The following is a 57671-nucleotide window of genomic DNA, read 5'->3' on the forward strand; positions in this document are numbered from 1 at the left end:
GACCAGACACCGGCCACATGGGCGGCGGCCAGCTCGCCGATCGAGTGCCCCGCCAGAACATCAGGGCGCACACCCCACGACTGCAGGAGGCGGAAGAGAGCGACCTCCACCGCGAACAGGGCGGGTTGTGTCACCCCGGTCTCGTTCAGCGCGTCGGCATCTTCACCGAAAAGCACCTCGCGCACCTGCGGGTCAAACTCACCCAGCACGGCGTCCAGAGATTCAGCGAACACCGGGAAACGGGCAGCCAGTTCACGGCCCATGCCGAGCCGCTGCGAACCCTGACCCGAAAAGAGGAAACCCAACCGGCCGTGCTCGCCGGCGACTCCCCCGACCACGGCACCGGTCGTCCGGCCGTCGGCCACGGCCGTCAAGGCCGCCAGGAACTCGGACCGGTCGGCGGCCACCACCACGGCACGGTGGTTCAGCACCGAACGTGACGTCGCGAGCGAGTAGCCGATGTCGACCGGTGCGTGCTCGTCCACCAGGGACAGCAGACGCTCGGCCTGGCCGCGCAGGGCACCCTCGTCGCCCGCAGAGAGCAGCCACGGCACCAGGGCGCCGTCACGCGCCGCCGACTCCGGAGCTGCCTTCGGCTCCGTCTCGGCGGTCTGCGGGGCCTGCTCGATGATGGTGTGGGCGTTCGTGCCGCTGAAGCCGAACGACGAGATACCGGCGCGCCACGGCCGGTCCGCGGCAGGCCACTCACGCTGATCGGTGAGCAGCTCCACCGCACCCGCCGACCAGTCCACGTGCGGCGACGGCTCATCCGCGTGCAGGGTGCGCGGCAGTACACCGTGCCGCATCGCCATGACCATCTTGATGACACCCGCGACACCGGCGGCGGCCTGCGTGTGGCCGATGTTCGACTTCACCGAGCCCAGCCACAACGGCTGGTCGGCGGGGCGGTCCTGGCCGTAGGTGGCGAGCAGCGCCTGTGCCTCGATCGGGTCGCCCAGCTTGGTGCCCGTGCCGTGCGCCTCGACCGCGTCCACGTCGGACGGGGTCAGGCCCGCACTGGCGAGCGCCTGGCGGATGACCCGCTGCTGGGAAGGGCCGTTCGGCGCGGTCAGACCGTTGGACGCACCGTCCTGGTTGACAGCGGATCCGCGGATGACGGCAAGCACCGGGTGCCCGTTGCGCTGGGCGTCCGAGAGCCGCTCGACGAAGAGCATGCCGACGCCTTCGCCCCAGCTGGTGCCGTCGGCGTCTGCTCCGAATGCCTTGCACCGGCCGTCCAGCGAAAGGCCGCGCTGGCGGCTGAACTCGATGAACGCGCCCGGCGTCGACATCACCGTCACGCCACCCGCGAGAGCCAGCTCGCACTCCCCCGTCCGCAGCGCCTGCACCGCCAGGTGCAGCGCGACCAGCGACGACGAGCACGCCGTGTCCACCGTCACCGCGGGGCCTTCGAAGCCGAAGGTGTACGACAGGCGGCCCGAAGCCACGCTGGCCGCGTTGCCGGTCGCCACATAGCCGCCCACGTCTTCGGCAGCGTCGCCGAGGACAAGCCCGTAGTCCTGGGCATTCGACCCGACGAACACGCCGACGCGCTCACCGCGCAGCGACGCCGAGTCGACCCCGGCGCGCTCGAGGAGTTCCCAGGAGGTCTCGAGCAGCAGCCGCTGCTGCGGGTCCATCGCAAGGGCCTCACGCGGCGAGATACCGAAGAAGCCCGCGTCGAACCCGCTCACGTCCGACATGAACGCGCCGGAGCGCAGGTACGTGGTCCCCACCGCGTCCGGGTCGGGGTTGTACAGCGCCTCGACGTCCCAGCCGCGGTCGGTGGGGAACTCCGTCACCGCGTCGCCACCCGACAGAAGGAAGTCCCACAGGCCCTCCGGTCCAGCCACACCGCCGGGGAACCGGCACGCCATCGACACGATCGCGATCGGTTCGTCGGTCACTCCGGAGATAGCGGCAGGGGCGGAGGCGGTGGGCGTCGCGTCCACGCCGGACAGTTCCGTGCGCAGATAGGCGGCCAGGGCGGCGGCCGTCGGGTAGTCGAACACCAGGGTCGCGGGCAGGGCGATGCCGGTGGCCTCGCGGAGCCGGGCACGCAACTCGACGGCCGTCAACGAGTCGAAGCCGAGTTCCTTGAACGCACGCGTCGGGGAAAAGGCGTCGCCGGACACATGTCCAAGGACCGCGGCGGCCTCGTACCGGACGAGGTCGGTGAGCTGCCGCTCCTGCTCGGCCTCGTCAAGACCCGCAAGGCGCTGCGCGAGAGCCGACGTGCTGCTCTGCTCCGCGGGAGCGGCGTCGAATGCGGCGCGGACCTCGGGCAGTTCGCCGAGGAGTGCGCTCGGGCGCTGCGCCATGAACGTACCCGCGAACCGGGTCCAGTCGACGTCGGCGACGACGATGTTCCCGTCGCCGCGCTCCAGGGCCGTGGCCAGACCGGCGACAGCCACGTCCGGATCCATGGTCGCCAGGCCCCAGCGGTGCAGCTGCGTGGCCTGCTCGGTGGTCGCGACCATGCCGCCGCCGCCCCAAGGGCCCCATGCGACGGCAGTGGCGGGCAGACCCGCCGCCCTGCGGTGTTCGGCGAGGGCATCGAGGTAGGCGTTGGCAGCCGCGTACGCACCCTGCCCGCTGCTGCCCCACACTCCGGCGATGGACGAGAACAACACGAACGCGTCCAACTGCGTGTCGGCAAGCAGCTCATGCAGGTTCCGCGCGCCGTCGGCCTTCGCCGTCAGTACGTCGGCGAACTCGGCGAGGTCACCCGGGTCGAGGTCGGCGATGGCGGCCGAGCGCTCGATGCCTGCCGCGTGTACGACCGCGGTGAGCGGAAACTCGGTGGGCACGGACGCGAGCACGTCCGCCAACGCATCCCGATCGGCCGTGTCACAGGCCGTGACCGTGACCCGGGCACCCAGCGCGGTCAGCTCCGCACGCAGCTCCTCCGCACCATCGGCCGCAAGTCCGCGCCTGCTGGTCAGGAGCAGATGCTCGGCGCCCTTGCCCACCAGCCACCTGGCGACATGCGCGCCCAGCGCACCGGTGCCACCGGTGACCAACACCGTGCCGCGCGGCGACCAGCCGTCCCCGGACGCCTTGCCCTCCGGAGCGGTGACCAGCCTGCGACTCAGTGCCTTGCCACCGCGCAGCGCGACCTGGTCTTCGCCACTCGTCCCGGCGAGCACGGAAGCCAGCAGATCACCGGTCCCGGCACCGATCCGGGCACCGATCCGGGCACCGATCCCGTCACCGGTCCCGTCGTCCTGCGCCTCGGGCAGGTCCACAAGACCGCCCCAGCGACCGGGCTGCTCCAACGCGGCCACCCGGCCAAGGCCCCACAGCATCGACTGCTCGAACCCGGCGACGGTGTCACTCCGGCCCACCGACACCGCGCCCGACGTCAGGCACCACAACGGCGCCTGTACGACCGTGTCACCGAGCGCCCGCAGCAGCCCGACCGTGGCCGCGACACCCACGGGCACAGTCGATGCGCCGGCGTCGGCGAGCCCCAGCAGCGAGACGACTCCGCCCAGGGACGGCAGCCCGCCCAACTGCTCCGCCCAGTCGACCGCTTCCGGGTCCACGTGGACGACATGCACGTCCGCGCCATTGCGGGTCAGCGCCTCGCCGACCCACCCGGCGCGCTCCTCACCGGCCGCCGCGACGACCAGCCAGGCACCGTTCAACTTGCGACTACCGGCGGCCACCGGACGCCATTCGACCCGATACCGCCAGCCATCGGCCGTGGACCGGTCCCGCTGCTTGCGGCGCCATGCGGACAGGCGGGGCAGCACGGCGCTCAACGGGTCGTCGGACGACACGTCCAGCGTGCGGGCGAGATCCGCGATGTCGCCCTCTTCCACGACCTCCCAGAAGCGCGCCTCCACCGGCGATATTCGCTCGGCACCCTTGTCCGCGTCGTCTACGTCCGGCGTGTCCAGCCAGAAGCGCTCACGCTGGAACGCGTACGTCGGCAGGTCCACCCGGCGCGCGCCGCGACCGGCGAAGAACGCCTCCCAGTCCACCTCGACACCGCGTACGTGCAACTGTCCGACAGCCGTCGTGGCTGACATCGCCTCCGGGCGATCGCCACGCAGCGTGGGCACGAAGGCTGCTTCCGGCGCGGACTCCTGGCCAAGGGCGGACAGCGTGCCCCCCGGGCCGACCTCGACGAACGTCGTCACACCCTCGTCCACGAGCGTGCCCACGGCGTCGGCGAACCGCACCGACTCGCGCACGTGCCGCACCCAGTACTCCGGCGACGCCAACTCCTCGGCAGTCGCCCGCACTCCGGTCAGCGTCGACACGATCGGAGTCGTCGGCGCCTCGTACGAAACACCTTCAAGGACCCGGCGGAACTCGTCGAGCATCGGCTCCATCAACGGTGAGTGGAACGCGTGACTGACCTTCAGGCGGGACACCTTCCGGCCCGCCTCACGCCACCGCTCCGCAACCGCCTCGACATCACTCGCAACACCGGAGACGACCACCGACGTCGGGCCGTTCACCGCTGCGATCCCGACGGTCTCCGACAGGTCCGACGCGATCTCGTCCTCGGTCGCCTGAATCGCGACCATCGCACCACCGGACGGCAGCGCCTGCATCAGCTCACCACGCGCCGACACCACCGCAGCGGCATCAGCCAGGGACCACACCCCAGCCACGTGGGCGGCGGCCAGCTCGCCGATCGAGTGCCCTGCCAGAACGTCGGGGCGCACACCCCAGGACTGCAGGAGACGGAACAACGCCACCTCGACCGCGAACAGGGCGGGCTGCGTCACCCCCGTCTCGTTCAGCGCGTCGGCATCCTCACCGAAAAGCACCTCGCGCACCTGCGGGTCGAACTCACCCAGCACGGCGTCCAGAGATTCAGCGAACACCGGGAAACGAGCCGCCAGTTCACGGCCCATACCGAGCCGCTGCGAACCCTGACCCGAGAACAGGAAACCCAACCGGTGCGGTGTCGCCTCACCGACCACGGCACCGGGGCCGCCCCGCCCCTCGGCGAGCGCGGTCAGAGCCGACCGGAACTCGGCGGGCTCCGCGGCGACCACCACCGCGCGGTGTTCAAGGGCCGCCCGCGAGAACGTCAGCGCACGGGCCACGTCCGCCACGGCCAGGCCCGACGATCCGTACGATCCGTCCGCCTCGCCCGACCCGTCCGACCCGTCCGACCCGTCCACGAAGGACTTGAGCCGTGCGGCCTGCGCGCGCAGCGCCTCGGGGCTCTTGGCCGACAACGTCCACGGGACGACCGTGCCGGCCGGCAGCGGCTCCGGGACTTCTTCCTGCTCGATCTCGGGGGCCTGCGGGGCCTGCTCGATGATGGCGTGGGCATTCGTACCGCTGAACCCGAACGACGAGACACCGGCGCGCCACGGCCGGTCCGCGGCAGGCCACTCACGCTGATCGGTGAGCAACTCCACCGCACCCGCCGACCAGTCGACATGCGGTGAAGGCTCATCCGCGTGCAGGGTCTTGGGCAGTACTCCGTGCCGCATCGCCATGACCATCTTGATCACGCCCGCCACACCTGCGGCGGCCTGCGTGTGACCGATGTTGGACTTGATCGATCCCAGCCACAACGGCTGGTCGGCGGGGCGGTCCTGGCCGTAAGTAGCCAGAAGCGCCTGCGCCTCGATCGGGTCGCCCAGCTTCGTACCCGTGCCGTGTGCCTCGACCGCGTCCACGTCGGACGGCGTGAGGCCTGTCGCCTCAAGGGCGGCCCGGATGACCCGCTGCTGCGAGGGACCGTTCGGCGCGGTCAGGCCGTTGGACGCGCCGTCCTGGTTGACGGCGGATCCCCGTACGACCGCGAGGACTTGGTGCCCGTTGCGCCGGGCGTCCGAGAGCCGCTCGACGAGCAGCATGCCGACGCCCTCGCCCCAGCCGGTGCCGTCCGCCTCCGCCCCGAAGGCCTTGCACCGGCCGTCAAGCGAAAGGCCGCGCTGGCGGCTGAACTCCACGAACGCGGCGGGCGTGGACATCACCGTCACGCCACCCGCGAGAGCCAGCTCGCACTCGCCCTTCCGCAGGGCCTGTACCGCCAGGTGCAGCGCGACCAGGGACGACGAGCACGCCGTGTCCACCGTCACCGCGGGGCCTTCGAGGCCGAACGTGTACGACAGGCGCCCGGAGATGACACTCGCCGCGCTGCCGGTGCCGAAGTAGCCGTCGACGCTGTCCGGCGCGGCCATCATCAGCGTCGTGTAGTCCTGGCCGTTGGTGCCGACGAACACACCGGACCTGCTGCCGCGCAGCGAGTCGGGGTCGATGCCCGCCCGCTCGAAGGCCTCCCAGGAGGTCTCAAGGAGCAGTCGCTGCTGCGGGTCCATCGCAAGGGCCTCGCGCGGCGAGATCCCGAAGAGTGTCGGGTCGAAGTCAGCGACGTGGTCGAGGAACGCACCCATGCGGGAGTACGACGTGCCGACGCCCGCCGTGTCCGGGTCGGGGTCGTACAGCGCCTCGACGTCCCAGCCGCGGTCGGTGGGGAACTCCGTCACCGCGTCGCCACCCGACAGGAGCACCTGCCACAGGTCCTCCGGGCTCGCCACACCGCCGGGGAACCGGCACGCCATCGCCACGATCGCGATCGGCTCGTCGGTCACGCCGGGCGCAGCGCTGGGAGCGAGGGCGGTAAGGGCGACTCCGGACAGTTCCGTGCGCAGATAGGCGGCCAGGGCAGCGGCCGTCGGGTAGTCGAACACCACGGCCGCGGGCAGGGCGACGCCGGTGGCCTCGCTGAGCCGGGCGCGCAGCTCGACGGCCGTCAACGAGTCGAAGCCGAGCTCCCGGAAGGCACGGGTCGCGGAGAACGCGTCGGCGGAGGCATGACCGAGCACCGCGGCGGCCTCGGACCGGACCAGGTCGGTGAGCTGCCGTTCCTGCTCGGCCTCGTCAAGACCTGCAAGACGCTGCGCGAGAGCCGACGTGCCGCTCTGCTCCGTGGGAGCGGCGTCGAACGCGGCGCGCACCTCGGGCAGTTCACTCAGGAGCGCGCTCGGGCGCTGCGCCATGAAGGCGCCGGCGAACCGGGTCCAGTCGACGTCGGCGACGGTGACCTTGCCGTCGCCGTGTTCGATGGCCGAGCCGAGACCGGCGAGCGCCGCGTCGGGGGCCATCGTGGTCAGGCCGAGGCGCTGGAGGTGAGTGGCCTGCCCGGAGTCCTCGACCATGCCGCCACCGCCCCACGGGCCCCATGCGACGGCCGTGGCGGGAAGGCCTGCCGCCCTGCGGTGGTCCGCGAGGGCGTCCAGGTAGGCGTTGGCAGCCCCGTAGGCGGCCTGGCCTCCGCTGCCCCACACTCCGGCGATGGACGAGAACAGCACGAACGCGTCCAACTGCGTGTCGACAAGCAGCTCGTGCAGGTTCCGCGCGCCGTCGACCTTGGCCGCCAGGACCTCGGCGAACCCGGTGAGGTCGTCCGGGTCGAGGTCGGCAAGGGCGGCCGAGCGCTCGACGCCCGCCGTGTGCACGACGGCGGTGAGCGGCGGGACGCTCTCCAGCATCGCCGCGACGGCGTCCCGGTCGGCGACGTCACAGGTGGCGAACGTGACGCGCGCACCCAGCTCGACGAGCTCGGACTCCAGTTCCTCCGCCCCCGTCGCGGCCCGGCCGCGACGGGCGGCAAGGACGATGTGCTCGGCTCCGTGCGTCGCCAGCCAGCGCGCAACGTGACCGCCCAGGGCGCCGGTGCCGCCGGTGACCAGGACCGTGCCGCGCGGCGACCAGTTCAACTCGGGGGCGTCGCCCAGTGGGGCGGGCACCAGTCTGCGGCCGAGGATCTTGTTGCCGCGCAGGGCTATCTGGTCTTCGCCGACCGCCTCGGCAGGGCCGGTCGATCTATCAACACCGGTCGATGTGGCGAGGGCGGCGGCGAGGTGGTCTCCGGTCGTCTCGTCCTGCGTCTCGGGCAGGTCGACCAGGCCGCCCCAGCGGCCGGGGTGTTCCAGCGCGGCAGCCCGGCCGAGGCCCCACAGCATCGACTGCTCGAACCCGGGAACGGTCTCGGTCGCGGTTTCGGTCCCGCTCTCGCTCGCCGAGACAGCGCCCGACGTCAGGCACCACAGCGGCGCGGAGACGTCCGCGTCACCGAGGGCCCGTAAGAGACCGATCGTGGCCGCGACACCCGCAGGCACGGACGATGTGCCGGCGTCGGCGAACCCCAGCAGTGAGACGACTCCGTCCAAAGACGGCAGCCCGCCCAACTGCTCCGCCCAATCAACCGCTCCCGCGTCCACACCCAGGACGCGCACGTCGTCCGCACCGTTGCGTGTCAGCGACTCGCGTACCCACTCGGCACGCTCTTCACCGGCCGGAGCGACGACCAGCCAAGCACCGTCCAGTCGCCGGCTCCCGGCGGCCACCGACCGCCATTCGACCCGGTACCGCCAGCCATCCGCGGTGGACCGGTCCCGCTGCTTCTGGCGCCACGCGGACAGGCGGGGCAGGACCGCACTCAACGGGTCGTCGGACGACACGCCCAGCGTGCGGGCGAGGTCAGCGGGGTCGCCCTCCTCCACGGCCTCCCAGAACCGCGCGTCCACCGGCGACATCCGCTCGGCGCTCTCATCGGCGGCCGGCGCGTCCAGCCAGTAGTGCTCGCGCTGGAACGCGTACGTCGGCAGGTCGACCCGGGTGGCGCCGCTGCCGTCGAAGAGGGCGGCCAGGTCCACCGGGGCGCCACGTACGTGCAGTTGGCCGATTGCGGTGGTCAGGGCGACGAGTTCGGACCGGTCGGCGCGCAGAGCGGGTACGAAGGCGGCCTCAGGGGCGTTGAGCTGCCCGAGACCGGACAGCACGCCACCGGGACCGACTTCCAGGAAGACGTCGACGCCCTGCTCGCGCAGCCCCACGACCGCGCCGTGGAACCGCACGGGCTCGCGCACGTGCCGCACCCAGTACTCCGCCGACGTCAACTCCTCGGCGGTCGCGCGAACGCCGGTCAGCGTCGACACGATCGGGATCGACGGAGCCTCGTACGAAACACCTGCAAGCACCTGGCGGAACTCGTCGAGCATCGGCTCCATCAGCGGCGAGTGGAACGCGTGACTGACCTTGAGGCGGGACACCTTCCGGCCCGCTTCACGCCACCGCTCAGCGACAACCTCGACATCACCGACAACGCCGGAAACGACCACCGACGACGGGCCGTTCACCGCAGCGATACCCACGGTCTCCGACAGATCCGACGCCACCTCGGCCTCGGACGCCTGAATCGCCACCATCGCGCCGCCCGACGGCAGCGCCTGCATCAACGCACCCCGCGCCGACACCACCTTGACTGCGTCAGCCAGCGACCACACACCCGCCACATGAGCCGCAGCCAACTCACCGATCGAATGCCCCGCCAGCATGTCGGGGCGCACACCCCACGACTCAAGAAGCCGGAACAACGCCACCTCAACCGCGAACAACGCAGGCTGCGTCACCCCCGTCTCATTCAGCGCATCGGCATCCTCACCGAACAACACCTCACGGACCTCAGGCCCGAACTCCGCAAGCACAGCGTCTAGCGCCTCAGCGAACACCGGGTACTGAGCGGCCAGTTCACGACCCATACCAAGCCGCTGCGAACCCTGACCCGAGAACAGGAATCCCAACCGGTGCGGTGTCGCCTCACCGACCACCACACCGGGACCGCCCCGCCCCTCGGCGAGCGCGGCGAGACGGTCGACGGCGGTGGTCCGGTCCTCGGCAAGGAGAACGGCGCGGTGCTCGAAGAGCGACCGCGTCGTGGCCAGCGAGAAGCCGACACCTGCGGGATCGAAGTCGGCGGAGGCCTCCACGGCGGACCGGAGACGGTCGGCCTGCGCGCGCAGCGCGTCGGGGTTCCGGGCGGACAGCACCCACGGCGTGACGGCGGGCACCGGCAGGTCATCGGCAGGCGCGGGCGCCGGTTCGAGGGCGGGCGCCTCCTCCAGGATGACGTGGGCGTTCGTACCGCTGACGCCGAACGAGGAGACACCGGCGCGGCGCGGTTCGTCGGTCCGCGGCCACTGCTGGCCCTCGGTCAGCAGCTCCACGGTGCCTGCCGACCAGTCGACGTGGCTGCTCGGCTCGTCGACGTGCAGGGTCTTGGGCAGCACACCGTGCCGCATCGCCATGACCATCTTGATGATGCCGCCGGCCCCGGCCGCCGCCTGGGAGTGGCCGATGTTCGACTTCAGCGACCCAAGGAGCAGCGGCCGGTCGGCGTCCCGCTCGGCGCCGTAGGTCGCGATGAGGGCCTGTGCCTCGATCGGGTCGCCGAGGGTGGTGCCGGTGCCGTGCGCCTCGACGGCGTCCACCTGCGCGGGGGTGAGCCGCGCGCTCTTCAGCGCCTGGTTGATCACCGTCTGCTGGGACGGGCCGTTCGGCGCGGTCAGGCCGTGTGAGGCGCCGTCCTGGTTCACCGCCGAGCCACGGATGACCGCGAGTACGGGGTGTCCGTTGCGCTGCGCGTCGGAGAGGCGCTCCACCAGGAGCATGCCGACGCCCTCGCCCCAGCCGGTGCCGTCCGCACTGTCGGAGAACGCCTTGCACCGGCCGTCCACGGACAGGGCGCGCTGCCTGCTGTACTCGACGAACGTACGCGGAGTGGACATGAAGGTGGCACCGCCCGCGAGCGCGAGGGAGCACTCGTCGCGGCGCAGCGCCACCATCGCGAGGTGCAGTGCCACGAGGGACGACGAGCACGCCGTGTCCACCGTCACCGCGGGCCCGACGAGGCCGAGCGTGTAGGCGATCCGGCCGGACGCGATGCTGCCCGCGCTGCCGTTGGCGAGGAAGCCCTCGAATCCTTCGGGTGCCTGCGGCAGCCTTGTCGCGTAGTCGTTGTACATGACGCCCGCGAACACGCCGGTCCTGGTGTCCTTGGCCTGCGTCGGGTCGATGCCGGCGCGCTCGAACGCCTCCCAGGAGGTTTCCAGGAGCAGTCGCTGCTGCGGGTCCATCGCCTGGGCCTCGCGCGGGCTGACCCCGAAGAACGCCGGGTCGAAGCCCGCGGCGCCCTGCAGGAAACCGCCGTGCCGGGTGATCGAGGTGCCCGCGTGCTCCGGGTCGGGGTCATAGAGCGATTCGACGTCCCAGCCGCGGTCGGACGGGAACTCCACCACGGCGTCGCGGCCCTCGGCCACCAGCTGCCACAGGTCTTCCGGCGACTCGACCCCGCCCGGGTAGCGGCAGCTCATCCCGATGATGGCGATGGGCTCGTGCTCCCGGTCCTCGACCTCGCGCAGGCGTCGGCGTGCGGTGCGCAGATCGGTGGTCGCCCGCTTGAGGTAATCGCGGAGCTTGTCCTCGTTCTGCATCTGGCGTGTGCTCCTTACGGCGGGGCGGGCGAGTTCGTTGCTGTCCGACCCGGTCACGTGGTCTCAAGTTCGTCGTCGAGGTAGCCGAAGAGTTCGTCGTCGGTGGCCGAGGTGAGGTCGGAACCGTCGTCCTCGTCCGCGTCACCGGCCCGCGCGTCGCTCCAGCTGGCGAGCAGGGCACGAAGCCGCAGATCCACCTTTGTGGCGGCGCCGTCGTTGAGGGCGAGCAGTGCGCTCTCAAGGCGGTCGAGCTGGTCGAGGACGCCGGTCTCCGGCTCGATTTCGGTGCGCGGGAGCAGCGTGAGCACATGCCGGGTGATCGCGGCGGCCGACGGGTGGTCGAAGACGAGTGTCGAGGGCAGCCGCAGTCCGGTGGCCGAGGTGAGCCGGTTGCGCAGTTCCACCGCGGTCAGCGAGTCGAACCCGAGGTCTTGCAGCGGGCGGCCGGGCTCGATGTGCGTGTCGGTCGAGTGGCCGAGCGCCGCCGCGACCTGGCCGCGGACCAGGTCGAGGACCGTCTGTTCGCGGTCCGCCGCGGACTGGCCCGCGATGGTGTCGGCGAACGTCACGGTCGCGGCGGGGGCCGCCGTGGTGACGCGGCGGGCGGGGGCGCGGACCAGACCGCGCAGTACCGGGGGCAGTGTGCCGTCCGCCGCCTGTCCGCGCAGTGCGGCGGTGTCGAGGAGGAGCGGCACGAGTGGCGTGCGGTCGTCGTCCGCCACCGCGTCGAACAGCGCGAGGGCGTCCTCGGTGGGCAGTTCGCGGATTCCGGAGCGGCTGAGCCGGGCCCGGTCACCCGCGTCGAGCTCCGCCGTCATGCCGCTCGCGGCAGCCCACATGCCCCAGGCGACCGAGACACCGGGCAGGCCGAGCGAGTGGCGGCGCCGCATGAAGGCGTCGAGTGCCGCGTTCGCCGCGGCGTAACTCGCCTGGCCCGCGCTGCCGATGATGCCTGCCGCCGAGGAGAACACGACGAAGGCGGACAGGTCGGCGTCCCTGGTCAGTTCGTCCAGGTGCTGCAAGCCGTCGATCTTCGGGGCGAACACGCGGTCGATCCGGTCGGGTGTCAGCGAATCGAGCACGCCGTCGTCGACGATGCCCGCCGCGTGCACGATCGCACCGAGCGGCCGGTCGAGGGAGGACAGGAGCGCCTCCACTGAGTCACGGTCGGCGATGTCGCACGCCGCCACGGACACCTCGGCACCGAGGGCCACCAGCTCGGCGCGCAGTTCTTCCGCGCCCTCGGTGGCCGACCCCTTGCGTCCCGCGAGTACGAGGTTGCGGGCGCCCCGCTCGGCGACCAGATGCCGGGCCACCAGCGCACCGAGCGTGCCGAGTCCGCCGGTCACCAGGACCGGGCGGTCCGGGTCGATCGGCGCGGGCACGGTCAGTACGACCTTGCCGGTGTGCCGGGCGTGGCCGAGGTGGAGGAACGCCTCGGGCGCACGGCGGACGTCCCAGGCCCGTACGGGCAGGGGGCTCAGCAGGCCCGCCTCGCAGAGCGCAAGGACCTCGACGAGGACCTCTTGGACCCGGGCGGCGTCCGGCTGGGTGCGGTCGTACGTGGCGTACTTGACGCCGGGCGGCAGATCGTCGGGTTCACGGTCGTAGGTAGTGCCTGGCTCGATGAACCGTCCGCCGTCGGAGAGCAGTTGGACGGAGGCGTCGATGAACTCCGGCGCGGGCAGGGGGCCGTCCATGAACTCCCGTACCAGCGCGTTCAGTACGACGTCGACGCCACGGCCGCCGGTCTCCACGGCGAACTTCGCCGCGAAGTCGGTGTCGAGCGAGGACGCCAGGTGCGAGTCGGGCACGCCAGCCTCCCGCACGGCGTCCCAGTCGGCGGGGCTCGCGGTCGCGTAGACCTCCGCGCCCCAGTGCCGCGCGAGTTGCACGGCCGCCATGCCGTCGGCGCTCGCCGCTCCATGGACGAGGACGGACTCGCCGGGGCGCAGGTCTGCCAGGTCGCGCAGGGCGTAGTGGGTCGCGAGGAACGCCAGCGGTACGGATGCGGCCCGCGCGAAGGACCATCCGGTGGGCATCGGGGCGACCAGCCTGCGGTCGGTGACCGCGAGTGGCCCGAAGGCCTGGGTGGCCGTGCCGAGCACGCGGTCGCCCACCACCAGGTCGGTCACCTCCGCGCCGGTCTCGGTCACGACGCCCGCGATGTCGTTGCCCGTATCGGCACCGCCGGAGTGCTCGCCGAGGGCGCTCAGCACGTCGTGGACGTTCAGGCCCGCCGCGCGGACGGCGACGCGTACCTCGCCGGGCGCGAGGGGGGCGGTGGCGTCGGGGTGCGGCACCAGGGTGAGGTCGTCCAGCGAGCCGCGCGGCCGGATGTCGAGGCGCCAGGGGCCGTCGGCGGGCGGGGCGAGCGGGCTGTCGGCGGTGGCACGGGTGAGCCTGGGCACGGTGACCAGGCCGGCGCGTACGGCTGCCTGGGGCTCGTCGCCGGCCAGCACAGCGGGCACGGCGTCGGCGGAGTGCGCGGTGTCGAGGTCGATCAGCGCGAACCGGCCTGGGTTCTCGGTCTGTGCCGTCCGCACGAGCCCCCACACGGCGGCCTGCGCCGGGTCGGGCGATGCGGTGTCGACCGCGCCACGGGTCACGAAGACCAGGCGGGCGTCGGCAGTCCGCTCGTCGGCGAGCCAGTCCTTGGCCAGTTCCAGTGCCCAGGAGACCGTCTCGCGCGCCGCCTTTCCGCCCGCACCGGACGGTAGGGGGCAGGGGACGAGCAGGTCGGTCACGCCGTCGAGGGCACCGAAGTCGGACACGGTCAGCGCGTCGACGCCGAGGCCGTCCCCGCCGAAGTACTCCCCGGCGAAGTCGTCGTCGCCGAGCACGGCAAGTCGGACCGTCCTGTCCCCGGTCACGTCGACAGGCTGCCATTCCAGCGCGAACAGGGCGTCCGCGGTCGGCGATGCGGCCTTCTGGAGCTCAACCGGCCGCATCACAAGGGATTCGACGGTCGCGACGGGCCTGCCTGCCGGGTCCGCGACGGCAAGGGACATCTGGTCCTGCCCGGTGGGCGACCAGCGCACCCGCAGCGTCGAGGCGCCGACGGCGTGCAGCCGTACTCCCGTGAAGCTGAACGGCAGCCGGGGGCCGCCGCCGATCTCGTCGAGGGCGCGGAGGACCGGTGCGTGCAGGGCGGCGTCGAGCAGGGCGGGGTGCACGCTGAAGCCTTCGCCTCCGGTCCCGTCGGGCAGGGACACCTCGACGTAGACGTCGGAGCCGAGGCGCCAGGCCGTGCGCAGCGCGCGGAACACCGGCCCGTAGCCGTAGCCGAGTTCGGTGAGGCGGTCGTAGACGTCGTCGACGTCCATCGGTGTCGCGTCCTGCGGCGGCCACGCCGCCAGTTCGGTCGCCGGTGCGTCGCCCGTCGTGAGCGCGCCGGTCGCGTGCTCGGTCCACGGCGTGTCCCGGTCGGCGTCCTCGGCCCGCGAGTGGATCCGGATGTTCCGCCTGCCTTCGGACTCCTCGCCGACCGCGACCCGCAGGGCGATGCCGCCGTGTTCGGGCAGGACGAGCGGGGCGTGCAGGGTCAGTTCCTCGACCGTGTCGAGCCCGCAGTGGCTCGCGGCGTGCAGGGCGAGGTCGAGGAAGCCGGTGCCGGGGAACAGCACCCGGTCGCCGACGCCGTGGTCGGCGAGCCAGGGCTGGGTCCGGGTGGACAGCCTGCCGGTGAAGACGACGCCGCCGGTGTCGGGCAGCGCGACCGCGGCGCGGAGCAGCGGGTGGTCGCCCGTGGCGAGGCCGAGGGCCGTTGTCGCCCCGTCGCCCGTCGGCGCGACAGCCGCGGTCAGCCAGTAGTGGTCGTGCTGGAACGCGTAGGTGGGCAGGTCGACGCGGTTGCCCCGGCCGCCGAGGGCCGCGGCCAGGTCGCATCGCGCGCCCCGGACGTGGAGTCGCGCGGCGGCGAGGGTCAGTGCGTCCGGTTCGGGCCGCTCGGAGCGCAGCGTCGGGATGAACACGGCGTCGGGGGCGCTGTCCTGGCCCATCGCGGCGAGTGCGCCGCCGGGTCCGACCTCCAGCATGGTCGTCACGCCCTGCGCGACGAGCGCCGTGACGCCGTCGGCGAACCGCACGGGCCGGCGCACATGCCGTACCCAGTGGTCGGGTGACGTCAGTTCGTCTGCGTCGACCGGCGCGCCGGTCAGCGTGGACACGATCGGCAGCGCGGGCGGGTTGGCGGTCACGCCCGCCACGACGCTGCGGAATTCCGCAAGCATCGGCTCCATCAGCGGCGAGTGGAAGGCGTGGCTGACCCGCAGCCTTGTCACCTTGCGCCCTTGCGCCTTGAGGCGGTCGGCGAGTCCGAGCACTTCGAGCTCACTGCCGGACAGGACGAGGGATTCAGGGCCGTTGATGGCGGCGATGCCGACGTTCTCGTTGCACTCCGGCGTGATCTCGTCCTCGGTGGCCTGTACGGCGACCATGACGCCGCCGTCGGGCAGCGCCTGCATGAGGGCTCCGCGCGCGGCGACGATCGTGCAGGCGTCGGCCAGGGAGAAGACGCCCGCCACGTGCGCGGCGGCCAGTTCGCCGACCGAGTGGCCGGCGAGCGCGTCGGGCGCAAGGCCCCAGGACTCCCACAGTCGGTAGAGCGCGACCTCGACGGCGAACAGCGCGGGCTGGGCGTATTCGGTGCGGTCCAGGAGGGCCTGGTCGTCGCCGAAGACCACGTCGCGCAGCGGCACGGCGAGGTGCGGGTCGAGGTGGGCGAACGCCTCGTCGAGCGCGTCGGCGAAGGCGGGGTGCGCCTCGTACAGGCCGCGACCCATGTCGATGCGCTGGGAGCCCTGGCCGGAGAACAGCACGGCGAGCCTGCCGCCGTCGGGGGTGCCCCGCACCACGGCCGGGTGGTCGGCGCCCTCGGCCAACGCGTCGAGTCCGGTTCGCAGTTCGGCCGTGTCGGTGCCGAGTACGACGGCACGGTGGTCGAGCGCGGCCCGCCCGGCCGTGAGCGTCGCGGCGACGTCCACCGGCGAGAGCTCGGGCCGCTCGTCCACGGTGGACGCCAGGCGGGTGGCCTGCTCGCGCAGCGCGGACGTGTCACGGGCGGACAGCGCCCACGCAAGGGTCCGGCCGTCGGGCTCGTCCGCGGGGGCCGGGGTTTCGGGCTCGGCCTGTTCGAGGATGACGTGGCCGTTGGTGCCGCTGACGCCGAACGCGGAGACGGCGGCGCGCCTCGGCCTGCCCGCCTCCGGCCACGGCCGCACCTCGGAGAGGAGCTCCACGGCGCCGGTCGTCCAGTCCACGTGCTCGGACGGGTGGTCGAGGTGCAGGGTGCGCGGCAGTACGCCGTGCCGCATCGCCTGCACCATCTTGATGACGCCCGCGATGCCCGAAGCCGCCTGGGTGTGGCCGATGTTGGACTTCAGCGCGCCGAGGAGCAGCGGTCGCTCGACGGGGCGGTCCTGGCCGTAGGTGGCGAGGAGTGCCTGCGCCTCGATGGGGTCGCCGAGCCGGGTGCCCGTGCCGTGGCCCTCGACGGCGTCCACGTCCGCGGTGGACAGGCCGGCGTTCGCGAGCGCCGCGCGGATGACCCGCTGTTGTGCGGGCCCGCTCGGTGCGGAGAGGCCGTTCGACGCGCCGTCCTGGTTGGTGGCGGAACCACGGACGACGGCGAGCACTTCGTGGCCGTTGGCCCGTGCGTCGGAGAGCCGTTCGAGGAGGATCAGGCCCGCGCCCTCGCCCCAGCCGACGCCGTCGGCGGCGTCGGCGAAGGGCTTGCACCGGCCGTCGGGGGCCAGGCCGCCCTGGAGGCTGAACTCGGCGAAGGCCGTGGGTGTCACCATGATCGCCGTGCCGCCCGCCAGGGCCATAGAGCACTCCCCCGACCGCAGCGCCTGCACCGCGAGGTGCAGGGCGACCAGGGAGGACGAGCATGCCGTGTCCACGGTGACGGCGGGGCCGCGCAGGCCGAGTGAGTAGGCGATCCGGCCCGATACGACACTGAGCGCGTCGCCGGTCAGCCGGTAGCCGTCCATCTCGGGCGTCGCCTGTTCCAGGGTGCCCGCGTAGCTCTGCGGTGAGGCGCCGACGAACACGCCGGTGAGGCTGTCGCGTACGGATGACGGGTCGATGCCCGCACGCTCGAAGGCCTCCCAGGCCAGTTCGAGCACCTGGCGCTGCTGGGGGTCCATGGCGAGGGCCTCGCGCGGTGCGATGCCGAAGAAGCCCGCGTCGAACCCGCCCGCGTCGTCGACGAAGGCGCCTTCCAGGGTGCGGCTGCGGCCCTGGGCCTCCGCGTCGGCCGGGTACAGCCGGTCGGGGTCCCAGCCGCGGTCGTCCGGGAACGACCCGACGGCGTCGTGCCCGCCGAGGACGAGCGACCACAGGTCCTCGGGTCCGCGTACGCCGCCGGGGTAGCGGCAGCTCATCGCCACCACCGCGATCGGATCGTCGGCGGCACTCGGCGCGGTCCCGGCGAACGTGGCGGACGCGGCGGTCTGCCGCTCGCCGAGCACCACGGTGTGCAGGTGGTCGGCAAGGGCATCCGGCGTCGGGTGGTCGAAGACGACGGTCGCGGGCAGCCGTACGCCGGTGGCGGTGTTGAGGCGCTTGCGCAGCTCGATGGCGGTGAGTGAGTCGAAGCCCAGCTCGCGGAAGGCACGGTCCGCCGTGACGGTGTCGGGCCCTTCGTGGCCGAGCACCGTCGCCGCGTGGCCGCGTACCAGGTCGAGCAGGTGCCGGTGCCGGTCGACGTCGTTGAGCCCGGCAAGGCGGTCGGCGAGCGCCCCGCCGGAGGCCGGCTGTTCCACCGCGTCCTGCGCGGCAATGTCGACGACGTCGGGGATGTCGCTGATCAGCGGGCGTGAGCGGGCCGCCGTGAAGCCGGGGGCGAAGCGGGCCCAGTCGATGTCCGCGACGGTCAGGGTCGTCTCGCCCGTCGCCAGGGCGGTGGCGAGTGCGCCGACCGCGAGTTCGGGCCGCATGGGGCGCATGCCTCGGCGGCGCAGCTGGTCGTCGAGGTCGCCGGTCACCATTCCGCCGCCCGCCCACATGCCCCAGGAGACCGAGGTGGCGGGCAGTCCTTCGGCGCGGCGGCGCTGTGCGAGGCCGTCGAGGAAGGCGTTGGCGGCGCCGTACGCGCCCAGTTCGCCGCTGCCCCACACCGCGGATCCGGAGGAGAACAGCACGAACGCGTCAAGCTCGCGTCCGGCGCACAGCTCGTCGAGGTGGGCCGCGCCACCGGCCTTCGCCGCCAAGGCGTACGCGAGGTCCGAGGTGTCCGTGTCGGCAAGCGGCAGGGACGGTACGGTGCCCGCCGCGTGGAAGACCGAGCGGATCGGGGTGCCTTCGGCGTCGAACCGGGCGAACAGATCGGCGAGCGCGGCTCGGTCGGCGGCGTCGCAGGCGGCGATGGTGGCCTTGACGCCGAGTCCGGTCAGCTCTGCTTCCAGCTCCTGCGCGCCGGGGGCGTTCGCGCCACTGCGGCTTGTCAGCACGATGTGCTCGGCGCCGTTGCCCGCGAGCCAGCGGGCCACGTGGCCGCCGATGGCGCCGGTGCCACCGGTGATCAGTACGGTGCCCTTGGCGCGCCAGTTCTCAACTGTCGCCGCCGGTGCGGGGGCCGGGGTCAGCCGTCGCACGGACACGCCGGAGGCCCGGATCGCCAGTTGGTCCTCGTCCGCGAGACCGGCCAGGGCGGAGACCAGGCGCGTCGCGGTCCTGGCGTCGGGGGTCACAGGCAGGTCTACGATGCCGCCCCAGCGGCCCGGGTGTTCCAGGCCGACGGCGAGGCCGAGGCCCCATGCCTGGCTCTGCGCCGGGTGGGTCAGCGGGTCGGACCGGCCTACGGACACGGCGCCCGTCGTGGCCAGCCACAGCGGCGCGCCGATCCCGGCGTCACCGAGCGCCTGTACCAGCTCCAGCGTGCCGGAAAGGCCCCTCGGGACGGTCGGCGACGCGGGGTCGGACTGTTCGTCGAGGGCCAACAGGGAGAGCACGCCGCTGAGTTCGGCGTCCGCGGCGCGCAGCGACTCCACCGAGCCGTCGGCCTCCAGGACGTCGGCGCCGTGGGCGCGCAGAGCGTCGACAGCGGCCGCATGCCACGGGTGCTCCGCCTCGGACGGCGAGCCGACCACGAGCCAGGTGCCGTCCAGGGCCGGTGCGGCGCCGGTGCCGAGCGCGTGCCAAGTGACCCGGTAGCGCCACGCGTCGACGGTGGACCGCTCCTGCCTGCGGCGCCGCCAGCCGGCCAGGCTCGGCAGCACGTCGGTCAGCGGCGCGTCGGCGGGCACGTCAAGGGTGGTGGCGAGGTCGCCACGCTCCACCGCGGACCAGAACTCCTCAAACGCGGGGTCAACGGCTCCCGTCGGACGGGCCGTCTCCTCCAGCCAGAACCGCCGACGCTGGAAGGGGTAGGTGGGCAGCTCCACATGCTGTCCGGCGGGCACCGTCTGCCGCCACTCGAAGGGCAGACCTTCCACGTACGCTTCGGCGGCGGAGAGCAGGAAGCGGTCGAGGCCGCCGTCGGTCCGGCGCAGCGTCCCCACGACGACGGCGTCACCGCCGGTCGCGTCCAGCGTCTCGCGTACCCCGAAGGTGAGTACGGGGTGCGGGCTGCACTCCACGAACGCGCCGACCCCGTGGTCGAGCAGGCCACGCGTGACCTCTTCGAACCGCACGGTGTTGCGCAGGTTCTGATACCAGTAATCGGCGCCGACCTCAGTCCCGGTCAGCCACTCCCCCGTGACCGTGGACAGCATCGGCACACTCGCGCGGAGGGGTGCAACTCCCGCAAGGACAGCGGCCAGTTCTTCCTGGATGCGCTCCACATGCGGCGAGTGCGAGGCGTAATCGACAGGCACCTTGCGGGCCCGCACCTCATCGGCCGCGCACGACTCGACCAGCTCGTCCAGCGCGTCGGCATCACCCGCCACCACCACCGAACGCGGACCGTTCACCGCGGCAACCGATATCCGCCCGTCCCACCGCGCGATCCGCTCACGCGCGGCGTCGACCGTCACGGCAAGCGACACCATGCCGCCCTGACCCGAGAGCGCCAGGATCGCCTTACTGCGCAGCGCCACGACCTTGGCAGCGTCGTTCAGGGACAGCGCCCCGGACACATACGCGGCGGCGATCTCACCCTGGCTGTGCCCCACCACCGCATCCGGCTCCACACCGTACGAACGCCACAGCGCGGCCAGCGACACCATCACCGCGAACAGCGCGGGCTGTACGACGTCGACACGCTCCAACTCGGCACCGTCAGCAAGGACCTCGTGCAGCGACCAGTCCACATAGGGCGCAAGCGCATCGGCACACGCATCGAGAGAAGCACGGAAAACCGGCGACGACTCCGCCAACTCCGCACCCATACCCAGCCACTGCGAACCCTGACCAGGAAAGACAAACGCCACCTTGCCCACAGGCCGCGCCACACCGATGGCCACGCGGGCCGACTCGACGCCTCCAGCGACCGCCGTCAGCGCCTCGGCGCCGCCCGCGACCACGACGGCCCGGTGATCGAACACCGCTCGGGACAGCAGGGCATCAGCCACGTCGACCGGCGCAAGCGCCTCTGCCGCGGTGGCGAGTTGGGCGGCGTGGGCGCGCAGGGCATCCTCCGTGCGCGCGGAGAACACCAGCGGAACCGGCTCGGACGTCGGCAGCGGGTCGACCGGGGTCTCGTCGGGCGCCTGCTCGAGGACGGCATGGGCGTTGGTGCCGCTGATGCCGAACGAGGACACGGCGGCCCGCCGGGGGCGCCCGACCTCGGGCCACGGCGTGGTCTCGGTGACCAGTGACACGGCGCCCGACGTCCAGTCCACGTGCGGGGTGGGCTCGGTGATGTGCAGGCTTTGGGGCAGTACGCCGTGCCGCAGCGCGAGGACCATCTTGATCAGCCCTGCGACGCCGGAAGCAGCCTGCGTGTGACCGATGTTGGACTTCACCGAGCCGAGCAGCAGCGGCCGGTCGGCGGGGTGTTCGCGGCCGTAGGTGGCCAGGAGGGCGTCCGCCTCGATCGGGTCGCCGAGGCGGGTGCCGGTGCCGTGCGCCTCGACGGCGTCGACCTCGGCGGCCGGGACGCCCGCGTCGGCGAGCGCCTGCCGGATGACCCTGCGCTGCGCGGGGCCGCTGGGGGCGGTGAGGCCGTTGGACGCGCCGTCCTGGTTGATCGCGGTGCCCTTGATCAACGCGAGTACGGGGTGCCCGTTGCGGCGCGCGTCGGAAAGCCGCTCGAGGAGCACCATGGTGGCGCCCTCGGCGAGGCCGAACCCGTCGGCACTCGCCGAGAACGCCTTGCAGCGCCCGTCGGGGGCCAGCGCGCGCTGCCTGCTGAACTCCACGAACATGCCCTGCGACGGCATGACCGTGACGCCGCCCGCAAGGGCGAGGGGGCACTCGCCGCGCCGCAGCGACTGCACGGCAAGGTGCAGGGCGGCAAGCGACGAGGAGCACGCCGTGTCGAGGGTGACGGCGGGTCCGTTGAACCCGAACGAGTAGGAGAGCCTGCCGGACGCGACGCTCGCGGTGTTGCCGGTGAGCAGATAGCCCTCTAGGTCCGCGGGGGCCTCGTGCAGCTTCGGCCCGTAGTCCATCGTCATCGCGCCCACGAACACGCCCGACTGACTGCCCCGCAGCCCTGCCGGGTCGATGCCCGCGCGCTCGATCGCCTCCCAGCCGATCTCCAGGAGCAGTCGCTGCTGCGGGTCCATCGCCAGGGCTTCGCGCGGCGAGATGCCGAAGAACTCGGGGTCGAACTGGGGGGCGTCGTGCAGGAATCCGGCCTCGCGCTGGTAGTAGCCGCCCGCCCGCTCGGCGTCCTCGTCGTAGCGCCCTTCCAGGTCCCAGCCGCGGTCGGTGGGGAACGCGGTGATGCCGTCGCCGCCCGCGGAAAGGAGCTCCCACAGGTCATCGGGGCTGCGCACGCCACCGGGCAGGCGGCAGCTCATCGCCACGACGGCGATCGGCTCGTCATCCCCGACCGTCGCGAAGGCCAGCGGCTCGTCGTCATCGGCCGGTGTGCCGAGCAGGATCCGGTCGATGCGCTCGGCGAGGCCACGGCACGTCGGTGTGTCGAACACCGCCGACACGGGCAGGTTCAGGCCGGTGGCCGCGTTCAGCAGGTTGCGCAGGGTCACCGCGCCGGCCGAGTCGAGGCCCAGTTCGAGGAGCGGCGCGTCCGCGTCGGCGGCGGACGCGGTATCCCCGACAACGGCGGCCAGCTGCGCGCGGACCAGGCCGAGCAGGAAATCGGCGCGGTCGGGAGCGGCCGCGATGCGGTCGGCAAGGGTCGGTACGGGGACGTCCCCGGGCGCCGTGTGCAGCGGGTAGGTGGGCAGCGGCACCGCGCGTGCGTACCGGCCGTCGAACACCGCGTTCCAGTCGGGAAGCACGCCGTGCGCGTGCAGTTCGGCGAGCGCGGCAATCATCTGGTCGGCGCCGCCGCGCTCCCTGCGCAGCGTGCCGACGACGGCGGCCTCCACGCCCGCGTCCTCGGCGGACTCCTGCACGGCCCTGGTCAGCACGGGGTGGGGGCTCGGCTCGAGCAGCAGTCGGTGCCCGGCTGCCAGGACGGCGCGCGTGGCGCTCTGGAAGTCGGCGGTGTTGCGCAGGTTGCGGCACCAGTGGTCCGCGGTGAGGGTGAGCGGGTCGACCCGCGTGCCGGTGGTGCCCGTATAGATCGGCACCTCGGTCGGGCGGGGCGTGATCGGCGCGAGGCCCTCGCGCACCAGATCGAGCACGGAGTCGACCTGGCGGCCGTGCGCCGCGAGCCGGATGGGGATGCTCCTGGCCCTGACGCCGTCGGCTGCAAGATCGGCGAGGAATTCGGTGGCCTCGTTCTCGGTGCCGGAGACCAGGACCGAGCCCGGGGCGTGCACGGCGGCCAGGTCGAGGTTCTCGTAGCGGGTCAGCCGTTCGCGCACCTCGTCGGCCGAAGCCAACACGGACAGCATCACGCCGCGTTCGAGCAGGTGGACCTGCGCCTGGCTGAACAGGGCAACTGCCCGCGCACCGTCCTCGACGGACAGCGCGCCCGCGACCGTCGCCGCCGGGATCTCGCCGACGCTGGAGCCGATGACGGCGCCGGGTGACACACCCCAGGACCGCCACAGCGCGGACAGGGACACCATCATCGCCCAGAGTGCGGGCTGCGCCACGTCCGGCCGGTCGAGGGACGGCGTGTCCGTCGTGCCGCGCAGCACGTCGAGGACGGGCCAGTCCACGTACGGCGTGAGGGCCTCGGCACAGGCATGCAGTTGCTCGGCGAACACCGGCGACGTGGCGAGGAGTTCGTCGGCCATGCCCAGCCACTGCGGCCCGTGGCCGGGGAACACGAAGGCGATGTCGTCCGCCGTGGCCCGCGCCGGTCCCCCGGCTGCGAGCCCCGGCACCGGTATTCGCCCCTCGCTGACGGCGAGCAGCTCCTCGGCGAGCCGGGTGCGGTCCCCGCCGACCAGTACGGCGCGCCGGTCGAGCGCGGGCCGGGTGGTGGCGAGGGAGAAGGCGATGTCGACGAGCGGAAGGGTCGGCTCGGCGTCGATCAGCGCGTGCAGATCGGCGGCCCGCGCCCGCAGCGCGTCGTGGCTGTGCGCCGATAACGTGATCGGGACGGCGGGCCCGTCCGGTGCGGTGCGGCCTGGCCCGGGCCGGCCCGAGCGGAGTGCGGCCTCGACCAGCGCGGGAACGCCGTCGGACCACTCGTGGTCGGTGTCGAGCCGGTAGGCGAAGGTCACCGTCCGTGCGCTGTCTCTTCGCGTGAGCACGGCGAAGGCACCGTCAGCCCCGACCAGCGCCAGGTCGCACTCACCTGATCGCACGGCGGCCACGGCATCGGCGAGGGGGTCGTGTCCGGTCCGGCAGGCACCGTGAAAGCCGAGCACGCGTGACAGCTCGACAGCGTTGTCCTCGCCCTCTGCGTCGGCGGCCAGGTAGACACCGACACCTGTCCGCTCGTCCGCGCCGATGCCTGCGTCCTCACAGGCCGTCCATGCCGACTCCAGTTCGGCTGTCCGGTCCGCGGGCAGCGGCGCACCGGTCAGCTCAGCCAGTACACCGTGATCGCGCTCCGCCTGCACCGGTGCCGCTGACGCGGCTCCAATGACGGCGACAGTGCCGGTGTGCACCCCTTCGGATAAACGCATGGCAGCCTCGGCCTTCGTCAGTCATCCACTGGAACTGGAACTGGAAACAAGCATGGTTGGCCTGAATCGGCTCGATACTTTCTCGGCCACTTGGCCGCGACAACGAGCGCAAGTCAAAGCCAGCGATCCAGAAATTGTCAACTGCGGTCTATTTTCGGTCTGTCACAGGCGGAAAACGTTCGTAGGGCATGCGTAGGCGCGGGTCAGGGGCGTGCCGACTCACGCGATTTACCGTTCGGACTTCTAAAATTTACCCGGTTATTAACGCGACCAGGAGAGAGGCAGAACCACCTCTCGCCGACTCGCCAAGAAGCGTTTGCCCTATCGTGCAGCGGGTTTTGCCTCATCGCGCAGCGGGAGCCCGCACCCGGCGACCGGATCGGCAGCACCGCCCGCGCATCACCAACCCGTCATACAGCTGTCGCAATCCAGCCATACGAGTTCCGTTAAGAATCCAGCCGCCATGCACGATCACTCTGAAACAGTGAATGAATAAAGGGCTGAAACTATCCAGTCGACCGCGCATGCCGAAGCTCGCACAGGCCGAAGCTCACGCAGGGGGCGCCGATACGAACCGGCGGCACAGGCCCGGGAAACACGGGGACGACCCGTCAGCGGGCAGAGGATTGGGGGGTCAGTCACGCCGCCCTGCTGGGGGCGACGACTGCTACACCACTCGAGACTCCGTTGGCTGAGTGGGGGGGCAACGGTAGTGAGGGAACCGGCGTGGGTATGACTGTGGGGGTGCGGGGAAGAGCGGCGCACAAACCCCCGGGCGTCTCCACGAGACGCCGGCCGGGATCGAAGTGCGCGATGGTCGGAGTTCGCGACCCATCAGCCGAGAGCTGGAGAAGTAATAAGTCGTTCAACAGAACAGCGACTTGCGTTCAGCCGCAGGTACAGCCCATCTGGTCTTCACACGGGCAGCCAAGGCGGTACGCCTGCAAGTGCGGGACCCGCATCATGACTGGCCGATGGCCATCCCCCTTCATATAAGCCCCGCGCAGCCGTCGGGATCGATACGGAGGACCAACGGAGGGCACTCCGAGAAGACCGAATCAGTCTGCGAACGGGTGGCACATGGTCGGATCAAACGCGATACCCAAGGCCTCGCGCTCGGCCCAACAGTAACCGAGCGGGTGTAGCCCGCACCAGACTCTCTTTTTGTGGCCGGCGGAAGCTGAACACCACTTCTCCGCCGACGCATAGGAAGCGCTTCCTGATGTGGTGAACGCGCCCGTTTATATGCCGCCGCGAATGCCTGCCACCTCCACCACCTGCCATCAATCTCCGCAGTTCGCGTCCGCGACAACTGACTCCGGAGTATTTAACGCACCGCACTCCGCTTCCGGGCTCGGGTGCTCACGGGGTGGCCATGCCCGTTTCACCGTGCACGCGCTCCGTATCCTGTCCGTTTCGAACCCACAGGCGGTCGTTGTGTTTCACCTCACACGCCCCGTACTTCAACAGACCAATAGCGCAGCGGCATTCGCCTGAGCGCCTTGCTTGACGACACGGGGCCGCCCTCCGCCCCAGCGCGCCGAGCAACTCGACTATTTTCAGCCCGAGTTGGCTTGAATGACATGACCTCCTGACTCGTGTCCCATGTCCGGGGCGAGAGCAGTGACGTAGAGGTATCTCAGGGCTTTCCGACGCGCATGGTGACGCAGACCAATACGGGCAAGACCGGGTACCGAGAAGAGAGGTGCCCGTGCGAGCGATCAAGAACAACTCCTCCGCCGCCACGCCTGAATCCGTGTTTCTCGAAGGCGGCCCCCACAGTTCTGTGCCCCACCACTCGGAAAGAGCGGTGGGGCACAGAACTGTGCGCGCATGACCCGTCAGTCGCGCCAGTCGTACGGCGCGTGCGGAACGTACGGCGCGTGCGGAACGTACGGGGAGCCACCCTGGACGGGCACCTGCTCCGGGTCGGACGTGTGGTGCGGCACCCCCTGGCCGGGGTCGCCCTGATTCCGGACCGGGACAGCCGGCCGGATGCGGCGCTGCCACCGGGCGGCCCGGCCGAACAGGGCGGCGAGCGCGGGCGTGAAGAACATCGCCATCACGAACGACGAGAGCATGACGCCGAAAGCGACCGCGAACCCGACCTGGGAGAGCGAGGTGTCACTGGCGAGCAGCATCGAGGCGAAGGTGCCCGCGAGGATCACACCGGCGGCGGCAATGGTCGGTCCGGCGTGCTGGATGCTCTCGGCCGTGGCCTCCCCTGGACCAAGGCGCCGACTCTTGTCGCCCACCTTCACCTCGGCCATCGACACCATGACGGTCTGCACCCTTTTGCGCGGCGACGGCGGCGTGGTGACGACCTGTTCGGCCTTCTCCTGGATCTTCTGCGCCTGGATCGACTCGTGGTGACCGGGAAGGAACTTCGCCTGATCGGACGTGGTGGTGAGGGACGGGGCGTAGCCGATCACTGCGGCCCCGGCGATGAGCCAGGTGAGGATCACCAGCCAGCGATGGCCGACGACGAAACGTCCTGGTGCGTTGAACACGGTTCCTTCCCAGGGGTGCAGAGACGCAGCGGTCAGGCTCTTCGCTGTAGCTGTAGCTGTAGCTGTAGCTGTAGCTGTAGCTGTTCCATCAGCCAAACAAACCGGGTGGGAGGGCAGACAGAGCGGTTCGTGTGAAGTGGAAGCGACCAAGGTTGCAACCTCGGGGCGCGCTACCCACTTTCGTATGCTTCGCGTTGACCAATGACGCCCGGCACAGTCGCCTTCGAGGTCTCGAAGGCGACGGATGGCACTTAGTGGTGCCGTTGGGGCGCATCCAACGCGACGGATGTGTCGCAGGCGTGGGGCCCACTCGGATGTACCGAGGTAACGATCACTCCGCTGATCTGGGGTTCTTGCGCTGGTTGGCGTTGAAGCGTGCCTTCTTCTGACGATTCCCGCACGTGTTCATGTCACACCATTTGCGGGTGCGACTCTGGCTGGTGTCGAAGAAGGCGGCTTGGCAGGTTGGTGATGCGCACAAGGCCAGTCTTCCGTCTCGCTCGCCCGCGATGACGCTGATCGCGTCGGCGGCGATCACGCTGAGGGCATCTTCCACACAGGAAGCCGAGCCCAGTAGCCAACGCCGCTTGCCCTCGGGCGTCAGGACAGCCACGGCCCGACCCTGAGCGCTGTAGTCATTGATGACTTGGGCAGCAGACGCGGGGAGAGCGTCCTGGATCGCGGCCGCTGTCGCGGCGGCGTGAATCGACTCCCTCAGCTCCCTGGCGTGGTCGAGCTGGGCGGTGGTGCAGGAGTCCACGGCGAGGCCGTTCACTGCGAGCCAGTCGACGAGCCGGTGCGGCGTGGGAATGCGCTCCACAGCGTCGCCATGACGCTCCGACAGAGTCCCCGTGAAGCTGGTCGCCAGCACATTACCGAGGCGGAAGTCAGGGAACGCAGCAGGCATGGAACCACCTTAGCCGGTTGCGGCGTGGCTCGGAAAACTGCTAGAACCTTCTTAGCCGGTTCACGATAGGTCGTAGCCGGTTCCGCGACGGCCAGGAGGTCTCATGCCGCGTCCAACCAGCGACGTGCAAGCATTTGAAGCCCACGCAACTGACGCCGACCTCGACGATCTCCGTGCGCGACTGGCCGCGGCGCGACTGCCGGAGGCCGAGACGGTCCATGGCGCCGCGCCCGGCCCTCGCCGATGGGAACAGGGCGTTCCTCTCGCCGACCTCGTCGATGTCGTGAACTACTGGCGCACCGGGTACGACTGGCGGTCGTTCGAAGAGCGCCTCAACCGGATCGGCCAGTTCCGCACGACCATTGATGATCTGGGAATCCACTTCCTGCACCGCCGATCCGCGCGCGCGGATGCCACTCCTCTGATCTTGACGCACGGCTGGCCGGACAGCATCGCTCGGTTCATCGATGTCGTGGACGAGCTGGCAGATCCGAAGGACGCGGACGCGCCGGCGTTCCACGTCGTGGTCCCGTCGCTGCCCGGCTTCGGTTACAGCGACAAGCCGGCCACCACCGGGTGGGGAACCGAAAAGATCGCGGCCGCCTGGGTGGAATTGATGGGAAGGCTCGGCTACAGCAAGTTCGCAGCCCACGGCGGCGACTGGGGAGGCAATATCACCACGGTCATCGGCGGTAGGTTCCCGGCGCACGTTCTCGGCATCCACACGACGTTCGCGGAGGGACCGCCCGGGTTGACGACGGACGGGCTGACGGCGGTCGAGCGCAAGTGGACCGAGGAAACCAGCGACTTCTGGAGCCACCGCGCGGCGTACGCGAAGCAGCAGGCGACCCGACCGCAGACCATCGGCTACTCGCTCGTCGACTCACCGATCGGGCTTCTTGCCTGGATCCTCGACAAGTTCGCCGAGTGGTCGGACACCGAAGACAGCCCGTTCGAGACGATTTCCAGAGACCGCATTCTTGACGACGTCACCCTGTATTGGCTGACGCGGACCGGCGCATCGGCGGCCCGTATTTACTACGAAAGCCACAACTCGCTCGATCCCGAACTTCGGGTCGACGTCCCCTCAGCACTCACCATGTATCCCCGCGACGTCGAGAAGTGTCCGCGACCCTGGGCGCAGGAGCGGTACCGGCAGATCGTGCGATGGAGGTCGCCCGAAACCGGGGGACATTTCCCGTCGCTGGAGGTGCCCGAGTATTTCGTCAAGGATCTGCAGGAGGGCCTCGCGGCAGTGCTGGCCGCTAATCGGTGAACGCGGCCGGGTGCCGGCACTTGGTCAACGCCTGATCCGGCTCAAGGCGTTGCCCTACGGCTTCCGCGTCGAATCAGTCTTTTCGTCGCCGACTGCGCTCAGCGGGTGACGAGCCCCGCGTCGTAGGCGAGCAGCCCCGCCTGCGTCCTGTTCGTGCACTCCAGCTTGACCAGCATGCGCGAGACATAGCCCTTGATCGTCGCCTCGCTGAGGAACAGCTTCGTGGCGATCTGGGCGTTCGAAAGGCCCTCGCCGAGGCAGGTGAGCACGTCCGCCTCGCGCTCCGTGAGCTTGCCGATGAGGTTCTTGGCGCGCTCGCGTGCCGCATCCTCGTCCGAGGAGGAGGCGACGATACGGCGCATGGCGACGGGCGAGAGAACCGTGTGCCCGTCGGCGGCGACGCGGACCAGGTCGATGAGGTGCTCGGGGGGCGTGGATTTCACCAGGAATCCGCTGGCCCCGCTGCGCAAAGCACGCATCACATATTGGTCGGCGTCAAATGTGGTGAGCGCCACGACTTTCGGTGGCTGGTCGAGTTTCATGATGCCTTCGATCGCCGTGAGGCCGTCTACCCCCGGCATCCGCAGATCCATGAGAACGAGATCGGGGCGGTGCCGCACGACACTCTCCACGGCGGCCGCACCGTCGTGGGCTTCATCGACGATGTCGATATCATCCGCGGATCCGAGAATCGTCCTCAGATGCGCGCAGACCATGGGCTCGTCATCAACGACCAACACCTTTACGATTCCGCGCCCCATGTCATGCAGTCTACCTAAGAGTTGTCCCGCCGATCATCTTCGAGTGAATGTGTGCGGGGTCATATCTGGTTCGGGCTCATCCTCCGGCAGTCCATCCGCCGCTGGGCCACCACCACCGACGAGGTCCTCGCCGAGGTCCCACTCGTCGCGACCAGGGTCACGGGACCGTGGTGGGGCATTCTGCCGGAAGGACGGACTCCACGTGAAAGCCGCCGCCACTGACAGGTCCGAACTCGAAGGTTCCGCCGACCAGTTCGACCCGCTGGCGCAGCCCCTTCAGGCCACTCCCCGAGCCACTGGACGCCAGCTCCGTGTCCACCGCATCCCTGGCCGCCGAGTTCGCCACCCGCAGCCGCACCTGCCCCGCCTCATGGCGCACTTCCACCCGTACCGAGCTGCCCGGCGCGTGCTTCCGTACGTTCGTCAGGGCCTCCTGCACCACCCGATACGCGGTACGCGCCACCACCGGCGACCACACCGACCGGTCCCCCAGCTCATCAAGCTCCACATCGACACCCACCGCCCGCGACTCCTCGACAAGCACCGAAAGCCCCACCCCCTCAACCCCGACCCCAGCACCAGCACCAGCACCAGCACTTGGCATCACCAACTCCGCCGACTCCAACGCCTCCAGACTCGCCGGAGACCTCAACACCCCCACCACATCCCGCAACTCCTCCAACGCCTGACACCCCGCGGCCCGCAACCCTTCCGCCTCCGCACGCACCACCTCATCCGACGACGACACCCATAACGCCCCCGCCTGCAACACCATCAACGACACCCGATGCGTCACCACGTCATGCATCTCCCCGGCCAGACGCACCCGCTCCTCGACACGCGCCCGCTCAGCCAACAAGAACTGCTCCCGCTCCGCCCGTTCGGCACGCTCCGTCAACATCTCGATCAACCCACGCCGCGCCCCCACATACATCCCCAGCAACCCCGGCACCGCCGTCACCAGCACCCCCGGCGCCGCCACCACGAACGACAACTCCCAGAACCGAGCCGCCACCAACACCAACAACCCCGTCAACGCCCACGCCACTCGCGTACGCGACGAATACACCACCGCCGAATACGCCGCGAAAGGCCCCGACATGGCTATCCACACTCCCGACTGCTCCCTCGATGCCACCAGGAGTCCGGGCGCCGGCCACACCGACACCGTCATCACCACCGATGCCACCAGTGCCACAGCGAGGACCATCAGGGGCCGCCTCCGCCGCACCAGCAGGGTCAGCAACACCACGGTCTGCAGGGCCAGGCCGACCCACGGGCCGCAGTCGGGATCGCTCTCCGCCCGAGATCCGTTCCACGCGGCAACGAGGACGCTGAGCAGCACCAGGGCTATGAGGAGCCCGACGTCAAAGGCAGGAAACCGCCGCGACGACGCCTTCGTTGACAAGCGCACCCCTTGCATGTCGGCTCCACGCCGTGCTGTTGTCGTGCAGAGCTTAAACCGTTCCCAACTGGTGTACGTAAGTCGCACTCCCCTACCGCCACCCAGCAGGCAGCACCTCATCGAGAGGACCGCGCCGCACACAGCGGCCGCCTTCGAAGAGCGCGGCGTTCTCAGTGAGCGCTCGCACTGCGGGCACATCGTGACTGATGAACAGCAGGGCGGTTTCGGCCGGGGCGAGGAGACCAGGCAGCGCGTCGAGCGCACGCTCCCGGGAAACGGTGTCCAGTGCCGACGTCACCTCGTCGCAGATCAGAAGTGCCGGACGTGCCGTCAGGGCCCGTACGAGCGCGCAACGCTGAAGCTGGCCGCCGGACAGCCGGGACGGGGTTCGGCGCAGGAGCGCCGCGTCAAGGCCCAGCCTTTCCGCCGTCTCCAACGCCTCAGTCGTCGCCTCCTCGCTTCGAAGACCGCGCAGAAGCCGCGCTGTGTCGGTCAGTTGCTCGATGAGCGGACGGTGTTCCTCGAAGGAGCTTGCGCTGTCCTGGTGCACGTATTGGACGACGCGGCGCTGTGCGGTCGTACGGCGGTCGACGCGGGCAGGGAGCGATCGACCGTCGATCCTCGTCCCGCCCAGAGTCGGCGTCGTCAGTCCGGCAAGAACGCGGGCGAACGTCGTCTTGCCCGAGCCGGAGGGGCCGAGCAGCGCGGTCCTGCTGCCGGGTGGAAATGCCATCGACACCGGCCCGGCGAGGGGATCGGCGGATCTGCGGCGCACGACTATCTCCTCGGCCACGACCCCTCCCGGGCCCTGCCGGGCCGGAGCGGCGATGCTGGGACCCGCCTTGCCGTCCGACCCGGTGCGATGTTCCGCGGCAAGCAGTTCCCGGATGGCCGGATGGCGGCCAGTGGTCAGCCCGACGGTGGATGGCCTGGGTCCGGGTGCGGGGCAGCCTGGGCCGAGGATGTCCGTCGTCGGTCCGTTGTCCACGGCCCGGCCGTGCTCAAGAACGACGACCCGATCTGCCGTCCGGCGCACCATCGGCAGGTCGTGGCTGAGCAGCAGAACGCCGACACCGTCGTCCGCGAGCCGACGGACCGTCCGGCCCAGGGCGTGTGCGAGCGCCGGGTCAAGGCCGCTCGTCGGTTCGTCGAGTACCAGCAGCCGTGCCCCCGTCACCAGAGCGGAGGCCAGCGCCAGGCGCTGCTGCTGACCACCGGAGAGCTGGTGCGGAAAGCGGCGCCGGACCGACTCCCACTCCAGTCCTGCCGAGACCAGTGCCCTGCGTGCGGCGGCCTTCCGCGCGGTCCGTCCCGGTTGCCCGAGGACCGCGAGCTCCGTCAACGCGCCGCCGACCCGGCGGACCGGATCCAGTACCGATTCCGGATGCTGCGGCAGATGGGCCGCACGGCCCGCCCGGGCCGCGGGACGTCTGACCGGCGCGAGGGTCATGAGATCTGTGCCGCCGAGCAGGACACGTCCGGCCAGCCGCACGCCGCCGCGTGAGGCGCCGAGCGCCGCAAGACCGAGCGTGGTCTTGCCACTGCCCGACGGGCCGACGACGGCGACCACGGCACCTGCCGGGACGGCCACTTCGACCCGGTCCAGGAGCGGGCGCGGGCTCCCGTCGGCATACGCGGAGATCTCCGGGATCTCCAGGAGCGGCATGTCGGAGGAACCGTTCACGGCCTTCTTCTCCTGTGGGCGAGGGCGCGGTCCACCAGCAGGTTTCCGCCGACGCACAGCGCCGTCAGGAGACCGGCGGGTACCAGGACGGCGGCGGGCTGGGTGAACAGGGCGTCGCTGTTGCGCTCGATGAGCACGGCCCAGTCGGGCGAGGAAGCGGGGAGTCCAAGACCGAGAAAGTTGGCGGACGCCAACAGGTACAGCACGGCGGAGAACCGGCCGCCCGCATCGGTGGCCAGCGGAGCGGCCAGCTCCCGCGCCAGATGCCGGAGATGGATGTACGCCCAGCCGTGCCCCTGCATCCGCAGCGCCTCGACGACCGTGCGGGAACCCGGCGCGAGCGCGGCGCCACGCACCAGGCGTGCGACGGCGGGGACTTGAAGCATTCCGGCGACCGTCACCAGCCAGAACCACTCACGGTGCCCCGTCGCGGCCAGGGTCATCAGGACCAGCAGGCCGGGGAAGGCGAGGAGCAGATCCAGTGCACGCATCACCGCCTCGTCCAGGCCACGCCGCGGACCCGCGGCCAGCAGACCCAGCGGAACCCCGGCGGCCATACCGACCAAGAGTGCCGCCAGGGCGCTGCCCACCACCGAGGCACCGCCCTGCAAAACGAGCGCCAGCACGTCGCGTCCAAGGACGTCCGTGCCGAGCAGGTGACCCGCCCCGGGCGGCTGCGAAGGCAGCGCATCCTCGTCCGGTGACGCCTCCCCCGCCAGCCACGGCCCCAGCAGGGCCGCGAGCACCGGCACCCCCAGCAGAAGCAAGGCGATCCACGGCATGCGCGGTCGTACCTCACCCACCGGGTCGGCCTTCTCCGGCAGCATCACGCCGTCACCTCCCTGCGCGGTGCGAGGCGGTGGGCGACCAGATCGGCGACGAGGTTCACGACGACGGCGGTGCCCGCGAACAAGAGTGCATACGTCTGTACTTGGGGCAGGTCCCGGTTCTGCACCGCCTCGACGAAGCCGCTGCCGAGGCCGCGGAATCCGAACACCGCCTCCACGAGCACGGCGCCGCCAAGGAGCCCCTCCACGCACCGGGCGTACTGCTGGGCGGCGGGGCCGAGGGCATTGGGCAGCACGTGGCGCAGCACCACCGTGCGTTCCTGCATGCCGAGGAGCCGTAGGTGCTCGGCGACGGGGCCAGGCTGTTCGGCCGCTACGCCCACGCGGATCTGGCGCGCCAGATCACACAGGTGCCTGGCCGTCAGTACGGTGACGGGGAGCACCAGGACCGCGGGCTCCGCCAGCAACGCGGCCGTGTCCATACCGACGGCGGTGGCGGGCAGCAGTCCGGCCGCCAGCGACACCGATGCGACGAGCAGCAGCCCGAGCACGAACTCCGGGACGGCGTGCAGCAGCACGGCGGCCGCGTTCAATGCACGGTCGGTGCGGCTCCCCTCTCGCAAACCGGACATGGTGCCGAGCAGCGGCGCCACCACGGTGACGAGGACCAGCGCAGGCACACCGAGCAGCAGCGTCACCCCGGTTCGGCGGCCGATGTCGTCGACCACGGGCAGCCCGGTCGTCAGGGAGTTTCCGAGGTCACCGGTGAGCAGGCGGCCGAGCCAGTGCCAGAAGCGGGTCCAGGCCGGTTGGTCAAGGCCCAACTGTTGCCGTAGCGCTGCCACTTGTTCGGGCGTACCGAGTTCACCGCGCAATACGTCGGCGGTGTCGCCGGGAAGGAGCGACCCGACGGCGAACACAGCCACCAGTACGAACAGGCATTGGACCAGTGCCAGGAGCGAACGCCGCAGGATGTAGGCGCGCACCTCAGCCGATGCGGACCCGGTCGAAGCGGGCCCAGTCGTGGGAGTTCGGCGGTGCCGCGCGCAGGCCGCGGACGGACTCGTCGATGGCGTCGTTGGCATCGGAGAACGCCCACACAAGGAGGCCGGATTCGTCGCGGGCGATCTTCTGGGCGCGGGCAAGCAAGCTCAGCCGATCCTTCTCGTCCCGGGTGGTTCGGGCTCGCTCGAGCAGCGCGTCGAACTTCTTCGACGCGTACTGCGTCTGGTTGCGGGCCGCTCCGCCACGGACCCGCTGTTGCAGGAAGTCGGAGACAGGCAGGGTGGAGGTGGTGTTGAAGGCGGCGACGCCCTTCGTCTTGATCTCGGAGAAGTAGGTGCTGGAAGCACGGGTGTTGGCCGTCAGCTTCAGTCCGACCTCGCGCAGCTGCCGCGCCATCAGATCCGCGGCCGGCTCCCACGCGGCGTCGACGGAACTCGTCTCCACGGTGATGTGCAGGCCATCGGCGCCGGCCTCCTTCACCAACTTGCGCGCTTCGTCGACATCCCGTGCACGCGGCTCGAGGTCGTCCGGGTAGCCGCGCAGGCCCATCCCGAACAGGTCGTCGCCGATCTCACCGTGGCCGGCAAGCGCGATACGCACCAGCGCCGCCCGGTCGATGCCGAGCTGTACGGCCCGCACCAGGCGTGGATCGTCGAACGGCTCGCGGCCGGTGCGCAGGAGGAGCTGCTGCGCGGTCGCCCGCTCGGCCGTCAGCAACCGGGTCGAGCTCTCCTTCTTCAGCCGTTCCACGGAGGAACCGGCCATGTCGGCGGCGTAGTGCACCTGCCCGGACAGCAGCGCGTTGAGCCGCGCCGACTCGTCGTTCGCCGGGACGATCTCGAGCCCGGCGATGTGCGGAGCGCCGTCCCAGTGGTCCGCCCAGCCCCGGTAGCGGGCGATGCCTCCGGGCGTGAACGACACATAGGTGAAGGGACCGGAGCCGACGGGCTTGCGGAAGTCCTTCGTCCCGTCGGGGATGATCTCGGTGCCGGGGCCCGCGAGGACGGATGGGAACTCGAAGTTCGGCGCCTTCAGCTTGAAGACCACGGACCGTTCGCCGTCGGCCTTGCTCGCGGCGAAATCGATCGAGGAGAGCAGCACCTGCGAGGGCGAGCCGGTATCGGGGTCGGCGGCGCGGCGGTAACTGTAGAGGACGTCGTTCGCGGTGACGGGCTTCCCGTCGTGGAATTCCGCCGCGCGCAGACGTATTCGCCACCGGGTGCCGGAGGCGTCGCTCTCCCATGACTCCGCGAGGCGCGCACGGACGGACATGTCGTCCGCGTACGTACCGAGCGTGTCGTAGAGGGCCTTGGCGCGGGCTTGGTCGACGAAGTTCGGGGCGACGTGGGGGTCGAGGGTTTCCTGGGAGCCGCCGGCCGTGAACGCGGCGCGGAACCGGTCGCTGCCTCCCCCGTCCTTCCCGTCCCCGCCGCAGCCGGTGAGCAGGCCGGACGCGGTGAGCGCCAGGGCGCCTCCGGCGGCAAGGACTCCTCGTCTGCCGGGTTCCGGTCGCTGCTTCGGCGCCGTCCGGGCATACGTGATCACAGTCGATCCTCTCCGGGGTGTCCTCGCCCCTGCTGTCAGACCGGCGACGGGTCAGTCTCCTGACTCCCGGATCGTCGCTCGCCTCCGCCTTCCCGTCCACGTGCGCGGACAGTGGCGTGCAGGAGGATCGCTCCCCGGTCACAGTGGCGGGACCGCGCCGGATTCACACCGGCTTCCTGGCTCCCGTCGCCTCGTGTGCTCATTGTTGCGTACGAGGCAATAGGTGCGGGCCGTGCGGTGAGCGGTGACGTCAAGCAGCCCGCGCCGTGGGCTTCGGCAGCGGCGCGAGGGACGCGTACTCCAGCGGTGCGGACGGGTCGATCGACACATCGAGCGGAGCGGGTTGGGCGCCGGAGCGGACCAACAGGTCACCGACGGCGGCGATCATGGCACCGTTGTCGGTGCACAGCGTCATCGGCGGTACCCGCAGCTCGATGCCCGCGGCCCGGCAGCGCTGTTCGGCCAGGGCCCGCACACGGGAGTTGGCGGCCACTCCCCCGACCACGATCAGTGTCCTCACGTCGTGATCGCGGCACGCACGCAAGGCCTTACGGGTGAGGACGTCGGCGACGGCCTCCTGCAGCGCGGCCGCCCCGTCGGCGACCGACGGCTCCGCGCCACGCTGCCGGTGCTGCTCCACCCAGCGTGCGGCGGCCGTCTTCAATCCGGAGAAGGAGAACGCGTACGGGTCGTCCCCGGCCCGGGTCAGCGGGCGCGGGAAGGTGACCGCGCCCGGGTCGCCGTCACGCGCGGCGCGGTCGATGGCGGGCCCGCCGGGATACGGCAGGCCCAGGATGCGGGCGACCTTGTCGAAGCACTCGCCGGCCGCGTCGTCGAGCGTGTCGCCCAGGTGCAGGATCAGCTCGCGCACCAGGTCCGGGACCAGGAGCAGGGAAGTGTGGCCACCGGAAACGATGAGGACCACGCACGGCTCGGGCAGCGGGCCGTGCTCAAGGGTGTCGGCGGCGACATGTCCGGCCAGGTGGTGCACTCCGTACAGCGGGACGTCCGCCGCGTAGGCCAGGGACTTCGCACCGGCAAGGCCGACCTGCAGGGCGCCGGAGAGGCCGGGTCCCGTGGTGACGGCGACGGCGTCGATCTGCTCAAGTCGCAGACCGGCGTCCGCCAGGGCTTGTCGCACGACCGGAGTGAAGGCGTGCAGATGGGCGCGGGCTGCGATCTCGGGCACCACGCCACCGAAGCGGGCGTGTTCGTCCATGCTCGACGCCACCACGTGGGCAAGGAGTTTCCCGCCCCGCACGATGCCCGCGCCGGTTTCGTCGCACGACGACTCGATCCCCAGCACCACCGGTCCACTCACCGCGACCCTCCTTCTGCACATTGTCGCTAGTTGCAATATATGTGCAATAAGAGAGTGGCGAGCACACCCGCCCCCCGATCGCCGCCGCGTCCCCGGCGCAGTCTCATATCCCCGCTGACTCCGTCGCCGGCTCCAAGGGGAAGTGGCACAGAGCTGTGTGGGAGTCGGCCGCGCCCGTCGTCCCGCGGACCACGAGCGGCGGCGCCTCGGTGGCGCACACGTCCTCGGCACGCCAGCACCGGGTACGGAAGCGGCAGCCGGAGGGGATGTCGAAAGGCGAGGGGATCTCCCCCTGGAGCTGGATCTCCTGGTCACCACTGGCGCGGGAGGCGTCCAGGACCGGTGCGGCCGACATCAGCGCCGAGGTGTAGGGGTGTTGGGGGCGGTCGAAGACCTCCTCGGTGTTCCCGTGCTCGATGACCTTGCCCAGGTACATCACCGTCACCCGGTCGGCGATGTAGCGCACCACGGACAGGTCGTGGGAGATGAACACGTACGCGACACCGAGGCGTGAGCGGAGTTCCGACAGGACGTTCAGGACCTGCGCCTGCACGGACAGGTCGAGGGCGGAGACGGGCTCGTCACACACGATGAGGTCGGGGTCCAGGGCAAGGGCGCGGGCGATGCCGATGCGCTGGCGCTGTCCGCCGGAGAACTCATTGGGGTAGCGGTGGGCGTCGCTGTCCCGAAGACCGACCAGGGCGAGCAGTTCGCGGACGCGTTTCTCCCGGGCCTTCGGACCCGGTACGACGTCCCGGTGGGTGCGCCAGGGTTCGCCGATCAGATCGGCGGCCGACATGCGCGCGTTGAGGGAGGCGAAGGGGTCCTGGAAGACCATCTGGACGCGGCGGCGCCAGGCGAGGAGTTCCTTGCCGCGCAGGGCGAACGGGTCGGTGCCGTCGAACCGCACCGTGCCCGCGTCGGGCCGTTCGAGGCCGAGCAGCACCCGGGCCAGGGTGGACTTGCCGCAGCCTGACTCGCCGACGAGTCCGAGGGTCTCTCCCCTGCCGAGCTGTACGTCGACGCCGTCCAGGGCGGTCAGCCTGCGACGGCCGCTGCCGAAGCTCTTGGTGACGCCGCTGACCTCGAGCAGCGGACGCGCTTCGGCTGCCTCCGGTGCGGCGGGAGCCGCGGCGGTGGCTCGGGGCTCAGACATTGGCCAGCTCCTCTGAGAAGTGGCAGGCGGTCGTACGGCCGTCGCCCGACGGACGCAGCACCGGCCGTTCCCGGACACAGCGTTCGCGTACCAGCGGGCAGCGGTCCTGGAAGACGCAGCCGGGCGGCACCGCGCTCAGCTCGGGCGGGCTGCCGGGCACGGCGGGCAACGGGCGCCCTCGTACGGCGTGTTCCGGGACCGAGTCGAGCAGTCCCCGTGTGTAGGGGTGGCGGGGAGCGGAGAAGACGTCCCGCACCGGTCCGTTCTCCACGACCGTGCCCGCGTACATCACGACCACGTCGTCCGCGCGCTGGGCGACTACGGCCAGGTCGTGGGTGATCAGGACGAGAGCCATGTCGCGTTCGTTCTGGATGTCCCGCAGCAGCCGCATGATCTGCGCCTGCACGGTCACGTCGAGCGCGGTGGTGGGTTCGTCGGCGATGAGCACATCGGGGTCGAGGGCGACGGCCATCGCGATGAGGAGGCGCTGGCGCATGCCGCCGGAGAACTGGTGCGGGTAGGAGCGGGCCCGTTGCCTCGGCTCGGGGATGCCCACGCGCGTCATCAGCTCGATCGCCTTCTCCTTGGCCTGGCGCCGGGAGAGTCCGCGGTGGATGCGGAACGGCTCGCCGATCTGACGGCCCACCGGCTGCACCGGGTTGAGGGCGGTCAGGGCGTCCTGGAAGACGATCGACAGGACGGGCCCTGCCAGTTTGCGGCGTTCCGCCGGACTCAGCCGCAGCGTGTCGCTGCCCCTGATCCGGACCTCACCGCCGGTGACATCGGCCGCGGGGTCGAGGAGTCCCACGACCGACAGAGCGGTCATGGATTTGCCGCAGCCCGACTCGCCGAGGAGAGCCAGGGTGCGGCCGCGGCGGACGCTGAAGCTGACGCCGTCCACGGCGCGCACCGTCCCCAGGGGCGTACTCAGGTCTACGCAGAGTCCTTCGACGTCGAGGGCGACGTCGGGGGCGACGGTGCCGGACGGTGCGGGGGCGGCGGTCGTCGTCACGGGATCAACTCCGGAGGAACGGCGGCGGAGACGCCACGGCGCTTCGTCGGCAGCGTCAGACGCCAGCGCTGTGCGGGGTCGGTGGCGATGCGGGCCCAGGCGGCGAGGACCGTGGCGGACACCGTGGTGAGCACGATGGCGAGCCCGGGGAGCACGGTGATCCACCAGGCGGTCTGGAGGTACTGCCGCCCCTGAGCGACCATCAGGCCCCAGCTGACGTCCGGCGGCTGGATGCCGATGCCGAGGAAACTCAGCGACGACTCGGTGAGCATGACGAAACAGAAGTCGAGGGTGGCGACCGTGAGCAGCGTCGGCAGGGCGATCGGCAGTATGTGCCAGTAGATGATCTTCCTGCTCGGCGTGCCGAAGGTACGGGCCGCGTCCACGAACAGTCGGCTGCGCAGTTCGGCGGCTTCCGCCCGCGCGGTGCGCAGGTATACGGGGATGCGGGTGACGGCGAGGATCAGCACGATGTTCAGCGCGCTGGGCGAGAAGACGTAAAGGACGACCACCGCGATGAGCAGCGAGGGGAAGCTGAGGATCACGTCGGCGACGCGCATGGCGAGACTCTCGCGCCGGCCACCGTGGTAGCCGGCCCAGAGACCGAGGGCCGAGCCGATGGCCAGCGAACACAGCACGGCGGGGACGGCCACGGACAGGGTCGTCGCGGCGGCCTCGACGAGGCGGGCAAGGACGCTGCGGCCCAGGACGTCTGTACCGAGTAGTCCGTACACCCCGTCGCTCAGGGACGGTGGCCGCAGAGAGTCGTCCAGGTTCTGACGCTGTGCGCGGTCTTTGATGATCAGCGGGCCGAAGAGCGCCACGAGGGCGACCAGGGTGAGGATGACGGCCCCGACGGCCGCGGCGCGGTCCCGGCCCAGCATCAGCCACCAGCGCGACGCGCGGGCGGGTTTCGCGGTCTCAGGAGCGGCGGGGGCGGCGGAGTGCTCTTCTCTGGGCATGTGGTCTCTGGGCATGGTGCTTCCTTCGCTCACGCCGGTACCGCCTGACGCACGCGGGGGTCGGTCAGCGCGTGACAGACGTCGACGAGGATGTTGAGCGCGAAGATCGTCACCGCGGTCAGGAGCACCGCCGCCTGCAGTACCGCGAAGTCGCGCTGGAGGATGGAGTCGATCATGAGTTTGCCGATGCCGGGCCAGCCGAAGATCGTCTCGACGATCACCGCGCCGTTGACGAGGCCCACCGTCAGATCGCCCGCCACGGTCAGGACGGGTGTCACCGCGTTGCGCAGGGCGTGCCCGAAGATCACTCGCCGGGGCGCGGCGCCCTTGCTCCGGGCGATCTTGACGTAGGGCGCGGACAGCGCGGCGACCATGCTGCCCCGCACCACCTGGACAAGGACCCCGAACGGGCGGATCAGCAGGGTGGCGATGGGCAGCACCCAGATCTCGGGTCCGCCCAGCGTGCCGGAGGTCGGCAGGAGTCCGAGGCTCACGCCGAAGACCAGTACGCCCATGATGGCGAACCAGAAGTCGGGGATGCTGGCGGCCGTCATCGACAGCAGGCTGGCGATCCGGTCGACCAGGGAGTTGGGGCGGTAGGCGGCCAGGCTGCCGACAAGGATCGCTCCGGTGATGGCGAGCAGCATGGTCACGCCGGCGAGTTGCAGGGTGACGGGGAAGGCGTCGAGCACCATTCCGCCCGCCGACTCCCCGGTCCGCAGCGAGGTGCCGAAGTCCAGGTGCACGGCGTCGACGAGGTAGTTCCACAGCTGGGCCGGGATCGACAGGTCGAAGCCCTGGGCGGCGGAGAACTCCGCGCGCTGCTCGGGGGTGGCGCTCAGAGGGAGATAGAGGTCGACCGGGTTGCCGGTCATCCGGGCCAGGAAGAACACGCCGAGCACCACGAACACCAGGGGGATGGCGCTGGAGACCATGCGTTTGCGCAGGAAGGGGAACATGTCAGCGCCTCGCCGCCTTTGCCTGGCCGACCTCGGCGAGCCGGAGTTCGTCGCCGGTGGCGGAGTTCGGCTTGTACCGGATCGACCGTGAGAGGCCGAGGAGTCCGTTCATGTGGGCGATATGGGCGTACTGCGCGACGGATCTGTTCTGGCGGACGAGCAGGTCGGCGAAGGCCTTCTGGCGCCTCTCGCCGGACAGCGCGCCCGCGTCGGTGACGAGCTTGTCGAGGTCCTTGCTGCCGAAGGTGGACTGCGGCCCGTCGCTCAGCAGGTACTGACTGGTGGTGAAGGCCGTGTCACCGGCCTGGTTGCCGTGCATCATGAGCAGGGCGACGGGTCCGACGTTCTTGGGCAACGGCCTCAGTTGGTACTGGAGATGGGTGGCGGTGTCGGCCATCCGGACCTTCACGTCAAGACCGATCCGCTCCATCTGGTACTGGAGTGCCTCCGCGGTCTCCGACACTCCGGAGAACATGCCGTTGCGGGCGACCAGGGTGATCGTCCGGCCGGTGGGTACGCCGTCGGCCTTCGCCTCCTTGACCAGCGCCTGGGCCCCGGCCACGTCCTGCCGGGTCGGTTTGATCTTGTCGTTGTGTCCCACCACTCCGGGTGGCACCAACTGGGCAGCCGGTTCGGCGAGTCCGCCGAGCAGGGCGTCGATGATGCCCTCGCGGTCCACTGCCATGTCGATCGCCCGGCGCACCCGCAGGTCGTCGAGCGGCGCCTCGCGGCCGTCGAGTCGTAGCGCGGTCGTCTCGTTGTTGGGATAGGCGACGGTCGTGTCCTTCTCCGCCTCCGTCGGATCGAGTGCCACGGCGATCTCCGCCTCACCCTTGTCGATCATGGCGGCCCGGACACTGGCGTCGCTGCGCCAGACGTAGCGGGCCCGGGGGAAGTCGGGAGCCTTGCCCCAGTAGTCGTCGTAGCGGCTGAGGGAGATCGCGGCTCCGGGCTGCCAGTCACGCACGGCGTACGGTCCTGTGCCGATCGGTATGCGCACCTTGGACTTGGTGTCGGTCGTACGCGGCACGATCTCCACGAAGCTCAGGCGGAGCGGAAGGATGGGGTCGGGCTCGGCGGTGGTGACGGTCAGGCTGTTCTCCCCTGACGTCTTCACCTTGAGGTCGTCGTTGCCGAAGACGTAGCCCTCCACGTTGCAGGCGAGGTCGGAGTTGACGGCCCGTTCGATGGAGAAGGCGGCGTCCTCGGCGGTGAACGGCTGGCCGTTCTGGAAGGTCACCCCGCTGCGTGTGTCGAAGGTCCAGGTGCGGGGCGTGGTCTGCTTCCAGCCGGTCGCGAGCAGCGGGTCCAGGTCGCCGGAGACGGGATCGCGCTCGACGAGGGGTTCGGTGATGTTGGACCGGACGACGACGCCCGTACCGGTCAGTGAGGCTTCGCAGGGTTCCAGCGTCGGCGGTTCCTGGGTGAGCACCACCCGCAGGGTGCGGCCGTCGGCGCGGCCCGCGTCACCGCCCGCACTGTTGGCCACGGCACAGCCGCTGGACACGAGCAGCGTGCCCGACAGGAGCAGCGCGCTCATCGTGCGGGGCCGCCTTCGTCCGGGCGGGTGGGAAGAAACGGAAGACTTCATCGTCGGCGTATCTCCGGGGGGAGTGCTGTCGTGTGGCGATCCGAGTGCGGGCCAACCTCCTGATGCTGTTTACACTTGCGTACCCAGTCCGCATCCGTGAACGCTGAAGCTAAGCCGACGCCGGAGCAGCGTCAAGGCGTGCGGAGGGTCGGATCTCGTGTCCGCGGCGCACCGCACGCCGTCACGGCCCCCTCGACGACGGGAGTACCACCATGCCCAACTCCACTGCCGCCCCCGGCACCCCGACCGGTCCCGGCACCGTGCTCCAGGTCTCTCCGCTGCTCCCCGACCTGGAGAAGGCACTGGCCGAGCGCTACCGCACCGTGCGCCTGCACGAACTGCCCGATCCCGACACCGACTTGCGCGAGTACGCCGACGACGTGGTGGCCGCGGTGACCAGCGCGCGGTACGGCGTCGGCAATTCCCTGATGGACGCGCTGCCGCGGCTGGGGGCGATCATCCACTTCGGCGTCGGCTACGAGACCACCGACGTGGCGCACGCCCGGGCGCGGGGCGTCGACGTCAGCAACACCCCTGACGTGCTCACCGACTGCGTGGCCGACCTCGCCGTCGGCGCCCTGATCGACGTCATGCGCGGCCTGTCGGCCGGTGACAGGTACGTACGCGGTGGGAGGTGGGGCTCCGCGCCCTTCCCGCTGGCTTCCCGAGTGAGCGGCAAGCGGATCGGCATCCTCGGCCTCGGCCGTATCGGCCGGGCCGTCGCGCGACGCTTCGAGGGCTTCGGTGCGAACATCGCGTACTGCTCGCGCGTCCCGGTCGCCGATGTCCCCTACCGCCATCTGCCCACCGCACGGGAACTCGCCGCCGAGTGCGACGCGCTCGTCGTCACGGTCGCGGGCGGCGCGGCCACCCGGGGCCTGGTCTCGGCGGAGGTGCTTGAGGCGCTGGGCCCGCAGGGCTACCTGGTCAACGTCGCACGCGGCAGCGTCGTCGACGAGCCGGCCCTGGTCGCCGCGGTGCAGGAGGAACGCATCGCCGGTGCGGCGCTCGACGTCTTCGCCGACGAACCGAACGTGCCGCGGGAGCTGAGGGATTCGGACCGGGTGGTGCTGCTCCCCCACATCGCGAGCGCCACGCACGAGACGCGCCGGGCGATGGGCGATCTGGTCCTGGACAACCTTCAGAGGTTCATGACGGAGGGCACCCTGCTCACCCCCGTGCCGTAGTCCTGCCATTGACAGCGCCACACACCGCTGTCTACAAATGAGAACGCCTACTACATATGAGGCTGGCTCCATGGCAGGGAACGCCGCACGTATCGCCGACGTCACCGTGACTCCCGTGGCCTTCCGGGACTATCCGCTGCTCAACACGGTCGGGGTGCACGAGCCCTACGCGCTGCGCACGATCGTGGAGATCACCACGGAGAGCGGTGTCACCGGCGTCGGCGAGACGTACGGCGGCTCGGTCCACCTGGAGCGGCTGCGCCGTGCCGCCGGTGAACTGACCGGCCTGGACGTGTGGAGCCTCAACGACCTGACAGTCCGCACCACACGCGCCCTCGGCGAGGACACCTCGGGCGGCGACGGCATGTCCGGCATGGTGACCGGCAGCAGCGCCGTGGACCGGGTCATGTCGCCGTTCGACGTCGCGTGTCTGGACGTCCAGGGCAAGCTGCTCGACAGGCCGGTCAGCGACCTGCTCGGCGGGGCCGTCCGCCCCTCGGTCCCCTACAGCGCCTACCTGTTCTACAAGTGGGCCGGACACCCCGGCCAGGAGGACGACGACTGGGGCGCCGCCCTCGACCCGGACGGCCTGGTCGACCAGGCCAGACGCATGATCGACACATACGGCTTCTCCTCCATCAAGCTCAAGGGCGGGGTCTTCCCGCCGGACGAGGAGATCGCGGCCGTCAGGGCCCTGCACAAGGCCTTCCCCGACCTCCCCCTGCGCCTTGACCCCAACGCCGCCTGGAGCACCGAGACTTCCCTGCACGTGGCCCGGGAGCTGGAGGGCGTCCTGCAGTATCTGGAGGACCCGACCGAGGGCATCGACGGCATGGCGTCCGTGGCCGCGCGGACACCGACGCCGCTGGCCACGAACATGTGCGTCGTCTCCTTCGACGACCTCGCCCCGGCCGTGGCCGAGAAGGCCGTGGGCATCGTCCTGTCCGACCACCACTTCTGGGGCGGCCTTCGGCGCGGCGTCCAACTCTCCGCGATCTGCGACACGTTCGGCCTCGGTATGTCGATGCACTCCAACTCGCATCTGGGCATCAGCCTGGCGGCGATGACCCACCTCGCGGCGGCCACTCCCCGCCTCACCTACGCCTGTGACACGCACTGGCCGTGGAAGCGACCGGACGAGGACGTGGTCGACACGGGGGTACTGCGGTTCAGCGAGGGCCGCGTCACCGTACCGACGGCTCCCGGTCTGGGTGTGGAACTGGACCGGGACGCGCTCGCCCGGCTCCACAAGCAGTACCTCGACTGCGGACTGCGCGACCGCGACGACACCGGATACATGCGCCGCTTCGACCCCTCGTTCGAGACCAGGACCCCCCGGTGGTGACCCGCCCGTGCACATCATGCTCAACCACCGCATCCTGAGCCGGTTCCACGAACCGCTCAAGGCAGGCACCGAAGGCCGGCACACCTGGCTCGACTCCTGCGACTGGACCGCCACGCGCATCTCCGGGCGCATCCCCGACGTCGAGGTCTACGTCGGCTCACGGCTGAGCGCCGAGGACGCCCGGCGCGCCGAACGGCTCAGGCTCGTCCACGTGGTCGGCGCCGGTTACGACGGCATCCCGCTGGACGCGCTCGGCCCGGGAGTGACGGTCACCACCACCCACCACCATGGCCGCTCCATCGCCGAGCACGTGCTCATGTCCGTCATGATGCTGTCCCGCGACGTCCTGGGCGCCGACCGCGCGCTGCGCTCGGGGCAATGGCGCAACGTGGCCGTCGACGCGGAGCTGCCGTTCGGGACGACGCTGCGGGGCCGCCGGGTGGGGATCATCGGGTTCGGTGAGACCGGCACCGAGGTCGCCCGACTGTGCCAGGCGGTCGGACTACGGGTACGTGCCGTGCGGCGCGACCCCTCCGCACCGGTCCCCGACGATCTGCGGGCCGACTGGATCGGCGGCAACGACCGGCTGCCCGACCTCCTTTCCGAGTCCGACATCGTGGTGGTCACGGTCCCCCTGGGCCCCGCCACCCACGGCCTGATCGGCCCCGCCGAACTGGCCGCCATGGGAAAGGGGGCCCTCCTGGTCAACGTGGCCCGCGGACCCGTCGTACAGGAGGAAGCCCTGTACGAGGCACTCAGCTCCGGCGTCATCAGGGGCGCCGCCCTTGACGTGTGGTGGTCCGGCCCGCCGCAGGCACCGAGCAGGTTCCCGTTCCACCGTCTGCCCAACGTGCTGATGACGCCGCATCACTCGGGGCACACCACCGACACCTTCGCCGCCCGCGCGGCGGAGATCGCCGAGAACATCAACCGCCTGGCGCAGGGCCGCCCACTGGCCAACGTGGTGCGCGCCGGCGCCGCCGAAGCGGCCTGATCCTCTTCTGCCCCTATCAGCGGCGGGCCTCGACCGTCATGTCCCCGCGGGTCAGTGCACGGGTCGAGTCGCGCGCGAGTATGTCGTGCGGGAAGCCGAGTCCGATCGTGCTCGCCTCGTCGAGGCGGGCCAGTTGGGAGGCGGTGAAGTCGACCTCGAGGGCGCCCAGGTTGTCCTCCAGTTGCGCGGGAGTCCGGGCGCCGATGATCGGTGCGGTCACGCCCGGGTTCTGCAGGGTCCAGGCAAGCCCGACCTGGGCAGGTGTGCGTCCCAGCTCCGTGGCGACCTCCTTCACGACGTCCACGATGGCGAGGTTGCGTTCGGTGAGTGCGCCGTTCGCGATGGTGAGGCTCTTGCGGGTGCCGTCGTCCGACACGGCGTTCTTCGCCGTCAGTTCGTCGCGGCTGTACTTGCCGGTGAGCACGCCACCGGCCAGCGGCGACCACGGGATCACCCCCAATCCCATCTCGCGTGCCATGGGGATCAGGTCACGTTCCCCGGTGCGCTCGATCAGGTTGTACTCGATCTGCAGCGCGACCAGCGGCGACCAGCCCCGCAGGTCGGCGATCGCCTGCATGCGCGACACCTGCCAGGCCGGGGCGTTGGAGATCGCCACGTACAAGACCTTGCCCTGCCGGACCAGATCGTCCATGCCGCGCAGGATCTCCTCGACCGGCGTCGTGAAATCCCACAGGTGCAGGTAGAGCAGATCGATGTAGTCCGTATTCAGCTGTCGCAGACTTGCTTCCACCGACGCGAACAGGCTCTTGCGGTGCGGGCCCCCGGAATTCGGATCCCCGGGGCGACGCAGCGTCGTGTATTTCGTCGCAAGGACCAGGCTTTCGCGGTTGTCGCGGGTGAACTCGCCAAGGAGGCGCTCGGAGCTGCCGTTGGTGTACGTACTGGCGGTGTCGATGAAGTTGCCGCCGCGCTCGACGTAGAGGTCGAACAGCTTGCGCGCCTCGTCCTGCTCGGCGCCCCAGCCCCATTCGGTGCCGAAGGTCGCCGCACCCAGGGCCAGCGGTGAGACCCGCAGCCCGGAGCGGCCTAGGAGCCGGTAGGTGTCGAGAGTGAGCGCCATCGTGTCCTCCTGTGCTTGTTGCGCTTGTTGCGCTGGTGATCGCTGTCGAGAACAAGCATGTGACTGCCGCACGCCGGGGTTAAGGGAGAGAAGTTCCTGGGAACACCGGTCCTACCCTGGCTGTTGGATCGAGCATGACGACCCGCACCGTGGACACGACACAGGAGTTGGCCGCGTTCCTGCGGACCCGGCGCGAACGCCTGGACCCGCACGATTTCGGCCTGCCGTCGCGTCGGCAGGCCCGGCGGACCCCGGGACTGCGCCGCGAAGAGGTCGCCGACCTTGCCGGGGTCAGCACCGACTACGTCGTACGTCTTGAACAGGCCCGCGGGCTGCGGCCCTCGGCGGATGTGGTGGAGGCGCTTGCCCGGGCGCTGCGCCTGGCCCCCGACGAACGCGCCTACCTCTTCAACCTGGCCCAGCAGCGCCCCCGCAGCGCCGACGCACCCGCCACCACCGCGACGCCGCCGCTGGCCCGCCTTGTGGCCGACCTCTCGCCACTGCCGGCCATGCTGATGAATCACCGCTACGACATCCTGGCCTGGAACAGCGAAATGGCGAGACTGCTACTGGATTTCGACACCCTGCCGCCCCCGCAGCGCAATGCGATGTGGCTCTGCCTGTTGCATCCGGAGATACGCGAGCTCTACGTCGACCGCGACCGCGTCGTACGGGAGGGGATCGCCCACCTGCGCGTCGCATGGGCCGCGCATCCGGACGATCGGGCGCTGACCGACCTCATCGCCGAATTCATCGCCCGTGACGAGGAATTCGCGCGATTGTGGGCCGAGCGGGACATCACGGTCAACGGCCGCGGGAGCAAGGCGATGCGGCACCCTGACGTCGGTCTGATCGCCTTGCATTTCGAAGTGCTCATGCCGCTTCAAGATCCGGACCAGCGGTTGGTGGTCTACCGCGCCGCGGACGATGAGAGCCAGTCGGCGTTGGACCGCTTGTGCGCACGGTGATGTCGAACCGTGCATTCGTGCACTGAGCGGACCCAACCTTCCCCACCTGCCCGGCAAGGGCTCACGCCGGATCCGGCAGGTCCATCAGCGCGAGCTTGGCCGGGTCGATCACGACGGTGATGCCGGTGATCAGGGCGTCGACGACGGTGAACGCGAGGACCGAGAGCGGGGTGCCGTCCTCGCGCCAGGAAACGACCCCCGGAAGGCCGTTGACGAGCACCGCACGCCCCTGCGTGGCTGCCTGGGCGGACAGTTGCGCGCCGGCTGCGATCTTGGTGGCGCCGAGGGTGACGACCTTGCCCGACGGGGTGTCGACGGTCAGCTTCACCTCGGGGTCGAGTACCCGCAGCAACCCCTCGAAGTCGCCGCCGCGAGCCGCCGCCAGGAATGCCTGGACCACCTCTCGCTGCTCCCGTCCGGCGCCGGTCGGCCGCTCGACCGCCTGCACCTTCCTGCGGGCGCGACTGGCGAGCATCTTGGCGGCGGCGGTTGACTTGCCGAGGATCTGGCCGATCTCGTCGAACGGCACCGCGAACAGGTCGTGCAGCACGAACGCAAGCCGCTCGCTCGGCCCGAGCGAATCCAGAACGACGAGCAGCGCGACCCCGACCGAATCGGCGAGCACCGCGTCGTCCTCGGGAGCGGGACCGTCGTCGAGCGTCACCACGAACTCGGACAGGCCGTCGTCGTAGGACGCCTCGGGGCGGGCCTTGCGTGATCGCAGGACATCGAGACTGATCCGGCCGACCACCGTGGTCAGCCAGCCTGCGAGGTTGTGGATGGTCGCCGCATCCTGGCCGGAGAGGCGCAGCCAGGCCTCCTGGACCACGTCCTCGGCATCGGCGTGTGATCCGAGCATGCGGTGGGCGACCGAACGCAGCCGGTCGCGCTGGGCCGCGAACGCCTCGGCCATCGGGTCCGTCGGGTCGGTCGGGTCGGTCGGGCTGGTGTCGGACATGTCGTTACCTTCCTCGGCGCTGCTCCGTCATGGGTGATGACGGGCCCGAAAGGGCGCAGGTAACCGATGGACCACCGCTGAAGGAGCAACACCGATGGAAGCACGCTTGACAAGCCCGCCGAACCCCGACGTGATCACGGCGATCCAGCACCTCTACAAGGCGGTTCACTCCGGAGGCGTCGACAGTCACCTGCTGTCGCTCGTGCATCTGCGTACCAGCCAGATCAACGGCTGCAGCCCCTGCATCTTCGCCTCGGTCGAGTCGGCGAAGAAGGCCGGTGAGACCGACGAGCGGCTGCACAACGTGGTCGCTTGGCGCGAGACGCCCTTCTACACCGATGCGGAACGGGCGGCTCTCGCCCTGACCGAGGCCGCCACCCGGCTCCAGGACAACGCACCGGGCGTGACCGACGAGATCTGGGACGCCGCCGCCGACCACTTCAGCGAGGAGCAACTGGGCGCGCTCACCCTGGAGATCGCGCTGACCAACTTCTTCAACCGGATCAACCGCACGGTACGGGAGCAGGCCGGCAAGACCTGGTGAGCGACGCCACGGCAGACAGCGTGGAAAGGTCGGACGAACCGCAGCAAGCGCGCTGCCCAGAGTCGATACCGGAGCGAATCAAGAAGCGCGAGGGCCTGATGCCGAGCTGCCCGCCGCCGTCCAACTCGCCGTGGCACGCAGGCAGCGGCGTGCTGCCCGAGCTCATCGATCTCGCGGGCAAGCCGGAGCACGTCGTGACGGTCGCCGAGGTCGCGGGACTCAGGGCGAGGGGAGATTACGGGTACGCATGTCACTCCAGAGCTGAACGTCAATTACCAGAAAGGCCGGTACATCTGCCTATGACCGAGACATGGCCCTATTCGCCCGTTAGCGGAGCGTCGGCGTTGCGAAGCTGACGCCCGCTGCTCAGTCGGCCCCGTACCGCTTGGCGGCGAGCCGGATCTCGTGCGCGGCCCGCTCCCACGCCTCCAAGCCCTTCGTGGTGACGCGGAGTTGGACGAGGGCACGATGTGGGCAGCCGGGTTCGTCCTCACCAAGGTGACGACGGAGGTGGAGCAGCGCATCGCCGCACTCGTGAAGCAGGCCGTGGGCTCATCACTCTTCTGGTCCCATTTCTTTCTCCGCAGGCCGGGTGGGAACGGGCCTCAGCAATCTGATCGCCGCTGGTCGCACCCGGTGCCGCAGTCTGCTGAGGGCCACGACAGGGGTGCGTCCGCTGCATGCCGACGGGCGAGGTTGCGTTCACCATGACGCGACCCGCTCCGGACAGTAGAGGTGTCCGGGGTGCCCGACGAAAGGACCACCAGACATGGTTGCCCAGGATTTCTTGACGGCGAAGATGGGACACGCTTTTGACCTCCTCGACACCGACGGCGACGGCGTCCTCACCGAGGCCGACCACGTCCTCATGGGACGGCGCGCGGCGAAGGAGCTGAACCACGCGCCCCAGTCACCCCAGGAAGAAGCACTGGTGGACGCCTACCGCCGTGCCTGGCAGCAGGCACACCAGCAGAACGCGGACAGCGAGGGCAAGCTCACCCGGTCCGTTTACGTCGGTTCGGTGCGGGACCTCTTCGGTGACGCGGCGCTTACGGACCAGGTCTGCGACAGGATCTTGGACTCGGTCATGGACGTCGCGGACGTCGACGGCAAAGGGGAGATCACCCCGGACGCGTACCGGGCGTTCGTGCTGGGGCAGTCGCCGAGCCTGGCGCGCGACGACGTCGCCGAAAGCTTCAAGCGGATCGACCGGAACGGCAACGGTGTGATCTCCAAGTCCGAACTCAAGCAGGCCGTGGTGGAGTACTTCACCAGCAGCGAGCCCCAGGCCCCGGGCAACTGGCTCTTCGGCCCGCCGCCGGTGACCGTCTGACTGATCTTCCAGCGGCTCGACGGCGACTGACAGGCCCCGGCCGGGTTCACGAAGTGGCCTGTCAGGCAGGGTGGCCTCTATGACAACAGAGCGATTCGAAGTGCAGCGTCAGATTGCGGCGTCCCCGGAGAAGATCTTCGCGTTGTTGTGCGACCCCGCCGGACACGTGGCGATCGACAGTTCAGGAATGCTGCAGTCCGCCGAGGGAGAACCCGCGCGCGGGGCCGGTGATGAATTCGTCGTCCATATGGACCGTGAGGCGCTGAACGACTACCCGATGGGCAAGTACGACGTCACCGTGATCATCACGAAATTCGAGCAGGACGCCCTGATCGAATGGACCATCTCTGGGCAAGTGCAGCCTCCCATCCGGCATCTCTACGGTTACCGGCTCAAGGCCGAAGGGGACGGCACCCTGGCCACCTCGTACTACGACTGGAGCGAGATCGAGGAACGGTACCGGGACGCGGGTATCTTCCCGGTCATTCCTGAGGCAGGTCTGCGCGCGACCCTCGGAATTCTGGCGCGGAACGTGGAATAGCCGTATCCGCGGCTCTTTTCTCGCAGCTGGGCCAGATCGCGCGCCAGAGCGGGTATCTCGACCAGGTGGCCTGCACGTTCACGCAGCGTGCGGGCCACACTTGTTTGCAGTATCAGCAAGTACCTTTGCCGCCCTGGTGAACTTCGCACACAGTGTACGTACCGGCTGCACCGGATACCCGCCCTCGACAGGAGCTGAGCGCCCTTCGGAGCGCTGACCCTGTGCAGCGACGCGACCGCCTTGCGGGGAGAGCTCTGATGGAAAGCCACTATGTCGTGATCATCCCGATCGAGATCGACGAGGACAACGACGGCACGTACATGGGGATGTGGCAGGGGGCGGGCCGCGGGCAGGGTGGCGACCACGCCCAAGAGGTCGCCGAACTGTCGCCGACACAGGCGCGGCGCCGTCTGACCGACGGCGAACTCACGCTGGTCGATGTCCGGCAGGACGACGAGTGGGCGTCCGTCCGTCCCGCGGGCGCCGTACATGCCGCGCTCGACACGGTGCCGGCCTCCCTCTCCGGACTGCCCGACGGACCGCTTGCGTTCATCTGCCGTACCGGTCGGCGCAGCACGCAAGCCGCTGCGCGGGCGGTGAGCGCCGGCCGTTCCGCGGTCTTCAACGTCACCGGCGGGCTCGAAGCCTGGGAAGCGGCCGGGCTGCCGGTCGTCGCCGGTCCCACGGGCGCGTAGTCGGGCGATCGACCACTTTCTCCTGAAGGGAATCAAAGCCATGTTCTTCGTCGACACCCTGGTGTTCGAGGGCCTGGGAAACCGCAGTTATCTGTCCGGCGGCACACGTGCCGCGGTCGTCGTCGACCCGCCGCGCGACATCGACCAGGTGATCGCCGCCGCCACGAGGCGCGGTGTGCGCATCGCGTATGTGGCGGAGACCCACGTGCACAACGACTACGTCACCGGGGGCCTGGAGCTGGCTCGCGTCACCGGCGCCGTCTACCTGGTGCCGTCGGGGGCTCAGGTGTCCTTCGCCCATACCCCGGTCGCCGACGGTGACACGGTCGTGGTGGACGAGGGCCTTGTACTGCGTGCCATCTCCACCCCCGGTCACACGCCCCACCACACCTCCTACGTCATGGAGGAGGACGGCCGCGGTGTGGCGGCGTTCACCGGTGGCTCCCTGCTGATCGGCACGGTGGGGCGTCCGGACCTCGTGGAGCCGCGGCTGACCGAGCAACTGGCCCGGGCCCAGCACGCATCCGCGCACCGGCTCGCCGACGAGCTCGACGACGCGGTGCCGGTGCTCCCCACCCACGGGTTCGGCAGTTTCTGCTCCTCATCCCAGGCCGAGGGGGACGCGAGCACGATCGGCGAGGAGCGCAGGGCCAACGACGCGCTCACCCTCGATGTGGACACCTTCGTCGCCCGGACGCTGGCGGGCCTGGAGGAAGTGCCCGCGTACTACACGCACATGGGCCCGATCAACGCAGCGGGACCCGCCCCTGTCGACCTCACCCCGCCCGCGCCCGCCGACGCCGGACAGATCGCCGAGCGGCTGGCCGCCGGTGAGTGGGTGGTGGACCTCCGTAACCGCGTCGCCTTCGCCGAGGGACATGTGGCCGGGTCGTTCAACTTCGAGGGTGAGGGCAAGCTCGCCACGTATCTCGCCTGGCTGATCCCCTGGGGCAAGCCCGTCACCCTGCTGGCCGAGACGGCCGGACAGGTCGCCGACGCGCAGCGCGAACTGGTCCGTGTGGGCATCGACCGCCCGGCCGCCGCTGCCACCGGTGGCCCGGCGAGCTGGCTCCGCGAGGGGGAACGGCCCGCGTCGTTCCCGCGCGCCACCTTCGCCGACCTCGCCGAGACCCACGGGCGCGGCGGAGCGGTAGTGGTGCTCGACGTACGCCGCGATTCCGAACGCGCCGCCGGGCACATCACGGGCTCGGTGCACATCCCGGTCCACGAACTGCGCCTGCGGATCGACGAGATACCGGACGGCACGGTGTGGGTCCACTGCGCCGGAGGGATGCGCGCCGCGATCGCCGCCTCCCTCCTGGACGCCGGCGGACGGCAGGTCGTCGCGGTGGACGACGGTTTCGACGCGGCGCGCGACGCGGGTCTGCCCCTCAGCCACCTCACCCGCGAGAGCCCGTGATGTCCTGCGTCGACCGTACTCACCCCGACGACGGAACCGCCGTGTGGCCCGCCATCCGCTGGAGCATGGAACGCGTACCCGGGCCGGGCGGCCGAGCAGCGTGAGCACCCTCATCCTGGCCTTGATCGCGGGGGCCGTGGTCGGTTTGGCGCTCGGTGCGCTCGGCGGCGGGGGCAGCGTCCTCGCCGTGCCCGCGCTGATCTACCTGCTCGGCTTCACCCCGGCGGCGGCCACCACCGCGAGCCTGATCATCGTGACCGCCACCTCGCTGACCGCCCTGTACGGCCACGCCCGGTCCGGACACGTACGGTGGAAAGCCGGAGCCGTGTTCGCCGCCGCAGGCCTCCTGCCCGCGGCGCTCGCCGGAGCCGCCGCAGGCCACCTGCCCCAGGCCGTCCTCACCATCGCTTTCGGCGCAATAGCCGGTCTCGCCGCACTCAGGATGCTGCGTCCCGCACTGGCAGCCGGTGCGGGGAGCGGCGCGGTGCGCCCGGCGAAGGCGGCGGGCACCGGGGCCGGCCTGGGCGCACTGACCGGCCTGCTGGGAGTAGGGGGAGGCTTCCTCGCGGTCCCCGCCCTTGTCACCGTCCTCGCGTTCGAGATGCAGGCCGCGATCGGTACCAGTCTGCTGGTCATCTCGACCAACTCGTTGGCTTCCCTGGCCACCCGAGGGGCTACCGCCGCGGGTCTCGACTGGTCGGTCATCGGCCCGTTCACCGCCGCCGCACTCCTGGGCGCGTGGGACGGCAAACGCCTGGCCCTCAAGATGTCCGGTCCCCTGCTGCAGCGCTCCTTCGCGTCCGTGCTGCTGGCCGTGGCGGCGTTCATGCTCCTCGACGCCGTCCTCTGATCCGCCGCCGACCATCTCCTGCAGAAGGCCCCCGCTCGCCCCGTGTTCAGGGGCGGGCGGGGGCCTTCGGTGCGGTACGCGGAATATCCGGGGACCGTCCGGTCAGTGGGCGAAGCCCCAGTCGAGCATCTTGGCGGCGTCCTCGAAGCGGCTCTTGTCGGTCTTGAGGATCGCGCCGACCAGGGTGCGGTTGTCCCGCTCGGCGGCGAAGACGACGGCGTAGCCGGCCTCCGTGCCGCTGCCGGTCTTGATGCCCAGAGCGCCGTCGTAGGTGCTCAGCAGAGTGTTGGTGTTCTCCCAGGTGTAGTACCGGGTCTTGCCATTGGCTGCCGGAGCGTCCGCCTTGTACTGCTTGTTCTTCACGACGTCGGCGAACACCGGCTGCAGCATCGCGCGCTGGCCGAGCTTGGCCAGATCGCGGGCGGTGCTGCGGTTGTCGCCGTGTGAGATGCCGTCGAAGGAGTCGAAGTGCGTGCCGGTCAGGCCCAGCTGCTGCGCTTCGGTGTTCATCTGGTTCTCGAAGTCGGCGATCCGTGCGTCCACGGTGTCTCCGACGCCGTAGTTGTCAGCCAGGGCCATCGCCGCGTCCGCCCCGGAGGGGAGCAGCATGGCGTGCAGCAACTGCCTTACGGTCAGCTTGTCGCCGGTCTGGAGGTCGGCCGTACTGGAACCGTTCTCCGTCACGTAGTCCCGGTACTCCTGCTTCACCGTGATCTGCCGGTCGAGCCACTCCGGGTGCTTGAGCACGACCAGAGCAGTCATGATCTTGGTGGTGCTGGCCATCGACACGCTCTCGTCGGCCTTGGCCCCGGCCCACATCTCCCGCTCCTGACTGCCGTCGCGGGCGTCGAGCAGGAAGGCGTGGTCAGCCTTGGTGTTGGGGACGTCCGCACTTCTCGTGTCCGGCGCGCCCTGACTCTGGCCGGCGGGAGCGGCGGCCTGGCCACTCTGCTGGTCGTTCACCTCGGCGGAGTGTGTGGTGGGGGTGGCGGCCTGGGCGAGGCCGCCGGCGGTGATCGGCAGGGCGGCACCGAACAGTGCGACCGTCGCGATCCGGGCCCCCGTCCGGTGGATCCGGTTGGGGCGGGCGTGGGAACCCATGAGGCATCCCTTTCTCCCGGCGCGGGGACGCCGGCTTGTAACGAAAAGATCAGTGCATATCGAACCTACTTAGGTCTTGACAGCCAATTCAAGATCGCTTTGTCATAGCCGGGTAACAGGACTCACCAACATGAAGATGTCGTGGAGACAACTGGTAGATCCCATGGGGTGAGTTGCGGACCGTGCCCGTCCGACTCCCCTGCGCCTTCACGATCTGGTCGTACTGTCGGCGCTCTACATCAGCTCGGTGGGCTGCCCGGCGGCCTCATGTGTGCCGGCGCTGATCAGCCCGGTTTCGTAGGCGACGATGACGGCCTGGACACGGTCACGGAGTCCGAGTTTGGCGAGGATGCGGGCGACGTGCGTCTTGACGGTGGTCTCGGCGAGGTGGAGGCGGGCGGCCAATTCGGCGTTGGTCAGCCCTCGGGCGAGCAGTCCGAAGACTTCCAGTTCGCGCGGGGTGAGCGAGGCGAGGTCGCGGTGGAGGGCGGCGGTCTCACCGCCGTACTGGGCGAACCGCTGGACGAGACGGCGGGTGATGGCGGGCGCGAGGAGAGCGTCGCCGGTACGGACCGTGCGGACGGCCGAGGCCAGGTGCTCGGGAGTGACGTCCTTGAGAAGGAAGCCGCTGGCTCCGGCGGCCAGGGCCGCGTAGACGTACCGGTCGAGGTCGAAGGTGGTCAGGATGATGACGCGGGGTTCGCCGGGGGCGCCGGTGAGGATGCGCCGGGTGGCCTCCAGGCCGTCCATCTCCGGCATCCGGATGTCCATCAGGACCACATCGGGACGTGTGCGGCGGGCGGCTTCGACCGCTTCGGCTCCGTTGGTCGCCTCGGCGACGACATCGATGCCGTCGGCACCGAGGATCAACCGGAATCCGGTGCGGACCAAGGTCTGGTCGTCGGCGAGGAGTACACGCAGCGGCTCGGTCACGGTGTCTCCAAGGGGATGAGGGCCTCCACACGGTAACCACCGGTCAGGCGCCGGCCTGTGTGCAGGGTTCCGTCGTAGACCGCGAGGCGCTCGCGCAGGCCGATGAGACCCCGGCCGTTCCCGGTCACCGCGCCCTCGCCCGGGCGTCCACCGGTGTCGGCGATCGCCACCCGGAGCCGATCCGGTCGGCGCTCGAGGGTCACGGACGCGGTGGCGCCGGACGCGTGCTTCACGGTGTTGGTCAGGGCTTCCTGGACCACGCGATAGACGGCGAGCTCGATGCCGGGCGGGATCTCGCAGGGTGGTCCTGTCACGGTCAGGTCGACCGGCAGGCCCGCGTCCCGTACACGTCCGACGAGCTTGTCCAGCTGGTCAAGGCCGGGCTGCGGGGCCAACTCATCGGCTGTGCCGCCCGGATCCTCGGCCCCGCCCGGCGGCTCACCCTCGCCGTCCATGGTGAGCAGGCCCATGACGTGCCGCA

Annotated in this window: 32 protein-coding genes and 1 riboswitch (1 of these 33 running past the window's edge); of the genes, 11 read left to right on the forward strand and 21 right to left on the reverse strand. The window is 70.4% G+C overall.

Annotated features, from left to right (window positions below; translation table 11 throughout):
• From ACFQ7F_RS14595 to ACFQ7F_RS14610, 4 genes are all read right to left on the reverse strand, one after another.
• Positions 1 to 11255: type I polyketide synthase (locus tag ACFQ7F_RS14595; protein WP_383270311.1), on the reverse strand; the 11255-nt coding region annotated here is incomplete at its 3' end.
• A 53-nt stretch (positions 11256 to 11308) separates the two neighbouring features.
• On the reverse strand, positions 11309 to 24358 hold the full coding sequence (locus tag ACFQ7F_RS14600; protein ID WP_383270313.1) for a type I polyketide synthase: 13050 nt from the start codon (positions 24356 to 24358) through the stop codon (positions 11309 to 11311).
• A gap of 1841 nt (positions 24359 to 26199) precedes the next feature.
• A complete protein-coding gene (locus ACFQ7F_RS14605; RefSeq protein WP_383270314.1) occupies positions 26200 to 26868 on the reverse strand; it encodes an MMPL family transporter in 669 nt (222 codons plus the stop codon).
• Between the two features lie 331 nt (positions 26869 to 27199).
• The gene (locus ACFQ7F_RS14610; protein WP_383270316.1) at positions 27200 to 27775 is read right to left on the reverse strand and encodes a CGNR zinc finger domain-containing protein; all 576 of its coding nucleotides are present in this window, start codon (positions 27773 to 27775) and stop codon (positions 27200 to 27202) included.
• A 103-nt stretch (positions 27776 to 27878) separates the two neighbouring features.
• Here ACFQ7F_RS14610 and ACFQ7F_RS14615 point away from each other — a divergent pair, with 103 nt between their 5' ends.
• Complete coding sequence (locus ACFQ7F_RS14615) at positions 27879 to 29051, forward strand: epoxide hydrolase (RefSeq protein WP_383270318.1); 1173 nt, start codon at positions 27879 to 27881, stop codon at positions 29049 to 29051.
• Between the two features lie 98 nt (positions 29052 to 29149).
• Here ACFQ7F_RS14615 and ACFQ7F_RS14620 read toward each other — a convergent pair whose 3' ends face one another.
• From ACFQ7F_RS14620 to ACFQ7F_RS14675, 12 genes are all read right to left on the reverse strand, one after another.
• Entirely contained in the window at positions 29150 to 29812 is a 663-nt protein-coding gene (locus tag ACFQ7F_RS14620; RefSeq protein ID WP_383270319.1) for a response regulator, read from the reverse strand.
• A gap of 157 nt (positions 29813 to 29969) precedes the next feature.
• Positions 29970 to 31220 carry a sensor histidine kinase gene (locus ACFQ7F_RS14625; protein ID WP_383270320.1) on the reverse strand — a complete coding sequence of 417 codons (1251 nt, stop codon included), beginning with the start codon at positions 31218 to 31220 and terminating at the stop codon, positions 29970 to 29972.
• Between the two features lie 88 nt (positions 31221 to 31308).
• On the reverse strand, positions 31309 to 32901 hold the full coding sequence (locus ACFQ7F_RS14630) for an ABC transporter ATP-binding protein (protein WP_383270321.1): 1593 nt from the start codon (positions 32899 to 32901) through the stop codon (positions 31309 to 31311).
• Positions 32898 to 33728 carry an ABC transporter permease gene (locus ACFQ7F_RS14635; protein ID WP_383270383.1) on the reverse strand — a complete coding sequence of 277 codons (831 nt, stop codon included), beginning with the start codon at positions 33726 to 33728 and terminating at the stop codon, positions 32898 to 32900. The genes ACFQ7F_RS14630 and ACFQ7F_RS14635 overlap by 4 nt, the downstream gene beginning before the upstream one ends.
• Positions 33728 to 34675 carry an ABC transporter permease gene (locus ACFQ7F_RS14640; protein ID WP_383270323.1) on the reverse strand — a complete coding sequence of 316 codons (948 nt, stop codon included), beginning with the start codon at positions 34673 to 34675 and terminating at the stop codon, positions 33728 to 33730. The genes ACFQ7F_RS14635 and ACFQ7F_RS14640 overlap by 1 nt, the downstream gene beginning before the upstream one ends.
• A gap of 1 nt (position 34676) precedes the next feature.
• Positions 34677 to 36239 (reverse strand): ABC transporter substrate-binding protein, encoded by a 1563-nt coding sequence (locus tag ACFQ7F_RS14645; RefSeq protein ID WP_383270325.1) that lies wholly within the window; start codon positions 36237 to 36239, stop codon positions 34677 to 34679.
• Positions 36240 to 36291: 52 nt separating this feature from the next.
• Positions 36292 to 36418: riboswitch (cobalamin riboswitch) on the reverse strand.
• A 71-nt stretch (positions 36419 to 36489) separates the two neighbouring features.
• Complete coding sequence (gene tsaD / locus ACFQ7F_RS14650; RefSeq protein WP_383270385.1) at positions 36490 to 37548, reverse strand: tRNA (adenosine(37)-N6)-threonylcarbamoyltransferase complex transferase subunit TsaD; 1059 nt, start codon at positions 37546 to 37548, stop codon at positions 36490 to 36492.
• Between the two features lie 115 nt (positions 37549 to 37663).
• On the reverse strand, positions 37664 to 38716 hold the full coding sequence (locus ACFQ7F_RS14655) for an ABC transporter ATP-binding protein (protein ID WP_383270327.1): 1053 nt from the start codon (positions 38714 to 38716) through the stop codon (positions 37664 to 37666).
• Positions 38709 to 39728 (reverse strand): ABC transporter ATP-binding protein, encoded by a 1020-nt coding sequence (locus ACFQ7F_RS14660; protein ID WP_383270328.1) that lies wholly within the window; start codon positions 39726 to 39728, stop codon positions 38709 to 38711. The genes ACFQ7F_RS14655 and ACFQ7F_RS14660 overlap by 8 nt, the downstream gene beginning before the upstream one ends.
• Entirely contained in the window at positions 39725 to 40705 is a 981-nt protein-coding gene (locus tag ACFQ7F_RS14665) for an ABC transporter permease (protein ID WP_383270329.1), read from the reverse strand. Before ACFQ7F_RS14665 ends, ACFQ7F_RS14660 begins: the two co-directional genes overlap by 4 nt.
• A 14-nt stretch (positions 40706 to 40719) precedes the next feature.
• Positions 40720 to 41649 carry an ABC transporter permease gene (locus ACFQ7F_RS14670; protein WP_383270330.1) on the reverse strand — a complete coding sequence of 310 codons (930 nt, stop codon included), beginning with the start codon at positions 41647 to 41649 and terminating at the stop codon, positions 40720 to 40722.
• Position 41650: 1 nt separating this feature from the next.
• Entirely contained in the window at positions 41651 to 43189 is a 1539-nt protein-coding gene (locus tag ACFQ7F_RS14675) for an ABC transporter substrate-binding protein (RefSeq protein ID WP_383270332.1), read from the reverse strand.
• 263 nt (positions 43190 to 43452) lie between these two features.
• On the opposite strand from ACFQ7F_RS14675, the gene ACFQ7F_RS14680 reads away from it, so the two are divergent.
• The 3 genes from ACFQ7F_RS14680 to ACFQ7F_RS14690 all read left to right on the forward strand — a co-directional run bounded on the left by ACFQ7F_RS14680 (position 43453) and on the right by ACFQ7F_RS14690 (position 46766).
• Positions 43453 to 44427 (forward strand): 2-hydroxyacid dehydrogenase, encoded by a 975-nt coding sequence (locus ACFQ7F_RS14680; RefSeq protein WP_383270334.1) that lies wholly within the window; start codon positions 43453 to 43455, stop codon positions 44425 to 44427.
• A gap of 70 nt (positions 44428 to 44497) precedes the next feature.
• Positions 44498 to 45772, forward strand: a complete 1275-nt coding sequence (locus tag ACFQ7F_RS14685; protein ID WP_383270336.1) for a glucarate dehydratase family protein — start codon at positions 44498 to 44500, stop codon at positions 45770 to 45772.
• A gap of 16 nt (positions 45773 to 45788) precedes the next feature.
• A complete protein-coding gene (locus ACFQ7F_RS14690; RefSeq protein WP_383270387.1) occupies positions 45789 to 46766 on the forward strand; it encodes a 2-hydroxyacid dehydrogenase in 978 nt (325 codons plus the stop codon).
• 16 nt (positions 46767 to 46782) lie between these two features.
• Here the strand turns inward: ACFQ7F_RS14690 and ACFQ7F_RS14695 are convergent, their stop codons facing one another.
• Positions 46783 to 47847, reverse strand: coding sequence for an aldo/keto reductase (locus ACFQ7F_RS14695; RefSeq protein WP_383270337.1), 1065 nt, complete (start codon positions 47845 to 47847; stop codon positions 46783 to 46785).
• Between the two features lie 134 nt (positions 47848 to 47981).
• Between ACFQ7F_RS14695 and ACFQ7F_RS14700 the strand changes: the two genes are divergently transcribed.
• Positions 47982 to 48815, forward strand: coding sequence for a helix-turn-helix transcriptional regulator (locus ACFQ7F_RS14700; protein WP_383270339.1), 834 nt, complete (start codon positions 47982 to 47984; stop codon positions 48813 to 48815).
• A gap of 61 nt (positions 48816 to 48876) precedes the next feature.
• On the opposite strand, the gene ACFQ7F_RS14705 is transcribed toward ACFQ7F_RS14700, so the two are convergent.
• The gene (locus ACFQ7F_RS14705) at positions 48877 to 49773 is read right to left on the reverse strand and encodes a sigma-70 family RNA polymerase sigma factor (protein WP_383270340.1); all 897 of its coding nucleotides are present in this window, start codon (positions 49771 to 49773) and stop codon (positions 48877 to 48879) included.
• Positions 49774 to 49867: 94 nt separating this feature from the next.
• Between ACFQ7F_RS14705 and ACFQ7F_RS14710 the strand changes: the two genes are divergently transcribed.
• From ACFQ7F_RS14710 to ACFQ7F_RS14735, 6 genes are all read left to right on the forward strand, one after another.
• The gene (locus ACFQ7F_RS14710; RefSeq protein ID WP_383270341.1) at positions 49868 to 50317 is read left to right on the forward strand and encodes a carboxymuconolactone decarboxylase family protein; all 450 of its coding nucleotides are present in this window, start codon (positions 49868 to 49870) and stop codon (positions 50315 to 50317) included.
• Positions 50318 to 51086: 769 nt separating this feature from the next.
• A complete protein-coding gene (locus tag ACFQ7F_RS14715; protein WP_383270343.1) occupies positions 51087 to 51650 on the forward strand; it encodes an EF-hand domain-containing protein in 564 nt (187 codons plus the stop codon).
• Between the two features lie 79 nt (positions 51651 to 51729).
• Positions 51730 to 52191 (forward strand): SRPBCC family protein, encoded by a 462-nt coding sequence (locus ACFQ7F_RS14720; protein WP_383270344.1) that lies wholly within the window; start codon positions 51730 to 51732, stop codon positions 52189 to 52191.
• 257 nt (positions 52192 to 52448) lie between these two features.
• Positions 52449 to 52886: a rhodanese-like domain-containing protein gene (locus tag ACFQ7F_RS14725; RefSeq protein ID WP_383270345.1), complete on the forward strand. Its 438-nt coding sequence runs from the start codon at positions 52449 to 52451 to the stop codon at positions 52884 to 52886.
• Between the two features lie 40 nt (positions 52887 to 52926).
• Positions 52927 to 54306 (forward strand): rhodanese-like domain-containing protein, encoded by a 1380-nt coding sequence (locus tag ACFQ7F_RS14730; protein WP_383270347.1) that lies wholly within the window; start codon positions 52927 to 52929, stop codon positions 54304 to 54306.
• 100 nt (positions 54307 to 54406) lie between these two features.
• A complete protein-coding gene (locus ACFQ7F_RS14735) occupies positions 54407 to 55156 on the forward strand; it encodes a sulfite exporter TauE/SafE family protein (protein ID WP_383270348.1) in 750 nt (249 codons plus the stop codon).
• A gap of 102 nt (positions 55157 to 55258) precedes the next feature.
• Here the strand turns inward: ACFQ7F_RS14735 and ACFQ7F_RS14740 are convergent, their stop codons facing one another.
• The 3 genes from ACFQ7F_RS14740 to ACFQ7F_RS14750 all read right to left on the reverse strand — a co-directional run.
• Positions 55259 to 56257 (reverse strand): D-alanyl-D-alanine carboxypeptidase family protein, encoded by a 999-nt coding sequence (locus tag ACFQ7F_RS14740; protein WP_383270350.1) that lies wholly within the window; start codon positions 56255 to 56257, stop codon positions 55259 to 55261.
• Between the two features lie 234 nt (positions 56258 to 56491).
• A complete protein-coding gene (locus ACFQ7F_RS14745; protein ID WP_383270352.1) occupies positions 56492 to 57190 on the reverse strand; it encodes a response regulator in 699 nt (232 codons plus the stop codon).
• Positions 57187 to 57671, reverse strand: partial view of a sensor histidine kinase gene (locus ACFQ7F_RS14750; RefSeq protein ID WP_383270389.1) — the 3' end only. 826 nt of this gene lie beyond the right edge of the window; 485 of the gene's 1311 nt are visible here — the last part of the coding sequence; its start codon lies off the right edge, out of view; it ends in the stop codon at positions 57187 to 57189. The genes ACFQ7F_RS14745 and ACFQ7F_RS14750 overlap by 4 nt, the downstream gene beginning before the upstream one ends.

The organism is Streptomyces sp. NPDC056486 (assembly GCF_042795295.1).
Taxonomy (GTDB): Bacteria; Actinomycetota; Actinomycetes; order Streptomycetales; family Streptomycetaceae; genus Streptomyces.

Coding starts and splice junctions, on each gene's coding strand:
- ACFQ7F_RS14690 (WP_383270387.1), top strand. CDS start 45,789: ATGCTCAACCACCGCATCCTGAGCCGGTTCCACGAACCGCTCAAGGCA.
- ACFQ7F_RS14615 (WP_383270318.1), top strand. CDS start 27,879: ATGCCGCGTCCAACCAGCGACGTGCAAGCATTTGAAGCCCACGCAACT.
- ACFQ7F_RS14740 (WP_383270350.1), bottom strand. CDS start 56,257: ATGGGTTCCCACGCCCGCCCCAACCGGATCCACCGGACGGGGGCCCGG.
- ACFQ7F_RS14710 (WP_383270341.1), top strand. CDS start 49,868: ATGGAAGCACGCTTGACAAGCCCGCCGAACCCCGACGTGATCACGGCG.
- ACFQ7F_RS14700 (WP_383270339.1), top strand. CDS start 47,982: ATGACGACCCGCACCGTGGACACGACACAGGAGTTGGCCGCGTTCCTG.
- ACFQ7F_RS14600 (WP_383270313.1), bottom strand. CDS start 24,358: ATGCGTTTATCCGAAGGGGTGCACACCGGCACTGTCGCCGTCATTGGA.
- ACFQ7F_RS14665 (WP_383270329.1), bottom strand. CDS start 40,705: ATGCCCAGAGACCACATGCCCAGAGAAGAGCACTCCGCCGCCCCCGCC.
- ACFQ7F_RS14725 (WP_383270345.1), top strand. CDS start 52,449: ATGGAAAGCCACTATGTCGTGATCATCCCGATCGAGATCGACGAGGAC.
- ACFQ7F_RS14695 (WP_383270337.1), bottom strand. CDS start 47,847: ATGGCGCTCACTCTCGACACCTACCGGCTCCTAGGCCGCTCCGGGCTG.
- ACFQ7F_RS14610 (WP_383270316.1), bottom strand. CDS start 27,775: ATGCCTGCTGCGTTCCCTGACTTCCGCCTCGGTAATGTGCTGGCGACC.
- ACFQ7F_RS14655 (WP_383270327.1), bottom strand. CDS start 38,716: ATGTCTGAGCCCCGAGCCACCGCCGCGGCTCCCGCCGCACCGGAGGCA.
- ACFQ7F_RS14705 (WP_383270340.1), bottom strand. CDS start 49,773: ATGTCCGACACCAGCCCGACCGACCCGACCGACCCGACGGACCCGATG.
- ACFQ7F_RS14620 (WP_383270319.1), bottom strand. CDS start 29,812: ATGGGGCGCGGAATCGTAAAGGTGTTGGTCGTTGATGACGAGCCCATG.
- ACFQ7F_RS14680 (WP_383270334.1), top strand. CDS start 43,453: ATGCCCAACTCCACTGCCGCCCCCGGCACCCCGACCGGTCCCGGCACC.
- ACFQ7F_RS14670 (WP_383270330.1), bottom strand. CDS start 41,649: ATGTTCCCCTTCCTGCGCAAACGCATGGTCTCCAGCGCCATCCCCCTG.
- ACFQ7F_RS14730 (WP_383270347.1), top strand. CDS start 52,927: ATGTTCTTCGTCGACACCCTGGTGTTCGAGGGCCTGGGAAACCGCAGT.
- ACFQ7F_RS14720 (WP_383270344.1), top strand. CDS start 51,730: ATGACAACAGAGCGATTCGAAGTGCAGCGTCAGATTGCGGCGTCCCCG.
- ACFQ7F_RS14685 (WP_383270336.1), top strand. CDS start 44,498: ATGGCAGGGAACGCCGCACGTATCGCCGACGTCACCGTGACTCCCGTG.
- ACFQ7F_RS14635 (WP_383270383.1), bottom strand. CDS start 33,728: ATGCTGCCGGAGAAGGCCGACCCGGTGGGTGAGGTACGACCGCGCATG.
- ACFQ7F_RS14675 (WP_383270332.1), bottom strand. CDS start 43,189: ATGAGCGCGCTGCTCCTGTCGGGCACGCTGCTCGTGTCCAGCGGCTGT.
- ACFQ7F_RS14715 (WP_383270343.1), top strand. CDS start 51,087: ATGGTTGCCCAGGATTTCTTGACGGCGAAGATGGGACACGCTTTTGAC.